Below are 55,931 nucleotides of genomic sequence, written 5' to 3'. Positions count from 1 at the left end.
TCGCCAAGGCCGATCGCGAATGGCTGGACGTGCTGCTCGACGCAATCGCCGATGGTGCCGGATTGCTTGCCAAGCGCGACGACAATTCCTTCATGAACCGTGTGACGCTGGCGCTGCGCGACAAGCTCACGCCGACGGACGACGACGATCGCCCGCCGCCCAAGGCGCCAAAGGCGCAAAGCCACGTCCGCCAGGCGCGGCCGCAGCAGCCGGCGGCCAAGCTGCCCGAAACCGGCCCGATGGCGGCCATGCTGAAGAAGCTTTTTGGCGGCAAGGACTGAGCCATGGATCTGGATGACATTCAGGAATTGGTCCGTCTCATCAGACAGAAGTATGTTGATTATTTCGTCACCGCTGCCGGGGAACTTGCACGCAACTGCCAAGGATCGCATGCGACCGAAATCAAGTTTTCGAACGTCGATTCCTTCTATCGAAATTTCATCGCGGTTGATTTCGTTAGTAATGACGGACAGCCAAATCCGCAATTCATCAACAGCGATTCCTATGTGAAATTCTCTCCGGATATTCACGCCGCGATGGGTGGAATGGATGTCCTCATCTCACCTTTCAGGTGGGATGAGATTCATTTTAAATTCCCTATAAATGAGCTCGACGGCGATCTCTTCGACGAATGGTTTCGCGGCTGGTTCGATATCGATGGCGAGCGTGAAACATCGGAGACCGTCGGAAACGTCATTCACAGTGCGCAATTGCTCGACAGGCAACTGACCATCGATTTCGGAACCGCTGAGGTCGACGCGTTCTGGCATCTTCTGCAAATACTGAACAGGTCCGGCGTTCATTCGTTGGCGATAGGCACCGATGACATCGCGCAGCGTCTGAATTGAATTGCGCCTTGACGATCATCGGCGCTTTCGCCCATAGCCCTGATCAAATTTCGATTTCCCGATAGGACCAGACAAAAATGGGTTTCAAATGCGGCATCGTTGGCTTGCCCAATGTCGGCAAGTCGACGCTCTTCAATGCGTTGACCAGGACGGCGGCGGCGCAGGCCGCCAATTATCCGTTCTGCACCATCGAACCGAATACCGGCGAGGTGGCGGTGCCCGATCCGCGCCTGCAGAAGATCGCCGCGATCGGCAAGTCGAAGGAGATCATCCCGACCCGCATCTCGTTCGTCGACATTGCCGGCCTGGTGCGTGGCGCCTCCAAAGGCGAAGGGCTTGGCAACCAATTCCTCGCCAACATCCGTGAGGTCGACGCCATCGTCCATGTGCTGCGCTGCTTCGAGGATGACGACGTCACCCATGTCGAGGGCCGCATCGATCCTGTCGCTGATGCCGAGACCGTCGAAACCGAATTGATGCTTGCCGACCTCGACAGCCTTGAGCGCCGCATCGTGCAGATCCGCAAGCGTGCCGCCGGCAAGGACAAGGAAGCAGCGACCGCACTTCCGATGATGGAAGCGGCGCTTGAACTGCTGCAGGCGGGCAAGCCCGCCCGCATCCTGCTCAACGGCATCTCGGCTGAGGATCTACGCATCCTGCAGGGGCTGAATCTCTTGACCTCACACCCGGTGCTTTACGTCTGCAACGTCGCGGAAGCCGATGCCGCCACCGGCAACGCGCATACCAGGGCGGTCGAGAAGATGGCCGCCGCGCAAGGTGCCCGCACCGTTGTGATTTCCGCGGCGATCGAGGCCGAGGTCGCCCAGCTCTCGGACGAAGAGGAAATGGAATTCCTGGCAACGCTCGGTCTGGACGAACCCGGCCTGAACAAGGTCATCCGCGCCGGCTACGAGCTGCTCCAGCTCATCACCTACTTTACCGTTGGCCCCAAGGAGACACGCGCCTGGACCGTGCACAAGGGCGCCAAGGCGCCGCAGGCGGCAGGCGTCATCCACACCGATTTCGAGCGCGGCTTCATCCGCGCCCAGACCATCGCCTATGAGGACTTCGTCAGGCTGGGCGGCGAAGTCGCGGCCAAGGAGGCCGGCAAGGCGCGCGACGAAGGCAAGGAGTATGTCGTCCAGGACGGCGACATCATGCTGTTCAAGTTCAACACCTGAACCGGCGAGGGAGCCCAATGGTCACCATTGCCGTCGCTCGATGACAAACTTCAAAGCAGGGTGTCGCAGTGCCTCTTGCGCTGCTTGACGGGCCATCGTGCGGGGTCTAAGGGGCCTCTGCACCGGCCTCGCGCCTCGCCTGCCCGTGTCCGTGCGATGTGACTGACGCGCCCCCTCCAAACGAACGCTCTTTGGCAACAGCAAGGGAGACCCCGGCGATGATCAAGGCCTTCGTCGTCGACAATGATCGCCTGCGCCTGGTCGACGATCTCGTGCAAAACAGCGACACTGTCGTCTGGGTCGACCTCTTCAACCCGACAAAGGAAGAAGAGACGACAATCGAGACCTGGCTCGGCATCGCCGTTCCGACCCGCGAAGAGATGGAAGAGATCGAGATCTCGAGCCGTCTCTACGTCGAGGACGGCGCCTACTTCATGACCGCCATTCTGCCTGCGCAGACCGAGGTGAACGATCCCTTGATGTCGCCGGTCACCTTCGTGCTCGCCGGAAGCAGGCTGATCACCGTGCGTTACCACGAGCCGAAGGCGTTCAAGACCTTTCCGCTGCGCGCGGAGAAGGTGGCGACCGGCTGCACCAGCGGCGACACCATCCTGATCGGACTGCTGGAGGCGATCGTCGACCGCCTCGCCGACATTCTGGAGCGCGCCGGCCGCGACGTCGAGGCGATCTCGCGCGACATCTTCGAGGCACGCTCGACCAAGGTTTCCAAGCGCAACCGCGACTTCCAGGAGCTGTTGAAAGGCATTGGCCGCAAGGAGGACCTCGCCTCCTCGATCCGCGACAGCCTGATCTCGCTGCAGCGCCTTGCCGGCTTTCTCGCCCATGCCTCCACGCAAAGCCGGATGAGCAAGGATACCCGCGCTCGCATCAAGACCTTGTCGCGCGACGTGCTGTCGCTCGCCGACCACGCCACGTTCCTGTCGCAGAAGATCAGCTTCCTGCTCGACGCGACGCTCGGCATGATCTCGATCGAGCAGAACGCCATCATCAAGATCTTCTCCGTCGCCGCTGTCATCTTCCTGCCGCCGACGCTTGTCGCTTCGATCTACGGCATGAATTTCGACATCATCCCTGAGCTCAAATGGCACTTTGGCTATCCCTTCGCCATCGGCATGATGGTGCTTTCGGCAATCCTGCCCTTCTGGTATTTCCGCCGCCGCGGCTGGCTATAGGGTCGTCAATACCGCGCTGCGGCTTGGGCGCAGCGGGCTGGCGCAATAGAAATTGCTTGACCAAATGCCGCCCTGCCTGCATCCGGGACCCGGACCCGTAGCGATCGTACAATCCTGAACAGGATTTCCAAACCATGACCGCAAAGACCTGGGCTTATGAGGATTTTGTCGAGGGCGCTTCGCTCGACCTGGGCACCAAGTTGGTAAGCGCCGCCGAAATCATAGAATTCGCCAACGAGTTCGATGCCCAGCCGATGCATCTCGACGAGGCCGCGGGCAAGGCCAGCATCCTCGGCGGGCTGGCGGCTTCAGGCTGGCACACCTGCGCCATGTTCATGCGCATGCTGTGCGATGCCTTCCTGCTCGACTCAACCTCCCAAGGCGCGCCGGGCGTCGACCAGGTCAAATGGAAACGGCCGGTCCTGGCCGGCGACCTGTTGACCGGCAGCACCACCGTCCTTGCCAAGCGACTGTCCAGATCGAAACCCCGCCTTGGCCTGGTGACCATGCGCAGCGAGTTGTTCAACCAGCGCGGCGAAGGTGTTTTCGAGCTCGAAAACACCGTCATGTTCCTCACCCGCGAGGGCAGTGCGTGAGCCTCGACGAATTCTTCTGCATCGGTATCACCGTCACGCTCGGTTCACATCGATTCGAACCGGAGGCGGTCAAGGCGTTCGCCCGCAAATACGACCCGCAGATATTCCATATCGACGAAGAGGCGGCGAGGAACAGCATATTCGGCGGGCTCTGCGCCTCGGGCTGGCACACCGCCGCCACCTGGATGAAATTGAACCTCCAGGCTGGCATAGAGGCAGAGGTCGCCCGCTGGCCCGGTCCCGGGCCGGTGCCGGAATTCGGTCCCTCGCCCGGCTTCAAGAACCTCAAATGGCCCAAACCTGTCTATGCCGGGGAAACCGTGACTTTCACCCGCACCGCGCTGGCCCATCGCCCCATCGCCTCGCGACCGGGCTGGCGGCTGCTGACGCTCCGCTCGGAGGCCTTCGATTCGACCGGCGACAAGGTCATCGAATTCGAAAGTGCCGTGCTGGTGAAGGTGGAGTGAGCGGAGTTCTTCCCTTCTCCACAAGAAGGGGAGAAGGAAGAAACGCTCAATGCCCCTCAAACCCGATCAGCGTCCTCACCGGTACGCCGAGCGCCTCTAACCTCTCGCGGCCGCCAAGGTCCGGCAGGTCGATGACGAAGCAGGCGGCGAGGATGTCGGCGCCGATCTGCCGCAATAGCTTGACGGCCGCCTCGGCCGTGCCGCCGGTGGCGATCAAATCGTCGACGAGGATTACCTTCTCGCCTGGAGAAACACCGTCTTTGTGCATCTCCATCTCGTCCAGCCCGTATTCCAGGCTGTAGGCGACGCGCACCGTCTCGGAAGGCAACTTGCCCTTCTTGCGGATCGGCACGAAGCCGGCCGAGAGCTGGTGGGCGATGGCGCCGCCGAGGATGAAGCCGCGCGCCTCGATGCCGGCGATCTTGTCGATCTTGAGGCCGGCATAGGGATGCACCAGTTCGTCGATGGCGCGGCGGAAGGCCCGCGCATTGCCGAGCAGCGTGGTGATGTCGCGAAACAGGATGCCCGGCTTGGGATAATCCGGAATGGTGCGGATCGCGGCAAGCAGCGTCTCTTCGAGCGAGGATTTCATCAAGCGGCTCTCCGGGCCTTTCAGATTCGGCTGAAGACGTGAAGGGAATTGGCCAATCGTAACCCGGTGCAGCTAAGTCCGGCTACGGCCATGTGACGCCTGACGGAAAATTGTCCGGCAAAGGGGCCACTCTGCGCCGGCAGCGATGAATCGACATGCCTGCAATGAGAAGGGCGTCTTTCGACGCCCTCGCATTCTCGTAGATCGCAGGGCTCAGTGCGCCACGCCGGCCCACACCTTGCGCTTGGTCAGGTAGACCAGTGCGCCGAACAGCAGCAGGAAGACCAGTACGCGAAAGCCGGTCTTCTTGCGGTCCTCGAGGTGTGGCTCGGCCGCCCACATCAGGAAGGCCGACACGTCACGCGAATACTGGTCGACCGTCTGCGGCGCGCCGTCATCATAGGTTACCTGGCCGTCAGAGAGCGGCTTCGGCATCTTCAGCGACACGCCGGACAGGAAGTACGGATTGTAGTACGTGCCTTCTGGTATGACCATGCCCGCCGGCGGCTGCTGGTCGTAGCCGGTCAGCAGCGAGTGGATGTAGTCGGGGCCGCCCTGGGCATACTGGGTAAAGATATCGAAGACGAAGCGCGGGAAGCCGCGTTCGACCCCGCGCGCCTTTGCCAGCAGCGACATGTCGGGCGGTGCTGCGCCGCCATTTGCCGCCGCCGCCGCTTCCACATTGGGGAACGGCGCCGGGAAATGGTCGGACGGCTTGCCGGGACGATCGAACATGTCGCCGGCATCGTTCGGTCCGTCATGGATCGTATATTCGGCCGCCAGCGTCTTGATCTGCGCATCCGAATAGCCAAGGCCCTCCAGTGTACGGAACGCCACCAAATTCATCGAATGGCAGGCCGAGCAGACTTCCTTGTAGACCTTCAGCCCGCGCTGCAGCTGGGCCTTGTCGTAGGTGCCGAATGGCCCGGCGAAGCTCCAATCCATTTCCTCCGGTTCGTGTATCGGGAAATGCGTCGGCGCCGCCTCATTGTGCGCCTCTTCCTGGGCGCTGGCTCCAGTGCTTGCGGCACCCATGCCCGCGGCCAAAAGGCCAAGCAGCGCCAGCGAGGAGAGAATCTTCTTCATGCCAAATCCCCTTGAGATTCTCTGACGCGCCGTCACCGTCTCGAGCATGACCTTGTCCGAGTACCGGTTTCCACTTTTCGGAATCATGCTCAGCCCTTGGTTTCCGGCGCGGTCGTGGCGCCGGCAGGATGTCCACCGCCGCCCTTGTTCTTCTCGAGCACCGCCTCGGTGATCGAGTTCGGCAGCCGCCGCGGCTTTTCGATCAGCCCGAGCACCGGCAGCGCTACCAGGAAGAAGGCGAAGTAGAACAGCGTCGCCATCTGCGCCATGAATACATAGCTGCCCTCGGCCGGCTGCGAGCCCAGCCAGCCGAGCAGGATGGAGTCGGCCACGAACAGCCAGAAGAACAGCTTGTACCAGGGCCGGTAGACTGCCGAGCGCACCTTCGAGGTGTCGAGCCACGGCACCAGGAACAGCATGACAATCGCGCCGAACATGCAGAGCACGCCGCCGAGCTTGGAGTTGATGGGCCCGATATTGAAGGTGATAGCGCGCAGGATCGCGTAGAACGGCAGGAAATACCATTCCGGCACAATGTGGGCCGGCGTCTTCAGGGGGTTGGCAACGGTGTAATTGTCCGGATGGCCGAGATAGTTCGGCAGATAAAAGACGAAATAGGCGAAGACGAACAGGAACACGATCATGCCGAACCCATCCTTGATGGTCGCGTAAGGCGTGAAGGCGAGCGTGTCGGTCTTCGATTTGACCTCGATGCCGGTCGGATTGTTCTGGCCGACGACGTGAAGCGCCCAGATGTGCAGCACGACAACGCCGGCGATCATGAACGGCAGAAGGTAATGCAGCGCAAAGAAGCGGTTCAGCGTCGGATTGTCGACCGCGAAGCCGCCGAGCAAAAGCTGCTGGATCCAGTCGCCGACCAGAGGTATGGCGGTGAAGAAACCGGTGATGACGGTGGCGCCCCAGAAGCTCATCTGGCCCCAGGGCAGCACGTAGCCCATGAATCCGGTCGCCATCATCAGCAGGTAGATGATACAGCCGAGGATCCACAGCAGCTCGCGCGGCGCCTTGTAGGAGCCGTAGTAGAGCCCGCGGAAGATATGGATGTAGACGGCGACGAAGAAGAACGACGCGCCGTTCGAATGCAGGTAGCGCAGCAGCCAGCCCGAATTCACGTCGCGCATGATCTTTTCGACCGAATCGAAGGCGAGAGTGCTGTCGGCCGCATAGTGCATGGCCAGCACGATACCGGTCAGGATCTGCGCCGCCAACATAAGCGCAAGGATGCCGCCGAAGGTCCAGGCATAGTTCAGGTTGCGCGGCACCGGATAGGCGATGAAGCTGTCATAGACCAGCCGCGGGAGCGGCATGCGGGAATCGAACCAGCGTCCGATACCGGTCTTGGGCGTATAGGTCGAGTGTCCCTCGCTCATCGAAATATCCCTTGCCTCAGCCGATACGGATCTTGGTGTCGGAAACGAATTGAAACACCGGCACCGCCATGTTCTCCGGCGCCGGTCCCTTTCGGATGCGGCCGGCCGTATCGTATTGCGAACCGTGGCATGGGCAGAACCAGCCGCCGAAATCGCCTTCCTGGCCGAGCGGGATGCAGCCGAGATGGGTGCAGACCTGGACCATCACCATCCAGGCTTCCTTGCCCGGCGTGGTCCGGTTGGCGTCGGTTGCCGGCGCGTCGGCCGGCAGGTTGGCATTGCGGGCAATTGGATCCTTGAGCTCGGCGAGATTGACCGCCTCGGCGTCCTTCATCTCCTTTTCGGTGCGGTTGCGCACGACAACCGGCTTGCCGCGCCACTTCACGACGAGCGACATTCCCGGCGTCAGCGAGGAGACGTCGACCTCGACCGAGGCGAGCGCCAGCGTCGAGGCATCCGGGCGCATCTGGTCGATGAATGGCCAGGCAACGGCGCCCGCGCCGACCACTGCGGCCATGCCGGTGGCGACGTAGAGAAAATCACGACGGTTGGGATCCTGGGTGTCGGTTGCGCTCACGGGTGCCTGATCCTTTCGCCTCTTCCGTGCCGGCGGCCGAGCCTTGTTCCCCGCTCAATCGCGCCGGCCCGACAGCGCATGGCGAACAGGCTAGCGAATTCCTCCGGCATTTGGGACTTGGGTTTATGCGTGAAGCCTGTTTTTGTCCAGACGGGTGAAGGCACAAGGGCAGATTGTCGCGGGGGCGTAATTCGCACGGCGGAACGATTGGAAAACAGCAGCAAAACCAAATGGCTGCGTTCGCCTCGACAGCTGGCGCTGGCCCGGTTTATCCTCGGCCTATGGCGCATGTCATAGACCGCGGCAAATGGGCCGAAGCGCCCGACCGCTGGCCCGACCACTGGCAGGGCGAGCTGCAAGGCGGAGCTTACGGCTCCCGCAGCTGCCTGATCTTCAACTACCTGCCCGAGATCGGCGGCGGCCCCAGGCTGCACAGCCATCCCTATTGCGAGATTTTTATTATCCGGACCGGCACCGGCCTGTTCACCGTCGGCGACCGGCAGATCGAGGCCACCGCCGGCCAGATCCTGGTCGTACCGCCGAACACGCCGCACAAATTCACCAATGTCGGGCCAGGCCCGCTGGAAACCACCGACATACACGAGAACGGCAGCTTCATCACCGAGTGGCTGGAATAACGCTTCTCAAACCAGTTCCGGTTCGGATCATGCGCTGGCGCCGAGCCTGGCCAGCACGGCGTTGGGAATGTTGTATTCCCGGATCACCGCGTCGTGCTTGCGAAGGCCGCAGAGTTCGCGCTGGATGAAATACCCGTGCACCGCTTCGGCTGCATCCCTGAGCAGCCGGGCGCGGTCGACATCGTCGCAATTCTCGCGCAGCCTCGTCAATGTTTCCTCGACGCGCCGGCCGGCGCGGCCGAGCGCGGCCGCCTTCTCGCCGAGGATTTCATGGCCAAGCAGGTCCAACGCGCTCTCCTGCGCGCCGGACCGTCCGAAATTCGATGGCATTCTCACCGCCATGGTCTACTCCGGTCTTTAGAAACTACTCCGCCGGCCGGGTCTCGGCCAGCGCGCTCTCCTCGTTGAACAGGAAACCTCCGGACTGCCGCTTCCACAGCCTGGCATAGAGCCCGTCGAGCCCGACCAGCTCGTCATGCGTGCCTTGCTCGACGATGCGGCCCTCGTCGAGCACCACCAGCCGGTCGAGTGCCGCAATGGTCGACAGCCGATGCGCGATGGCGATGACCGTCTTGCCTTCCATCAGCCTTGCCAGATTTTCCTGGATCGCCGCCTCGATGTCGGAATCGAGCGCCGAGGTCGCCTCATCGAGCACCAGGATCGGCGCATCCTTGAGGAAGACGCGGGCGATCGCCACGCGCTGGCGCTGGCCGCCGGAGAGCTTGACGCCGCGCTCGCCGACATAGGCCTCGTAGCCGATACGATCGCGATTGTCGCGCAGACCGAGGATGAACTCGTGCGCCTCGGCCTTCTTCGCTGCCGCGACCACCTCGGCGTCGGTCGCTTCCGGCATGCCGAGCTTGATGTTGTCGCGCAGCGAGCGGTGGAAAAGTGCCGTATCCTGGCTGACGACGCCGATATTGGCGCGCAGCGAATTCTGCGTGACCCTGGAGACGTCCTGCCCGTCAATGGTGATCTTGCCGCTCTCGAGGTCGTAGAGGCGCAGGATCAGATTGACCAAGGTCGTCTTGCCGGCGCCGGACGGGCCGACCAGGCCGACCTTTTCGCCCGGCCGCACGACGAGGTCGATGCCGTTGAGCACGCCGGACCCCTTGCCGTAGTGGAACTCCACATTGCTGACGTTGATGCGCCCGCCGCCGACGACAAGCTCTTTCGCGTCCGGCGCATCGGTCAGGCCGAGCGGCTGTGAGATCAGCGCCTTGGAATTCTCCAGCACGCCGAGGTTCCGCAAGATGCCGTTGAGCTGCATCATCAGCCGGCCGAGCAGCATGTTCAGCCGCAGCACCAAAGACAGCGTGAAAGCCACGGCGCCGACTGTGATCGCACCCTCGACCCAGAGATAAACGGCAAAGCAGGCGATCGCCGTGATCATAATGCCCGACAGCATCGTCAGCGCCATGCGCACGCCGGTCAGCCTGCGGGTGAACGGGCGCAGCGCGTCGAGATAGATGTCGAAGCCGTTCCTGATGTAGCGGTCGTCGCCATCGGCCGAGAACAGTTTCAACGTCTGCACGTTCGAATAGGAATCGACAAGGCGGCCGGTGATCATCGAGCCGGCTTCGGCGGTGGCTTCGGCATGTTTGCGGATTGCCGGCAAATAGCGCCTGGCCAGAAAGCCGAAGGCGGTAATCCAGATCACCACCAGCACCGCCAGCCGGAGATCGAGCCCGGCGACCAGCGCCAGCGTCGTCACCGTATAGACGACCATGAACCAGACCACCTCGATGAAGCTTTCCATCAGATCGCCGGTCGCCTGTCCCGCCTGCCAGACCTTGGTCGCGATACGCCCGGCAAAGTCGTTCTGGAAGAAGGCGTAGGATTGGCGCGAGACATGGCGATGCGCCTGCCAGCGCACCAGATTATAGAAACCCGGCGTGATCGTCTGCTCGTCGACCAGCGCCGACAGGCCGACGACAATGGTGCGGATGACCAGCACCACCGCGATCATGAAGACAAGTTCCGGGCCGGCGGCAGTCCACAGAGCGTGCCAGCTGCGTTCACCGGGAAGCTGGTCGAGGATGTCGACCAGCCGCCCGACGAAATAGAACAGTCCGGCTTCGACCAGCGGCGCGATGCCGCCGATCACCAGCATGGCGAAGAAGGCGATCTTCGCCTGCCCGACATAATGCCAGAGGAAACCCCTGACGCCGGCAGGTGGGCGAAGGTCCGCAGGCTCGCGGAATGGATAGACCCAGTTCTCGAACCAGCGGTAGATGGCAGTCATCATTCGGCGGCTTCACCCTTGGCGATTGCATCGTTGGCGGCTGCATCGTTGGCGGAGGGGCCGTCGTCGAGCAGGAAGCCGCCCGACTGGCGCTGCCAGAGCTGGGCATAGAGCCCGCCGCTGGCAACCAGTTCCTCATGCGAACCTTCCTCGATGACGCGGCCCTTGTCCATAACGACGAGCCGGTCCATGGCGGCGATCGTCGACAGCCGGTGCGCAATGGCGATGACGGTCTTGCCTTGCATCAGTCTGTAGAGGTTCTCCTGGATGGCCGCCTCGGCCTCGGAATCGAGGGCGGAGGTCGCTTCGTCGAGGATAAGGATTGGTGCGTCCTTCAGCATGACACGGGCTATGGCGATGCGTTGCCGCTGGCCGCCGGACAATTTGACGCCGCGATCACCGACATGCGCGTCGAAACCCTTTCGACCGTTAGAATCCGACAATCCGGCGATGAAATCCAGCGCCTCGGCGCGCCGCGCCGCCTCGATCAGCATCTGGTCGCTGGCGTCCGGCCGGCCATAGAGGATATTCTCGCGCACCGAGCGATGCAGCAGCGAGGTGTCCTGCGTGACCATGCCGATCTGGGCGCGCAGCGAGTCCTGCGTCACCGCCGCAATGTCCTGGCCGTCGATCAGGACCTTGCCGCTTTCGAGGTCATAGAAGCGCAACAGAAGATTGACCAGCGTCGACTTGCCGGCACCCGAACGGCCGACGATGCCGACCTTCTCGCCCGGCTTCACCGTCAGCGACAGGCTTTCGATCACGCCCTTCTGCTTGCCATAGTGGAAGCGGATGTCCTCAAAACGGATCTCCCCCTTGGTCACGGCAATATCGTTGGCGCCAGGCCGGTCTTCGACGAGGCGCGGCAGCGAGATCGAGGCGATGCCGTCCTGCACCGTGCCGATATTCTCGAACAGCGTGGACATCTCCCACATGATCCATTGCGACATGCCCCAGAGCCGAAGCACGAGGCCGATGACCAGGGCGACGGCGCCGATCGTCACGACTTGGCCGAGCCACAGCCATAGCGAGATTGCAGTGACCGAAAACAACAGCAGCGAATTCAGGACGTAGAGCAGGCCGTAGAGCTGCGTCACCAACCGCATCGACCGGTAGACTGTATCGAGAAAGCCGGCCATACCGTCCTTGGCGAAGGATGCCTCGCGCCGCGCATGCGAGAACAGCTTGACCGTCTGGATGTTGGAGTAGCTGTCGACGACACGGCCGGTCATGGTTGAGCGCGCATTAGCCTGCTCCTCGCCGACCTTGCCCAGCCGCGGGATGAAATAGCGCAACAGCAGGACATATCCGGCAAGCCAGACGGCAAGCGGCGCAGCCAGCCGCCAGTCTGCCGAGCCGACAATGAACAGCATGCCGAGAAAATAGACGACGATATAGTTGAGCACATCGATGAGCTTGATGACGCACTCGCGCACCGCGAGCGCGGTCTGCATCAGCTTGGTCGCGATGCGCCCGGCAAACTCGTCCTGATAGAAGCTCATCGACTGCTTGAGCAGGTAACGATGCACCTGCCAGCGGATACGCATCGGATAATTACCCATCAGCGTCTGCTGGTTGAGCAGCGAATGGAACCAGACCGTCGCCGGCAGCGCGAAAACCACGATGAAGGCCATCCCGGCCAGCTTCAAGCCTTCGGTCTGCAGGAACGTCTCGCGATTCTGTCCGGACAGCCAGTCGACGATCCGGCCCATGAAGCCGAACATCCACACCTCGGCAAGGGCGATGGCCGTCACCAGTACCGCATCGAGAGCGATGTAGGGCCACGCGCCGCGCGTATAATGCACGCAGAAGGCGATCAGTGTCCGCGGCGGCTCGACCGGCTCCTTGGCAGGGAACGGATCGAGCCTTTTTTCAAACCAGCTAAACATAGAGATGCTCACAATACCTGTTTCCGCTCACGCGGCACGCGAACGGACGGGGTGCCCAGACCGCATGGCGTCAAGGACCGGCGATACGGAATCGTCCGCCTCGCCGGTCCTGCTTCGCGCTATATAGGTTGTCGCGGGCCTTTCGCCGACAGTCTCGTTTGACGATGCTGACGACGTTTTGACGATCCGGATTTTCGCGCTGGTTTTTGCACCAGGCCGGATCAGCCTGATGATCCGGCGCACCAGCGACGGCCGGCTATAGTCCGGAACGGCGCGCGAGAAATCGACGTCCGGCAGCATACCGCGATGCGGACGCCGGCGGGTCTCGGCGTGAACCGCCGACGAGTAGGTCTCGCCGATCAAAAGCGCCCAGGTCGCAGTCTTCCGCTCGTGCAGGCTTCTTGAGCCGGGTATTCTACAGGGATCGAACATCGGTCCGTCCTCCAGTTGAAGATGCAGGTAGAAGGGTGAACCAACCCAGGCCGCGGGCACGCGCGGCGCGGCAAAGGTGGCATCGGTCGAAGCGTGTTCAGGTGGGGCGTTCAGCCCCTTCCACAGCTTGAAAAACATCGCAGGATTCCTTCAAAGGCCGAAAAAGGTTTCGGCGGGAATCGGTGCGATTGAAGTCTAGAAGGTCAGGAGAATCGTCGTACCGAAACCGCCGTCGGGCTGGTAAGCCCACGAGAGGGGTGGTGGATGTGCATGGCCATCATGAATTACCCCTCCGTCGGTTCGGGTTGACAATGCTGGCCGTATAACCGACTTCGCAGAAAATGACCACCCGCCAGTCCAGGAATTTCCGAAACCGCGAGAGCTCTGTGGCTGATCTGCCACTTATTAGAAAGACGCGGAAATGAACGACCGTCTCCGCATCGCGCTCTACCAGCCTGATATCGCCGGCAACACCGGGACAATCCTGCGCTTCGCCGCTTGCCTCGGTCTCGGCGTCGACATCATCGAACCGGCGGGCTTCCCGCTCGGTGACCGGGCGCTGAAACGGGCCGGCATGGACTACCTCGAAATGGCGGCGCTCACCCGGCACGTCGACTGGCACGCCTTCGAGGACTGGCGCAAGCTTGCCAAGCGGCGGCTGGTGCTGCTGTCGACCAAAGCCACGACCCCTTACACCAGCTTCGCCTTCGGCGATGACGACATTCTTCTGTTCGGCCGCGAATCCGCAGGCGTTCCGGATCTTGTTCATCAAGCGGCGAATGCCCAATTGACCATTCCCATGCAAGACGCTGCGCGCAGCATCAACGTCGCGCTTTCCGTCGCCATGGTGGCGGGTGAAGCCATCCGGCAACTCGGATAACGGCACTCCGTCTCCCGTCATCCTGGCCCAGGCGCACATCACCATCTCCTTGGTTTGCAGATCCCGGGTTTCTTCGCTACAAGCTCAACTTAACTTTAGGTCAAGCGAAAAAATCGGAACGGAAAAAGAGGGATGGCACCGGTAACGGAATTGACGGTCGGCCAAGTGGCCATGCGCAGCGGTGTGGCGGTGTCGGCGCTACATTTCTATGAGGCCCGCGGGCTGATCCGCAGCCACCGGACGTCAGGCAACCAGCGGCGCTACGGCCGCGACGTGCTGCGCCGTGTCGCGATCATCAAGGTAGCGCAGGAGGTCGGTATCTCACTGGCCGAGATCGGCACGGCCCTTGCGTCACTGCCTGAGGGCCGGACGCCGACGCGCGAGGATTGGAACTTGCTTTCGACCGCCTGGCGCGACGGGCTCGACCACAAGATCGCCCAGCTGAAGAAACTGCGCGACGGGCTGACCGACTGCATCGGCTGCGGCTGCATGTCGATCGACAAGTGCCCGTTGAGGAACAAGGGCGACCGGCTGGCAAGGGAGGGGACCGGGGCGCGGCGGCTGATTGTTGCATCCTAAATGGAAGCAGTGCGATTATGGTGCGATACGGAAGGGAACCTCAGTGCTGGGACATCTAATCCAAGCAGAAGAAGAGACACAGCTCATCGTGATCTATCGGATCGATTCCGGCGGCATGCCAACGCCCTATACGTCCTTGAGCTTCGATGAGGCGCAGAAAATGGGCTTCGAAAAATTCGGCAAGCTACTTGGTGAGAACCTAATTCTAGATTCTCCAAAATTGCGCGATCTATTTTTGTCGTGACATCCCTTAATCTGCTGCCGGCAACCGTCGTATCGTGAACTCGATCACGTCGCCCGGCCGCTCGAACCAGCTTTCGATCTCGGTCCAATAGGCCTGCTTGGGAAAGCGCTCGAACCATTCCTTCGCCTTGAGACGAGCGTCGGAGCGCGGCAGCACGAAGGTCTCGCGCAGGAAGCCGTCGCGCGGCATGCGCGCGTTCTCGGCGCGCGAACGGTCGAGCCTCTTCTTCAGGCCATCCAGCGGCGGTCTTGCCGGGGTGCGCACGAAAGAACTCCATTCACACTTGACCCTTGCACCCAAGAGATTAGGGATCGCGGCCGGAAAAGACGAGTCATTTGTCGGGCGCGCCCGCAACCGGAGACAGGATTTGCAACGACCCGAGATACCGGCGGGGCTGCCAGCCGACATCGAACAGAAGAAGACGAAGGCACGGCTGTGGTTCGAGACGTTGCGCGAGCGCATCTGTGCCAGCTTCGAGCAGATCGAGCAGGACCTGCAGGGGCCGCAGGCTAGCTGGTCGCCCGGCCGCTTCGAAAAGACGCCGTGGCAACGCGATGCCGGCAAGGGCGGCGGCGGTATCATGTCGATGATGCACGGCCGCGTCTTCGAGAAGGTCGGCGTCCACACCTCGACCGTCCACGGCGAGTTCTCCCCCGAATTCAGGAAGCAGATGCCGGGCGCCGAAGAGGACCCCTCCTTCTGGGCAAGCGGCATTTCGCTGATCGCCCATCCGTGGAACCCCAACGTGCCGGCCGTGCATATGAACACGCGCATGGTCGTCACCTCGCGCCAGTGGTTCGGCGGCGGCGCCGATCTGACACCGGTGCTCGACCGCCGCCGCAGCCAGGACGACCCCGACACGATCACCTTCCACAGAGCGATGCAATTTGCCTGCGAGAAGAACGCGGCGATCGCCGACTACGTGAAATTCAAAGCCTGGTGCGACGAGTACTTCTACCTGCCGCACCGTGACGAGCCACGCGGTACCGGCGGTATCTTCTTCGACTGGCTGCATTCGGATGAGGACAAAGGCGGCTGGGACGCCGATTTCAACTTCGTCCAGGACGTCGGGCGATCTTTTCTCGTCGTCTACGAACATCTGGTGCGCGCCAACTTCAATGACAACTGGACCGATGGCGACCGTGACGAGCAGCTCATCCGCCGCGGCCGTTATGTCGAATTCAACTTGCTTCACGATCGCGGCACCATCTTCGGGCTAAAGACCGGCGGCAATGTCGCCTCGATCCTGTCCAGCCTGCCGCCAGAAGCGAAATGGCCGTAAAATCTCGGTGAGCACGACGTGAGCCGCAATCGGGTCCAAATCCCCAGAATTTGACGGCGAATGTGGCGCAAGACGCGCCAGAAAATATCTTTTTCGTCTAATATATCATTGTAAAGATTGGGCTATTTGTCGCGTCGGGCCGGGAAACGCCGGCGGTTCTTTACTCCCGAGAGCCGCGACCCGACGTGACCGGACGGCCCATGATTGAATCGGGCACCTTTCCCAAGCGGTGCCCGTATTTTCCAGGAGAGCATGCCATGCGCAAGCTTATTATGACCGCAGCCGCCACTGCCGTTCTCGCCTCTGGTACTGCCGCATTCGCTGCGGTCAAGCACACCACCGGCACGATCAAAAGCTTTGATGGAACGGCGATGAGCCTAGTTCTGGATAACGGAGCCACCTTTACGTTGCCCCAGACCTTCAAGGATCCTGGCCTGAAGGTCGGCGAAAAGGTCCGCGTCACGTGGGATATGAGCGGCAAGGATAAAATTGCCGAGGCAGTCAAGATCGTGAAGTGATGTCCTGCCCGCTGGAGCAAGACGAGGTCTTACTCCTGGGTGGCGTAAGAGGGCGGAGCAGCGATGCTCCGCCTTTTCGCAACCCGATCACCAGAGGGCCGCGTGTCGGCTTGGACGCACGGCACTCTAAGGCAACCAAAACCGTTCGATCGTGTTATGCTTAGCTGGCCAGCGTGTAGCCCGGATACCGTACGCGGTTTCCGGATCGCGCAATCAAAGGTCTGGAGCTTCCGTGTCAGTGCGCTGCGCGGCGCTCCAAGGAGGAGATGAGGAGAAGCCGATGAAGGAATTCCATTGCGGGTCGCTCGTACCCGGCTGCGAGTGGCACACACGCGCCGAGGAGGAGGCTGAGGTCATGCGCCGTGCCGTCGAGCATCTGCGCGAGACGCACGGCGAGACGGTGATCCGCGAGACGATGATCGAGGCGATCCGCTCGCGCATCGAAAAGGTCCGCGACGCAGCGTGACGGTCAGGATTCGAGTGCCTCCGCGGCGCGCTTGAGCAGCGCGCCGCGATCAAGCGCAAAACCGGACTCGACCCATTCCTTTTCGAGATTCTTCAACGTTGCACCAAGCTTCGGCCCCGGTGATGCGCCAAGCGTCGTCAGATCGGCGCCCTTGACCGGAAAAACAGGGTTTTGCCATTTTGCAGCGAAGGCAAGCAGGCGCGAGAAGCCGCCGGCTTCGAGCAGTGCGTCATTGTCTTCGACCGCGCGGGCTCGAGCGGAAGCGAGCAACAGCCGCAACCGGTCGACAAAGCCTTGGCGGTCGCCAAAATAAAGCCTTTTCGCCAACTCTCCTTCAGTCGTTTTCGGATCGACGGCAGCCGTGATCGCCCAATTCCGCAGCCGGCTTGCTTCGCTCACGGAAAGCCTCAATCTCTCGGCAAGCGTTTTCATGCGCGCGGCATCCGGCGGCACGATGGATTCCAGCCTGAGCAGCGGGTCCGGCGCCCAGGCCAGGTCCTTCTCGGTCTTGGTCAGCCCGTGGATGGCATCGATGCCCCATTTCTCGCTTTCCGGCAAAACGGCGGTCAGAACGCCGGCCTGGCGCATCCACAGCAGCGCCCGCGACGGATCTGGCGCCGACAGCAATTTCTTCAATTCCCACCAGACGCGCTCGACCGAAAGCTGGTCGAGCCCCTGCTTCAGCCGAGCACAAGCCTTCAACCCTTCGGCATCCGGCCTACCGTCGCCATACCATGCGAAGAAACGGAAGAAACGCAGGATGCGCAGATAATCCTCGCGGATACGGGCTTCCGGATCGCCGATGAATCGCAGCCTCCGCGCTTCGATATCGGCGATACCGCCGACCAGATCGACGACCGTTCCATCGGCTTCGGCATAGAGTGCATTGATGGTGAAATCACGCCGCTCAGCGTCGGCTTTCCAGTCGCGGCCGAACGACACTTTGGCGCGCCGGCCGTCGGTTTCGATATCGGCACGCAGCGTGGTGACCTCATAGGCCTTGCCGTGGCCGACCGCGGTGACTGTGCCATGCTCGATGCCGGTCGGTACCGTCTTGAAGCCTGCCGCCTCGGCGCGCCGGATGGTTTCCTCGGGCACCGTGGTGGTGGCGATGTCGATGTCGGCGACCGGCTGGCCGATGAGCGTGTTGCGCACCGCACCGCCGGCGACACGCGCCTCCTCGCCGCCATCAGTCAGCGCCGCGAGCAGGCGCTGCAGGTGGCGTTCGCCGAGCCACCCGGCCTTGCCCGCGATCGACACTGGATCGCTCACGAATAGAGCCTTTCATAAAGCGTACGGATGATGCCCGCGGTGACGCCCCAGATGCGCTGGCCGCCATAGGGCATCTCGTAATAGAACCATTCGAGGTCGTTCCACATGCGACTGTCTCTGGTGTGGTTGGCGGGGTCCATCAGAAAGCCCAGCGGCACCTCGAAGACGGCATGGACTTCGTCGGAATTCAGCGTCAGGCTGAAACCGGGCCGCACAATCCCGAGCACCGGGGCGATGCGATAGCCGCTGCCGGAAACGTAGTCCGGCAGACGGCCGACGATCTCGATGTAATCCCTATCGAGACCGATCTCCTCGAATGTCTCGCGCAACGCCGCCGCTTCCGGGCTCGCATCGGTTTGATCGATGGTACCACCGGGGAAAGCCACCTGCCCCGAATGGTTGCGCAGCTTTTCGGCCCGCCTGGTCAAAAGGACCGTGGCTTCATGGCCATGATCGACCACCGGGATCAGCACGGCGGCATCGCGCAGCGCCTTGGCCAGCTTCAGCCTGGGATGGCCCGGATTGAAGCGGTGGTCGCCAAAATCGTCGCCGGCATGCGCCAGCGGCTGCGCCGCGACGCGCTGGCGAAACCCGGCAACGGAAAACGGCAACGGCATCACCTGATCCATCATAGGCGGTCCATCATGCGCTCAGCCGTTTCAGTTTCTCAGCCGGCATGATTGGATAGACCTCGCCTTTGGAACGGACGGCAAACATCCTCTTGCCACCGATGTCGATCTCTTCGCCGTGCTCGACCAGCTCGTACATCACCGGCCGTGCCACCAGCGCCTCCAGCCGCCCGCGCACCAGCACATAAGGCTTCAGGCCACCTGTCTCGTCCTCATCGACGAAGCGCAGCGGGTGTCCCGCCCCAGCCTCGACCACGTCGCCGACATTGGTGCGAAAGGTGATGATTTGTCCGTCGCCGGCGCCCGACACGTCCATCTCGACGGCAATGAAGGGCGCGTCGGCGACGCGGATGCCGACCTTTTCCACCGGCGTCACCAGGTAAGTCCTGCCGTCCACGTCCTTGCGCAGCACTGAGGAAAAAAGCTGCACCAGCGGCATCCGGCCGATCGGCGTTCCCAGATAGAACCAGGTGCCGTCCTGCTTGATTTCCATGTCGAGATCGCCGCAAAATGCCGGATTCCAGCGTTCCACCGGCGCCGGCCCCTTACCGGCGCGCGTCGCGCGCGAGACCAGCGCTTCCAGCCCCCGCGCCTCGGTCGCGGCCGTCAGGCTCTCTTCACGATGGTCGGCGGCTTCCGTCATGGTCACGAAATAGTCACTGTTGTTCCGCTTGTCAGCCTAAGTCTGTGATTTAAGTTCATTGCAGGCGCATGCGAAGCCGAATCGCGGCATTCTCTGCGGCACCAAGGTGCCAAGCGGTGTTTCCAACAGAAGGATCGATGCTGCATGAGCGTTATGATCAAGGAAAGCCCAATCAGCGAAAAGGACATGGTGGCGCAGGCCGAGAAAGCGCTGGCCGACATTTCGAGGGTCCGTGACGGCGTCGGCCGGGTCATTTTCGGCCAGGAAAGCGTCGTCGAGCGCACGCTCGTCGCATTGCTGGCCGGCGGCCATGCACTGCTGGTCGGCGTGCCCGGCCTCGCCAAGACCAAGCTGGTCGAAACGCTGGGCATCGTGCTCGGCCTCGATTCGCGCCGCATCCAGTTCACGCCCGACCTGATGCCATCCGACATTCTCGGCTCCGAAGTGATGGAGCAGGATGAATTCGGCAAGCGCTCCTTCCGCTTCATTTCCGGGCCGATCTTTGCGCAACTGCTGATGGCCGACGAGATCAACCGCGCCTCGCCACGCACCCAGTCGGCGCTGCTGCAGTCGATGCAGGAATACCACGTCACCATTGCCGGCGTGCGCCATGATCTGCCGTCACCGTTCCACGTTCTGGCGACGCAGAACCCGCTGGAGCAGGAAGGCACCTATCCGCTGCCGGAAGCGCAGCTCGACCGCTTCCTGATGCAGGTCGATATCCTCTACCCCGAGATCGAGGCGGAGCGCCGCATCCTGCTGGAAACCACCGGTATCGAGGATGCCAAGGCTGAAAACGTGCTGCAGCCGGCGCGGCTGAAGGACATCCAGACGCTCATCCGCCGTATGCCGGTGCCGGAAAGCGTCGTCGAGGCGATCCTCAAGCTGGTGCGCTCAGCGCGCCCCGGCCAGGGCAACGCCGATACCGACAAGCACGTCGCCTGGGGCCCAGGCCCGCGCGCCAGCCAGGCGCTGACGCTGTGCACCCGCGCCCGCGCCCTCTATGACGGCCGGCTGGCGCCGTCGGTCGACGACGTCCGCGCGCTGGCCGAGCCGGTGCTGCAGCACCGCATGGCGCTTACCTTCGCCGCCCGCGCCGAGGGCACCACGGTTCGCGATGTTGTGGCGAAGCTCGCGAAAGGGATTTGATGGCGCGCATCGGTGAAGCGCAGGCACCGGCAGCGACGCGCGATGCGCTCGCCAGAGGCCGGTTGCGGGCTTCGTTGGTGCCGGACCTGCTGGTCGAGGCGCGCCGCATCGTCAACACGGTAATTGCCGGCTGGCATGGCCGCCGCAAGCGCGGTATCGGCGAGAATTTCTGGCAGTTCCGGCCCTATGTCGAAGGCGATTCCTCGCGCATTGACTGGCGCCGTTCCGCTCGCGACGACCACACCTATGTCCGCGACCGTGAATGGGAGGCTGCCCACACGGTGTGGCTGTGGGCCGATCCCTCGCCTTCCATGCTCTACAAATCGACCGGGGCCAGCGTTTCCAAGGAATCGCGCGCCCTGGTGCTGACGTTGGCCATGGCCGAGCTTTTGTCGCGCAGCGGCGAGCGCATTGCCTGGCCGGGCCTGACCGACCCGTTCACCGCCCGCAATGGCGCCGAGCGCATCGCGGCGCAACTGATGCACGCCGGCGACCTGCCGGCAAAGCCCGATCTATCCGGCATTCGCCGGTTCTGCGACATCGTCCTCGTCAGCGATTTCCTCGACCCCGTCGAGGACACTATTGCGTGGCTGGACGTTCCCGCCCGCCACGGCGTGCGCGCCCATCTGGTCGAGGTCGCCGATCCGGCCGAGGAAAGCTTCCCCTATGCCGGGCGCACCGAATTCACCGATCCTGAGACCGGCGACAAGCTGACCGCCGGCCGCGCCGAAATGCTGGGCGAGGAATATCGCCTGCTTTATGCCGCCCGCCGCCAGGAACTGGCCGCCTGGTGCAAACGGCTTGGCTGGAGCTTTACCGTCAATCATACCGATCGCCTTGCCTCCGAGGCGCTGGTGCGCATCCACATGGCGATGACCGCCGAAGGCAGCTTTGCCGGGAGGGCCCGCGCATGAGTTGGCTGCCGCTCTCCTTCGGGGCGCCGATGGTGCTGTGGGGCCTGCTGGCGCTGCCGGTGATCTGGTGGCTTCTGCGGCTGACCCCGCCCAGGCCGCAAGCCGAGGTGTTTCCGCCGCTCAGGATTCTCGCCCGCGTGCTGAGGCGCGAAGAAACGCCGCAGCAGAGCCCTTGGTGGCTGACGCTGCTCAGGCTGCTGATGGCCGCGCTTGTCGTGGCAGCACTTGCCGAACCCGTCTTCAACCCGCGCGAAAAGCTGCCGGCCGAAGGCGCCGCCCTGGCGCTGGTGATCGACAATGACTGGGCAAGTGCCGCCGACTGGGGCAAGCGGGTCGCCACCGCCGAGCGGCTGATCGCCGATGCCAATTCGAACGGCGTGCCGGTGCTCATCGCTTTCACCGCCGAGAAGCCGAATGCCGAGATCGGTCCCTTCGATGCCGCTGCCGCGCTCGACCGGCTGCGCGCGGCAAAGCCGCGGCCGATCCCGACCGACCGCCCCGCCGTCTACGCCCGCGTCGCGTCAGCCCTGGAGTCGCTGCCGGGCGCAAGCGTCGCAGTGCTCGCCGATGGCTTGGCGGCGCAAGGCGACGAAGCCGCCTTCAACACGTTGTTGTCAAAGAACGCGGCACGTGTCGTCTGGGCCGTCTCCGACCGGCTGTCGCTGACCGGCCTGACCGGCGCCGACAACCAGGTCGACGGCTTCGCCCTGACCGCCATCCGCGCACCGGGCGATCCGGCACCTGCACAGGTGACGGCCGGCGCGTTCGACGACAAGGGGCGCCGCATTGCCGACGCGACGCTGACCTTTGCCCCGGGCGGAACCACCGCAACCGGCACGATGGCGGTGCCGTTCGAACTGCGCAACGACTTCGCCTACATCGCGCTCGATGGCGAGCGCCAGGCCGGTGCCGTCCGCGTGCTCGATGAGAGCTCAAAACGCCGCCGCGTCGGGCTGCTGTCGCAGTCCGAGGCTGATCAGGCGCAACCGCTGCTGTCGCCGCTCTACTACATTCGCCGCGCCCTGCAGCCCTTCGCCGATCTCGTCGAGCCGTCGAGCGTCGATCTCGCCGACGCCATCCCGCAACTGCTCGACCAGAAACCGGCGATGATCGTCATGGCTGATGTCGGCACCATTCCGGAACAGGCGCGGCAGAGGCTGGTCGACTGGGTCGACAAGGGCGGCACGCTGGTGCGTTTTGCCGGTTCGCGGCTGGCCGCTGCCGGCAATGACGACGATCTGCTGCCGGTCCGGCTGCGCACCGGCGAGCGATCGCTTGGCGGCGCGCTGTCATGGACGGCGCCGCAGCCGGTCACCGAATTCCCGAAAACCGGTCCCTTCGCCGACCTCGCGCCGCCGACCGAGGTCACCGTTACCAGGCAGGTGCTGGCCGAGCCGACGCCCGACATTGTCGAGCGCACCTGGGCCACGCTTGCCGACGGTACGCCGCTGGTGACCGGGATGAAGAAGGACAAGGGCACCCTCGTACTGTTCCACGTCACCCCCGAGGCGACGTGGTCCAACCTGCCGATCTCCGGCAGCTTCGTCGAGATGCTGCGGCGCATCGTGCAATTGTCGCGCAACCAGGGCTCGGCGGTCGCCAATGCCGAGGCAGCCGCCACGTCGCTGGCACCCTATCGCATGATCGCTGCCGACGGCACGCTGGTGCCGCCGACGCCGGATGCCAGGCCGCTGGTGCCCGGCGCCGGCCCGCTGCCGGTGACGCTGGAAAACCCGCCCGGCCTCTACGGCTCGGAGACGGGAGTGTTCGCTCACAATCTGCTCGGTGGCGACAGCGCATTCACGCCGCTGACCCGGCCTGAAATCACGGTACCGGTCACCACCATCCAGTATGCCTTCGACGAGCAGCACAACCTCAAAGGTCCGCTTGTCACGGCCGCTCTGGTGCTGATGGTGCTCGACACGCTTGCCGTATTCTGGATGGGCGGCCTGTTGTCGCGCCGGCCGCGCCGTGCCGGCGCTGCGGCCACGGCAGCCGTCCTGCTGATTGCGCTCGGCGCTTTGATTGGCCACGCGGACGTCGCGCGCGCCGACGACGCCAAACCGGGAGATACGGAGGCGATCGGGGACATTTCAAAGACCCGGATCGCCTATGTGCTGACCGGCGAGCCGGGTGTCGATTCGATCAGCCGCGCCGGGCTCGAAGGCCTGACCCGCTTTCTTATCGAAAAAACCGCGCTCGAACCCGGAGCACCGGCCGGCGTCGACATCTCGAAGGACGAACTTTCCTTCTATCCGCTGATCTACTGGCCGATCGATCCCTCGGCCCCGATGCCCAGCGAGGCCGCCATCGCCCGCATCGACGCCTACATGCAGCAGGGCGGAACGGTCTTGTTCGACACCCGCGACCAGTTCGCCAATGGCATTGGTGCGGATTCGACCAGCCCGGCGACGGAGCGGCTGCGCGACATCCTCGGCAACCTCAACGTGCCACCGCTGGAGCCGGTGCCGTCGGACCACGTGCTGACCAAATCCTTCTATATCCTTCCGGAGTTTCCTGGCCGTTTTGCCGGCAGCCCGCTTTGGGTCGAGGCATCGCTCGAAGCCAGCAACACCGAGAACCGCCCGGTGCGCACCGGCGACGGCGTTTCTCCGATCATGATCACCGCCAATGATTTCGCCGGCGCTTGGGCCGTCGACGAGAATGGCGACCCGCTATTGCCGACGGTGCCTTCGGATCCGATGCAGCGCATCTATGCGCTGCGTGCCGGCGTCAACATTATGATGTACATGCTGACCGGCAACTACAAATCCGATCAGGTGCACGTCCCGGTGCTGCTCGAACGGCTGGGGCAATAGACCATGAACTGGTCGCTCGCCTTCGAACCGCTCATCACCTGGCCGCTGCTCGCCGTGGTTCTGGTGCCGCTGCTGCTGCTGTCCCTCGCCGGCCTTTGGTTTCGCCAGCGCGGCGCGGTCTTCCGCCTGGCAGCCCTGATTGCGCTGGCTGCGGCGCTGCTCAATCCGGTGTTCCTCGACGAAGAGCGCGAGCCGCTGAAAAGCATCGTCGCCGTCGTCGTCGATCGCAGCCAGAGCCAGGATATCGGCGACCGCACCAAGCAGACTGACGCGGCGTTGGCCGGGCTTCAGCAGCGTCTCGGCCGCTTCAAGCAGTTCGACGTCCGTGTCGTCGAAGCCGGCAAGTCCGAAGCCGCTGACGAGCGCACCGAGACGCGGTTGTTTTCCTCGCTCGAAAATGCTTTCCGCGACGTGCCGCCATCGCGCATCGGCGGCGCCATCATGATCACCGATGGCGAGGTGCATGACGCGCCGTCCGGCGCACCCGACTTCAATGCCCCGCTGCACGCGCTGATTACCGGCAACGAGCATGAGAAGGACCGCCGCATCCGCTTCGAGAATGCGCCGCGCTTCGGCCTCGTTGGCAAGCCGCTCGACATGACCTATCGCGTCATCGCCACCAACAACGAAACCGGCCCGGTCGATGTCCGCGTATCGGTCAACGGCGAGCAGGTATCGGTCGAGCACGCCAACATCGGCCAGGCGATGCCGCTGCAGGTGACCATTCCCAGCGCCGGGCGCAACATTGTCGAACTCGCCATCAACCACGAGCCGGGCGAACTCACCGACACCAACAACCGCGCCATCGCGCTGATCGACGGCATCCGCGAAAATCTGCGCGTGCTGCTTGTTTCCGGCGAACCGCATGCCGGCGAGCGCACCTGGCGCAATTTGCTGAAATCCGACGCTTCGGTCGACCTCGTGCACTTCACCATCCTGCGCCCGCCGGAAAAGCAGGACGGCACGCCGATCAACGAATTGTCGCTGATCGCCTTCCCGACGCGCGAGCTGTTCGTCGAGAAGATCAAGGATTTCGACCTGATCATCTTCGACCGCTATCAGCACCGCGACGTGCTGCCGATCCTCTATTACGACTACATCTCCGAGTATGTCGAAAAGGGCGGCGCGCTACTGATCGCGGCAGGCCCCGAATATGCCGGCGAAAGCTCGATCGCCCGCACGCCGCTGATGTCGGCGCTGCCGGCAATGCCGACCGGCGAGGTCATCGACAAGGCCTTCTATCCGCGCCTCACCGATACCGGCCAGCGTCATCCGGTAACGCGTGGGCTCGACGGCTCCGCGACCGAGCCGCCGCACTGGAGCCGCTGGTTCCGCACCATCGGCGTCGAGAACCCCGAGGGCGAGGTGGTGATGAAGGGCGCCGACAACCGGCCGCTGCTGCTGCTCGACCGCAAGGGCGAAGGCCGCGTCGGCATGCTTCTGTCCGACCAAGGCTGGCTGTGGGCGCGCGGCTTCGAGGGCGGCGGCCCCCATGTCCAGCTCTACCGGCGCATCGCCCACTGGCTGATGAAGGAGCCCGAACTCGAGGAAGAGCGGCTGACCGCCGACGGCCGCGGCATGGTGCTTGAAATCCGCCGCCAGACGATGAGCGACGACCCCGGCCCGGCGCAAGTCATCACGCCGTCCGGCAAGGCACTGATCGTCAGGCTCGAGAAATCCGAACCAGGCGTCTTCCTCGGCAGCGTCGAGACCAACGAAATCGGTCTCTATCAGGTCGGCAATGGCGACCTGACGGCATTGGCCCATGTCGGGCCGGTCAACGCCCCGGAATTCACCGACGTCGTCTCCACCGAGAACCGGCTGAAACCACCGGCTGAGGCAACCGGCGGCAGCGTTCGCCGGCTGGCGCCGGCCTCAGCACTTGGCACTCTCACCAGCACCGTCACGCTGCCATCCGTAGTCCCGGTCCGTTCCTCGGGCGCTGCCTCCGGCGATGATTGGATCGGCCTGCGCACCACCGACGACAGCGTACTCAAGGCCGTCTCGCGCGTGCCGCTGTTCGGCGGCTTCCTCGGCCTCGGCCTGCTGCTTCTGGCGATGGGCTCGATGTGGTACCGCGAAGGGCGGTAACGCGGTTTATCCTTCTCCCCTTGTGGGAGAAGGTTGATTGGCGCGCAGCGCCAAGACGGTTGAGGGGTGTTGGACGGAGTGCCGTCGTTGCCAAGCTGGAACACCCCTCATCCGACCGCGCTTCGCGCGGCCACCTTCTCCCACAAGGGGAGAAGGAAGAAAGCGAACCGCCCTACTCCTCCGGCTCCGTCGTGAACATCAGCGGGTAGCCCTTGGCCTTGCCGGCATCGGTTGCCCGCGCCGCCTTGGTCTCGGCGACATCCCTGGTGAAGACGGCGACAACGCAGACGCCGCGCCGGTGCGCGGTGATCATTATCCTATGCGCCTGGTCTTCGCTGAGCTTGAACTCGGACTTCAGCACCGTCACGACGAACTCGCGCGGCGTGAAATCGTCGTTGACCAGGATGACCTTGTAGAGCTTCGGCCGTTCGACCTTCGGCTTCGTGCTGGTACGGGGTTTTGTCGTGATTTCAGGCATTGGACCGGCAATTGCGTACGACAGCTTTGCGGTCATTTTGACATGGACAAAAGCGGTCGTCCATTCAACCGCGCGCGATCGGCTTCCCGGCAGGCGCAGTTCAAAGTCCGTGCCTATGTGGGAACTGCCGTCTGGCGTTCAACCGGGGGTGTGGGCCGGGCCTGGCCCTATTGTATGCACGCAACAAAAAAGACGACCGCTCCAGGCAAATCGCAACTGGAGCGGTCTTCTCGTAGGGTAGAAAGATGTCGCTTGATCAGGCCTTCGGGGCTGCCTTGACCGCGTGCTTCTTGTGCTTCTTGACGGTCTTCTTGGCAGCGACCTTCTTCACGGCCTTGGCCGGCGCAGCGGTCGTCGTTGTCGTCGCAGCCGGGGTGGTGGTCGCGGCATTGGCGCTGCTGGCGCCGAGAACCGGCATCGAGACGGCCAGCGCGATGGCGAGACCGAGGGCGGAGAGGAGGGACTTTTTCATGGCTTCACTTCCTTTTTGTGCAGATCGGATTGAGTGTCACTGAACGGGATCGATCGGTGTCACTCCAAGCAGCTTCAAAGCGTTCGCGAGCATCCGGATTCCCTGTGCCTGTTTCTTGTTGGCGCAGAACCGGTTTCCCTTTCTTTGAAGTGCTTTCGCCGCGGTGACCTGCGTTGCCGCGGCATGGGTTTCGAGGGCTTCGTCAAACTGGCGGTTCAGATCGATGCAACGCTCGCTGCGGGTGGTCGCCACCTTTGCATCGGCCGCCTTTGCATTGGCCACCTTCGCATCGGCCAGTTTTGCATCGGCATGTTCGACCGCGACCGTGACGAGCGAAATGGAAAGCAACGCACCCATCAGACTGATCGAGAACCTTTGCATTGGTCTGTCCGTAATCCCGTAACGCGTGTCGCAGCCGATGACCTGACCGCCACGGCACCACTTATGCCTTTGATTTTTTTCGGCAGTTTTTCCGGATTGTAGAATTTTGTTTCTGGATTGTTTCTGGGCAGCCCGGATCGGGCCGCCGATCTCCACTGGCCAACTTATGGCCTGAATTCTATCGTCTGGCTGACAGCCGAAGCAGCGCTTGGGCGATCCACAAATGACAGGTTCCCTGTGAAATCCGACCCCCACATACTGATCGTCGACGACGACAAGGGCATTCGCGACCTGCTTCAGGAATTTTTCCAGAAGCGAGGGCTGCATACATCGGTCGCCGCCGACGGCACCGAGATGGAGACCATCCTACGCCGCGCCCAGGTCGACCTGATCGTCCTGGACGTCATGCTGCCCGGCAAGAGCGGGCTGGAGCTCTGCCGCGAGTTGCGCGCCAATTATTCGACGCCGATCATCATGCTGACCGCGGTTACCGAAACTACCGACCGCGTGGTTGGGCTGGAGATGGGTGCCGACGACTACGTGCCGAAACCCTTCGATCCGCGCGAGCTGCTCGCACGCATTCGTGCCGTCTTGAGACGCAATGGCGCCGCCGAACCGCGACGCGCGGCCTCGCGGCAGATCTACCATTTCGCCGGCTGGACGATGGACTGTTCGCGCCGCCGGCTGATGGCGCCCGGCGACGTCAGGATCGAGCTGACGATGGCCGAATTCAATCTACTGCAGACCTTCGTCAAGAGCGCGCAACGCGTACTGAGCCGCGAGCAGCTGATCGAGCTGTCCGGCGGCGACAGCGGCTACAGTTTCGACCGCAGCGTCGACATTCTGGTCAGCCGGCTGCGGCGCAAGATGGAGGATGACCCGAAAACGCCGAAGCTGATCTTGACTGTGCGCAGCGGCGGCTACCAGTTCCTGCCTGAGACGACCGCCGAATGAGACGTATTCTGCCACAAACACTGCCGGTCTGGGTGCTGCTCATCGTCATAGCCGGCCTGCTGATCAGCCAGATCGCGACCCTCTACATCGTTTCGCGCGACCGTGCCGCCGCCAATGACGTCGTCGATCTCTACCGGCTGAACGACCGCGCCTTCTCGCTGGTACAGCTGATGCATGACGCCACCCCCGAACAGCGCAAGGCGACGGCGTCCGGCCTGTTCAACGCCACTTATGCGCTCACCGTTTCCAACACGCCTGCCGTTACTTCCTCGATAGCCGGCGACGACGAGCTGGCCGAATTGGAGGACATATTGGTCGGCCGGCTATCGAAGTTCGGCATCACCGACGCGCGGGTCCGCCGCGACCCGGCAACGCACGAAGCCGACGCTCCCGGCGGGACGGTCGCCGGTCCCGATATTGGCCAGGTCGAGCGCGACCTGCTGGTGCTGGCGGCCGATTTCGCCCAGAGCGACAAGCTGACCGCTTCGCTTCGCTTTGCCGACGGCCAATGGCTGAACTTCACCGAGCCGAACACGCCGGCCGGGCCGATATTGAGCTTCGATAGCCTGCCACTCTATGCCTTGATCGCCGGGCTGGTGGTGGCTTCCTCGATCTGGTCGCTGCGCCGGCTGACGGCGCCCTACCGGATGATGGAGACCGCGGTGAAGCGGATCGGCGAGGACCTGAAGAGCCCGCCGATCGCCGAGAGCGGCAGCCGCGAGGTGCGTACCGCGGCAAAGGCGGTCAATGCCATGCAGGCAAGACTGCGCGCCTACGTCGAGGACCGCGAGCATCTTGCCGCCGCACTGGCGCACGACCTGCGCACGCCGTTGACCAGGATGCGGCTGCGCCTCGAACTGCTGAGGAATTCGTCCGTGCGCGCCGCACTGGCGCACGACCTCGCCGACATCGAAGGCATTGCCAGCTCGGTCATCGACTTCGCCACTTTCGAGGTGACCGAGGAGAAGAGCGAGAGGATCGATTTCTGGTCGCTGGTAGAATCGATCGCCGACGGCTTCGACGAGGTCTCCTTCGACAATGAGGACGCGCGCTCGCGCGGCCTGATCTGCGTCGCGCAGCCGGTCGCGCTACGGCGCTGTGTCACCAACCTCGTCCAGAACGCGGTGACCTATGGCAAGAGGGCGCATCTCAGCCTGCGTCAATCAGGCAAGACAATCACGCTGGCGATCCATGACGAGGGTCCGGGCATCCCGCAAGCCGAGCTCGACGCCGTGTTCGGCTCGTTCGTGCGCCTGGAACAGTCGCGCAGCCGTCAGACCGGCGGCCTCGGCCTCGGCTTGACCATCGCCCGCAACATCGCCCGTAGCGCCGGCGGCGAAGTCAGCCTGTCCAACCATCCCGATAGCGGCCTGATGACGGAGCTGCGCCTGCCGCTGGCGGTTTAGCTTGCGTATCGGGCTAAGCCGGCGTTCCTTCGCGCCCCCCTCTGTTCTGCTGGACACCTCCTCCACAGGTGGGGAGATTGGCCGTCATCGCCGATTTCGCCAATTACAAACGTTGGAATGTGAGAGCCGTCCGCGAAGCCGCCGATCTCCCCCCAAGTGGGAGAGATGTCCGACAGGACAGAGGGGGGCGCGACAGAACTCGGCGTTTGGTCTTGGTTCTCTCCCCAAGGAGAAAAACTATCTTCGCAACACCGCGCTCAACACATCCCTGACGCCGATGGCGCCGACGAAGCGCGACTGCTCGTCGAATAGCGCGACGGGTGCGGTCTGCGAGCGATGCATGGCCAGCATCACGGTCTTCAGCGAGGTGCCGGGATTGGCCCAGAATACCTGAGCCGTCTCCTCCGGCTGGGCTTCGACATCGGCGCAGGACACCCAGACCGCCGGCTTGCCGTCGCGCTCGGCCGCCGCCACCAGCCCATGCTCGTCGATCTTGAAACGTGTCGTCCTGCGCCGGTCGAGCCACACCCAGCCGTTCTCGCCATGTTCGAGGTCGCGTCGGTCGCGCATGACGTTCCACGCGGTCAGCACCGAGAGCGGGTTCACATTGGCGATGAAGTCGCGGACATAGTCGTTGGCGGGCCGCAGCACGATGTCTTCCGGCGCGCCTGTTTGCACGATGCGCCCGCCTTCCATGATGGTGATATGGGTGCCGATCTTCAGCGCCTCCTCGAGGTCGTGGCTGACGAAGATGATGGTCTTCTTCAGCTCGGCCTGGAGCTGCAGCAACTCGTCCTGCAGCTTGGTCCGGATCAGCGGATCGAGCGCCGAGAACGGCTCGTCCATGAGCAGGATCGGCGCCTCGGTGGCAAAGGCGCGCGCCAGGCCGACGCGCTGCTGCATGCCGCCGGACAGCTCATGCGCATATTTCTTCGACCACTGGTCGAGATGAACCAGCTTCAGTTGCCTGTTCACCCGCTCCTTGCGCTCGGCTTCGGGTACGCCGGCGAGCTCGAGGCCAAGGCCGACATTCTCCTCCACCGTGCGCCACGGCAGCAGGCCGAACTGCTGGAACACCATCGCCACCTGCTTCTGCCGCAGCCGCCGAAGCGTCGCCTCGTCGCAGGTGACGACGTCGACCGTACCGTCGCCGTCCTTGACCAGCACCTGGCCGCGCGAGACGACGTTCAGCCGGTTGACGGCTCTGAGCAGCGTCGATTTGCCGGAGCCGGAAAGCCCCATCAGCACCGAGATCTCGCCCTCGTTCACGGTGAGGCTGGCGCCGGCGCAGCCCAGCACGTTGCCGGTCTGTTCGAGGATCTCGGCGCGGGTGGCGCCGCTGTCGATCAGCGCCAGCGAGCCGGCCTGGTCGGCGCCGAAGACGATGTCGACATTCCTGAAATCGACGGCGACGGTCATTTCTTGCCTCCCACGCCGATGCGCGTCATCCGGTCGAGCACGATGGCGAGCACGACGATCGCCAGCCCTGCCTCAAGCCCGAGGTCGATCCTGCGCGAACCGAGCGCCCGGTTGATTTCCGTACCGAGGCCGCCGGCGCCGATCAGGGCGGCGAACACCACCATCGACAGCGACAGCATGATCGACTGGGTCAGCCCAGCCATGATGGTCGGCAGCGCCGAAGGCAGCTCGACCTTCCACAGCAGCTGGCGCTTGGTGGCGCCGAACGCCTCGCCCGCCTCGACGATCGATTTCGGCACTGAGGTGACGCCGAGATGGGTGAGCCGAACCGAGGTCGGGATGACGAAGATGATGGTGACGATCAGGCCGGGCGCGTTGCCGAGGCCGAACAGGGTCAGCACCGGGATCAGGTAGACGAAGGTCGGCAATGTCTGCATCAGGTCGAGCACCGGCAGCATGACGCGATACACCTTCGGCTTGTGCGCGGCCCAGATGCCGAGCGGCACGCCGATGGCCATCGACACGGCGGCGGCGGCGACCACCAGCACCAGCGTCTCCACCGTCTGCTTCCACAGGTTCTGGTTGAGGATGAACAGCAATCCGATGAATACCGCCAAAGCCAGGCCTTTCGAGCGCTGCAGGAAATAGGCGAGCAGAGCGATCAGCGCGATCAGCAGAACCGGCGGCAGCAACAGCAGCCCGTCGACGATGCCGTCGAGCAGGAAGTTGAGGCTGTTGGAAAAAGCCCTGAAGATGGTGTCGAAATTGTCGGTGAGAAAGCCGAAAAACGCCTTCCCCCATGCCCCGATGGGAATCTTGTAACTGACCAGGAATTTGGAGATCGGATCCATCTAGCCCCTCTTCTGCCGGCGCCGTCCTTCGCCGGACGGTCATCTTGTCACAGGATACGAAAAAGGGCAGCCATTTCTACCGTGGCTGCCCCTTGTCTCGTCATGCCAGATGGTCGGGTCAGCTTCCGAGCGCCGTTTTCACCGCAGCCGCCGCATCGCCGCCGTCGAAGGTGGTGACGCCGGCGATCCAGGGAGCGACCGCGTCCGGGTGCTTCTTCAGCCAGTCGGTCGCGACCGTATTGGCATCGCCGCCCTTCAGGATCGCGTCCATCATCTCGCCTTCCATGTCCAGGTTGAACTTCAGATTGGCGATGAACTTGCCGGCGTTCGGGCATTCGCTCATGTAGCCCTTGCGTACATTGGTATGCACGGTGGCAGCACCAAAGCCGCTATCGCCCATCCCCTCGAGATAGGTGATCTTCATGGCGCCCATCACCGGATGCGGCGTCCAGCCGAGGAAGGCGATCCATTCATTGTTCTTCATCGACTGCTCGGCCTGGGTGAGCATGCCGGCCTCGGAAGATTCGACCAGTTCGAAGCCTTCGAGATTGGTCTTCGGATCCTTGATCATGTCGAGGATGATGCGGTTGCCGTCATTGCCGGCCTCGATGCCGTAGATCTTGCCGTCAAACTTGTCCTTGAACTTGCCGAGATCGGTCAGCGTCTTGACACCGGCATCGGCGACATAGGTCGGAACGACGATGCCGTAGCCGGCACCGCTGAGATTTTCGCTGACGGTCTCGACCGAGCCTTCGGCGGCATAGTCCTTGATGTCGTTGGTCATCGACGGCATCCAGTTTCCGAGGAACACGTCGAGGTCTTTGTTCTTCAGCGACGCATAGGTCACCGGCACCGAAAGCTGGATCACCTGCGGCTCGTAGCCCAGCGCCGTGAGCAGCACCGAGGCGACGCCGGTGGTCGCCTGGATGTCGGTCCAGCCGACATCGGACAGCCGCACCGTCTTGCAGCTTTCCGGATCGCCGGCGAAGGCCCCAGTCGTGGATAGAAAAGCCGCCAGGCCGAGGCCGGCGACGAATGAACTCATACGCGACATGAAAATTCTCCCATTTCAGTTCTCGGTGAAGCGACGCGACGGTTTTATCTCCGCCTTTGTTCCGTCAGCCAAACATCATTCTGCTGCGGTTTCAAGCACTAAGGCAATCACGAACAACGGCGCAGGCTGGCCGATCAGCGACACGCCCGCCGCTTTCCGGATGGAAGTCGTCTTTTCCCGGTGGAATGTAGGCGCTCCCCCTCCCCGCTTTGTTGCAACTCGGCTTAAAAGGACGGCATGGCCAAGCTGTACTTCCATTATGCGACGATGAATGCCGGCAAGACGACGATGCTGTTGCAGGCCTCGTACAATTACCGCGAGCGCGGCATGACGACGATGCTGTTCATCGCCGGCCACTACCGCAAGGGCGATACCGGGCTGATCTCGTCGCGCATCGGCCTGGAGACGGAAGCCGAGATGTTCCGCGACGGCGACGACCTGTTCGCCCGGGTCGCCGAGCATCACGACCACGCCACGGTCCATTGCGTCTTCGTCGATGAGGCGCAGTTCCTCGAAGAGGAGCAAGTCTGGCAACTCGCCCGCATCGCCGACCGGCTGAACATCCCGGTCATGTGCTACGGCCTGCGCACCGATTTCCAAGGCAAGCTGTTTTCCGGATCGCGCACCCTGCTGGCAATCGCCGACGACCTGCGCGAGGTGCGCACCATCTGCCGTTGCGGCCGCAAGGCGACGATGGTGGTGCGCCTCGGCGCCGACGGCAAGGTGGCGAAACAGGGCGAACAGGTGGCGATCGGCAAGGATGTCTATGTCTCGCTCTGCCGCCGCCATTGGGAAGAGGAAATGGGCCGCGCCGTGCCCGACGATTTCATCGGCTTCACCAGAACCTGACTAGCGCTATTGCCTTCATCCGACCTCCCGGCCGACATTCGTTCGCCAATCGCGCCATCGTGCGGCGCTTATTTAAGGCCTGCTTGCTATTTCAGAACCTCTCAGCCAGAGCCGTCGGGGAGTTCCCATGCTTCGAGCCATCTCATCTGCAACTGCTTTCCTCATCGCCGGCGCTCTTGCCGCGCATGCCGACGGCGATGCCGCTCTCGGCAAGAAAGTCTTCAACAGATGCATGGCCTGTCATGAGGCCACGAGCGACCACGACAAGGTCGGCCCGCATCTGCTGGGTGTCGTCGGCCGCAGCGCCGGCACCGCGGACAGTTATCTCAGCCGCTACTCGCAGGGGATGAAGGACGCCGGCGCCGCCGGCCTGGTCTGGGACGAAGCAAACCTCGCCGAATACCTGCGCGCGCCGCGGCAGAAGGTCCCCGGCAACAAAATGGCCTTCTCCGGCCTGACCAGCGACGACGACATCGCCAATGTCATCGCCTACCTCAAGGCCGATCCCAAGCCCTGAGCGTCGCTCCCGACCTAAAGTCCAGCCGCGGTTGAAGCGGTGTCTGATTGGACGGCAGTTACACCGTAATCATTGCCTGACTATCCTGCGGTCGGCCTCCTGAAATTCTTTTGTTTTCCTGTAATCCCATGTCTTCCGTCTTTCATTCGCCAAACCCGGCACATATATTCGCGGCGGTTTGCGAAACGAAACCGATGCCGAAGCGGGAGGCCCCAATGGCGACATTGCAGAATTTCGACGCCGAGATTGCCAAGACCAAGCAGGTCGTTGAGGACATGCGCACCAAGATCGAGCAGTCCGGTACTGTGCTCGACACGCTCGCCACCGCCGACAAGAAGATCGGCGACGCCAATTTCGACATCGAGAATGCCCGCATCGAGGACGTGCTGAAGCAGCAGAAGGTGATGGAAGGCAATATCGCCGACCTGATTATCGGCCTCGAGGACGCCACCAACGTCTTCGGCGCCGAATTCGAGAGCATGAAGAACTACACCGGCTGGGAAAATTTCGTCGGTGTCTTCTCCAGCCAGCGCAAGCAGCGCCTGCGCACCGACCGCGTCCGCAACATGTCGCTGGCCGGCAATCTGCAGGAGCTGCTGGCGAAATCCGACACCATCGTCGGCATCCTCAAGGCGCAGAAGCAGGTTCTCGACACGCGCTACAAGACCTCCGAGGCCAGCCTGTCGCAGGTGATCGAGCGCCGCAAGACCACCATGTCCAATCTCGAGACCGTGCAGAAACGCATCGAAGAACTCAACCCGATGCTGCTCGACATCGAGAACAAGATCGCCGCCTCGACCAGCCAGAAGGAGCGCACCCAGCTGGAAGGCGAACGCTCGAAACTAGCCACGGAATACAACGAGAAGCAGGCCAAGGAGCAGGAATTGCTGGCCGAAAGCCAGACGCTGGAGCGCTACACCTCGATGTTCCAGACCTTCGTCGATTCCCTCAACAACCAGATCGCGGCGCAATCGACGCTGATCAACAAACTGACCATCGATACCGAGCAGCGCATCGTTCTGTACAAGGCGCTGGAAGATTCGCTGAAGACCGCCGCCCAACAGGATGTCGCCCACAAGATCAACACGCTGGGCAGCCAGGTCGACAATACCGCCGAAGAGACCATGGCCGGCATTGGTGCCGCCTCGCAAAAGCACATCGGCGATCTGCTTGAAATGCACGAGAAAAACATGGTCGCCACCGCCGACATCCAGCGCCGCAAGAAGCTCGCCGACGATGCCTTCGCCCGCCGCTTCGACGATGTGATGAAGAAGCACAATTCGGCAAATTACGTGCAGTCGTAATTGCTGCACGTGCACTGCTCCCAAGGGCTGGCAGCATGACCCCCGAAAACGAAGCTGCGGCGCGTTATTTCTCGGCGATCGCGGCGGCACTTGGCGGCCTCGAAGTGTTCATGCGCGACGATCGCTCGCCGCTCTACCGGCACGGCATCGTCGCCAAGGTCGTCGCCGAATATATTGCGCGGCTCGACAAGTCGTTCTCGTGCTGGCGCAACCGGCTGGGCTTCACCGAGACGTTCCGCATCTCGCGCGCCGAAAGCGGTTTTCCGGTCTTCCAGAACCTGCTCGAGTTGGAGAACGACCGGCTCCAGGCCGATGCGCGACTCGCCAACCTTCCGCTGGCCGATGAGCTGCGCGAGGAAATGGCGGACTTCATCCTGCGCCACAAGGAATTTCCCGAAGCACTGCAGAAGTCGATGGCCGAGCGGCTTTACCTCGAGGACGTCAAGAGCGAGACTACCTTCGGCCCGTTCACGCTGGCCCAGACGGTCAAGGTGTCGGTCAATCCGAAGACGTTGCGCCCCTATTATCTGGTCCACTGGGCCTGCTTCGACGGCAGCGCCAACCTGCCGCTTGTGTATATGGTGACGGTTGAGGATTCCTCGGACGACATGATCCGGCAGCTTGTCGACTCCGGTGGCAAACTTAATGAGAGGGTCGACATTCCGCTGCCGGTCGACGGCTTGCTCAATCCCGAGCTTGCCCATCGTTTCGACGATTTCACCGAGAAGAATTCCGCCTACGCGCTGTCGCCGGCGACCATCGCGGTCAACCTCGACAAGGATTTCGAGCCGCTGCATCCCAAGCAGCTGCGTCGCGTCGTGCTCGGCCCGTTCTATTCTGCAGGGATTACCGACAACAATTCGACGGTGAGCGAAGTGCTGGCCAAGGTGCGCAAGCCGGAAAACGCCTGGCTGCTGACCTGGACCATCCAGGAGGTCTTTTCCAAGGCCGAAAAGCCAGGCCGCAAGGGGCTGTTTTCGAGCGAAAAGACGACGCAGGAATTCTTCATCAATACCGACGATCTCGAGGCCGCGCGGCAAGGCGTGTCGAGCTATGAGAACCATGCGCTGATTCCGCACGAGGCCTATCAGGCGCTCTATGCCGCCGGCGAGGCGCAGAAGATCTTTTCGGGCTACAAGGTCCACATCCTGTCCAAAGGGCAGGTCATCAGCGACGTCTGACCGTCAAATCGCGGAGCATCCTCCATGGACACCGGCCTGACCACCATCCCGGAAGCGGCAGTTGAAAAGCACCGTGCCACTGCGCAAAGTTTCATCACTCGCATCGTCGTGCTGGAGGACCCATCGCGCGAGTCCGGCACCGCGCTTGCCGGCACCAACCGCCGCTTCGTCTCTACCGTCTCGGTCGGCTCGGTGCGCGGCACGCGCGAGGTCGAGCTCTCCAAAACCGTCGCCGCCGTCCATTCCGACGACCAGTTGCTGACCATCCCGCAGCACACGCTGTTGTTTCGCGCCCGGCGCGGCACAGCGATAGCGCTGGCCATATCGGATGTCTTCGCCGAGGGCTCGGACCTCGAAAGTCTGCAGGCGAAAAACGCCCGCTCGCCGCTCGAAGGCGATGAAGCTGCCACCTTCAAGAAGCTGCTGTCGGCCTCTGCCTACATCTCCGCCTTCAGCCTTGCCTCCTATTTGTTCCAGCTGATCGACAGCGACGGCGAGGCGCCGAACGACACGCCCGAGCCGGACTTTCTGTTCGACACGCCACAGGATGCGGTGAAGTCGATCGTGGCCGGGCTCGACAGGGCGATAGCAGGTTCGAAGGACGATGCCGACCTGATGACCCGGGCCCGCGCCTTTGCCCGCGTCGCCATCGACGGGCTGTTGGCGCGAAAGGGCCGCTTCGACGGCATCGGTCCGTTCGAGAACGCGCATATCCGCATCGACGTCGACGATTTTACCCTTGACGGCTTCGACGTCGCGCCGGGTAAGCGGGCAAAGCCTCTGGTGATGACCTTCAAAAAACCGGAAGAGGTCGTCGGCAACCACATCGCCAAATACCAGTCGGTCAAGCTTGCCAAGATGCTGATGGCCTACGATTTCGAGCGTGAGCTGAACCCATTCGTCGAACTCGGCGGCTTCCTGTTCACCTTTATCGGCGATGGCGCGCCCGGCACCGGCAAGACAACCTTGATCCAGATGATCGCTGGTCTTCTCAATGGTTATTGCCAGGTCGCCGGCTATCCCTTCGCCTACGAGAATTTCGGCGTCGACCAGATCTCCTCCTACCAGGGCAAGTCGGGCCAGAACTGCCGCCAGTTCATCAACAATGTGCTGAACCCGCGCGTCATCGGCTTTGGCACCATCGACGATATCGACCAGGTGGCGGCACGCCGGTCCGACGACCGCGCCTCGGCCGGCCAGCAGGAAATCACCGGCGTCCTGATGGACGCCTTTGGAGGTGCGGCGACCGTGGTGCGCGGCAACTGCTCGTTCGGCATGTTCTCCAACTATCCCGAAAACGTCGACGACGCGCTACGCCAGCGCGCCGGCGCGCGCTGGCTGGTCGATGGCCCGCAGAGCCGCGACGACTACATCGACATCTTCGTTCTGCTCGCCGGCAAGAACCACAAGATCCCGCTCGGCGACCACAAGCTCTATGCGGCGCAAGAGATCCAGCGCGCGGTGATGGAGGCCTATGAGGAACATGAAAAGCCGCAGGAAGACGGGCTGATGAAGGTCTATGAGCGCTACATGAAGGAAAACGGCGCGCCGAAGACGATGGCTGACATCGGCACCTATCTGCACTTGATCAAGGATGCCGAGCCGCGCTTTACCGGCCGCGCCATCAAGAACGTTACCGATGCCATCAAGATGCGCGCCATGGACATCGAATTGCCGGACGAGTGGTTCGAAAAGCCGGAAGCCTTCATGCACAAGGGTTACGACGACAAGAAAGCGATGATCGAGGAGCTGCGCGGGCCATTCTCGATGGACATGGTCATGCAGGAGATCAACCGCTATGCGGATTCCGAATTCCGCTATTCCGACAAGTCCGATGATGCGGCGGTGACCAAGATGATCCGCGACACCCGTCTGCGGGAGCGTGCCGTCCGCGAGATCGAGGGGTTGAAGAAAAAGGGGCTGTGGAATGCGTGAGATGCGCCGACGCCACCTTCTCCCCTTGTGGGAGAAGGTGGCGTCGAAGGCGACGGATGAGGGGTATTCGTCAAGCTGGAACACCCCTCATCCGACCGAGCTTCGCTCGGCCACCTTCTCCCACAAGGGGAGAAGGAGCGTTCGCGCCCCTCATCCGCCCTTCGGGCACCGTCTCCCCGTGAACGCGGAGAAGGAATAATGGCCAAGAAACCCGATCTGTTGCGCGACAACGAGCTGATCTACGGCCGGCTGCTGACGATCGACGAGCCGCACCTGATCCAGCGCTACAACAAGGCGATGGTCGCGTTCGGCTTGAAGCCGACCAAGTTGAGAAGCTTCGAGATCGACCGCACTGGCTTCTCGCCGCAGGTCGCCGAGGAATGCGGCGACTACAGCTACCTCGATCCGAACGAGGTCAACCGCCGCTTCATCATCCTGACGCCGTCGCAGATCGACCTGCCGGTGGTGCACACGGCGTTCTCCAACACCTCGCTGCTGATGTACGAGTTCATGTCCAAGAACCAGCGCGCCATCGATGCGCTGACGATCAAGGACGTCATCTACGGCGAGATCGAGGATTCGGTCCCCAAGGTCGACGACATCGAGGACCTGCTGTCGATCAACCAGGTCGAGTTCAAGGTGCTGTCGGCCGAGGATGTGCTCGGCAAGGCCGCCGAGCTCGGCAAGCTGGTCGACCGGCTGAAGCAGGAGCCGGATGCCTGGCGCGACAACGCCATGCTGGCCCACATGGTCGAGCTGGCGAAGGTCTGCGGCGACATCCGCGAGAATGCGCTGGTGCCGGACCAGGTGATCTTCCGTCACAATGCCTATTGGACCAGCCATTTCGGCGGGCTCTATGTGTTCGTCGATCCCGACGTGACGACGGTGATCAGCGACCCGGCAGCGCCCGGTTTCCGCCGCTCGCGGCCGTGGCAGGTGAGTTACCTTTCGATCCACGATGCCGACAAGGTGTTCAAGTTCCTCGCCTCGACCGGCCGCATCGAGCTGCCGCGCGCCTCATGGATCGAAACCTCCGGTTATCTCGAGCATCGCGCCGAAATGGTGGTGCGCGCGCTGATCCGCGACGCCGATCCCGACCGCAATCTGACCGACGTCGACAAGGTCTGGCTGCAGACCTGGATCCACGGCCATACCGATCTGATCACCAGGGACGGCAATTTTCCCTTCCTCAACGCCGCCAAGCGCGAGATCGCCCAGCTCGGCCATCTCAAGATCGAGGACGTGTTCCCGCAGCAGCGCTTCCTGGTCATCCGCGCCAAGCCGGACCATCCCGACGCCTGGCTGACCAACCAGCTGATCTCGGACTTCGTGCCGCAGGACTTCGTTTCGCGTTACGTCTTCAACAAGCCGGGCTTCTACAGGGACTATGAGGGCTTCAGCGACGCCTGGCGATCGCATGTTGTGGACGTTCTGAAAACCACATATCTGAAGGACAAGGTGGCGTTTCGCACACGCCTCTACGGCTTGACTGACTGAGGGGTGACATCGCCATGCTTGATCCGATCGTGAGTTTCTTCACCCGGATTTTCCAGTGGATTGGCCGCGGCATCGGCCTGCTCATCGGCGCGATCCTGTGGCCGTTCCTGTGGGCGGGGCGCTGGTACACGCAACGCGGCTGGATCCTGAAGGCGGTGCTCGGCCTGGCTGTGCTCGTGCTGATCGGTCTCTATGTCAACTTCTTCTACGCCACCCAGTGGTGGAACAATTTCGACCCGAATTACGTCGACAAATACACGTTCGAAAAACGCAACAGCTCCGCCGGTGAACAGGTTTCCGCCGGCGCCGACACGGCCAAGACCTGCGGAAATTCAGCCATTGCCCAGGTTGCGGCCGACCTGACCGACTTCAACGTCAACCAGAATGCCTGGGTGTCGTCGATGATTCTTTACAAGCTCGGCCTGTTCGGCATCGACTGGGATCACACGCCGTTCATGGACAACAAGGCTTCGTTCCAGCGCGGCATCAACCAGGCGGTGCGGCGCACGGCGACCGAGCTTGCCGATAATCTCGGCCGCGTCCGCACCACCTCGCAGATCGACGCCGACCTGCAGGATGCCCGCGGCAATCTGCAGTTCGACGAGGAAACCTGGTATTTCGGCTTGAACCCGTTCGGCCCCAAGACGCCGACGCCGAGCTACTATCGTGACGCGGTGCGCAAGCTGCGTTCCTTCAACGCCCGCCTCGCAGCCTGCCAGGCGACGTTCGATGCCCGCGCTGACAATCTCAAGCAGTATATCGACCGCATCTCGTCCGACATCGGTTCGACCTCGGCGATCCTCAAGGAGCGTGCCGAAAACCACAATAATGGCTGGTTCGACACTCGCGCCGACGACCGCTTCTGGTTCGCCTATGGCCAGCTCTATGCCTATTACGGGCTGATGAAGGGCGCACAGGCCGACTTCGAGGACGTCATCAAGGAAAAGCACCTGCAGAACCTGTGGGATACGATGGACGCGCAGTTCGTCTCGGCACTGCGCATCCAGCCCTTCATCATCGCCAATGGCCGCGAGGACGGCTGGCTGTTGCCGACACATCTGACGACGATGGGTTTTTACATACTCAGGGTGCGCTCGAACATGGTCGAGATCAGCAACGTGCTGACGCAGTAGCGGATCGTCCCGCACCGCCGGCGCTGGTGAATTTGCGCCATTGCTTCTGTCGCTTTTCGCGTATTACGCGGCTGTTTTGAGACGGCGGAACCGCGCCTGCTCTGGCTTCTATACGGCGCGGCAACCGGCGCGAAAAGAACCTGTAGCAGGGCAGCCGGCCGCAGAGGCATTTTCTTCGTAGGAAACATAGTTGCATGAAAGTTGACGCCGCGGCAGCGACAGGGGTAGAACATGCCCGCGCCTGCAATGCCGGGCTATTCTTGCGACCACACTAGTCAAATCCGTCCAATTCAGAGGGAAGTCGTCCATGGCCGAAGTGAAGTCCGACATCGAGATCGCGCGCGGCGCCAGGAAGAAGCAGATCCAGGAGATCGGCCAGAAGATCGGCATTCCGAGCGAACATCTTCTGCCCTACGGCCACGACAAGGCGAAGATCTCGGCCGAGTTCATCAAGTCGGTGAAGGGCAACAAGGATGGCAAGCTGATCCTCGTCACCGCCATCAACCCGACACCGGCCGGCGAAGGCAAGACGACGACGACGGTGGGCTTGGGCGATGGCCTCAACCGCATCGGCAAGAAGGCCATCGTCTGCATCCGTGAGGCTTCACTCGGACCGAATTTCGGCGTCAAGGGCGGTGCCGCCGGCGGTGGCTACGCGCAGGTTGTGCCGATGGAGGACATGAACCTCCACTTCACCGGCGATTTCCACGCCATCACCACCGCCCATAATCTGCTGTCGGCGCTGATCGACAACCACATCTACTGGGGCAACGAGCTCGGCATCGATACCCGCCGCGTCGTCTGGCGCCGCGTCATGGACATGAACGACCGGTCGCTGCGCGAGATCATCTGTTCGCTCGGCGGCGTCGCCAACGGTTTCCCGCGCGAGGCCGGTTTCGACATCACAGTCGCCTCGGAAGTCATGGCCATCCTGTGCCTGTCGACCGACCTGAAGGACCTGGAAAGGCGCCTCGGCGACATCATCGTCGCCTATCGCCGCGACAAGTCGGCCGTCTATGCGCGCGACCTCAAGGCCGACGGCGCCATGGCCGTACTCTTGAAGGATGCCATGCAGCCCAATCTCGTGCAGACGTTGGAGAACAACCCGGCCTTCGTGCATGGCGGCCCCTTCGCCAACATCGCGCATGGCTGCAACTCCGTCGTTGCCACGACGACGGCGCTGAAGCTTGCCGACTACGTCGTCACCGAAGCCGGTTTCGGCGCCGATCTCGGTGCCGAAAAGTTCTTCGACATCAAATGCCGCAAGGCCGGCCTGAGGCCCGCCGCGGCGGTCATCGTCGCCACGGTTCGCGCCATGAAGATGAATGGCGGCGTCAAGAAGGAGGACCTCGGCAAGGAGAACGTCGAGGCGGTCAAGAAGGGATGTGCGAATCTCGGCCGCCACATCGAGAACATCCGCCAGTTCGGTGTGCCGGCAGTGGTCGCCATCAACCATTTCTACTCCGATACCGAGGCCGAGGTCCAGGCGATGAAGGACTACGTCGCCTCGATGGGCGAAGAGGCGATCCTGTGCAAGCACTGGGCTCAGGGATCGGCCGGCATCGAGGAACTGGCCAAAAGAGTCGTGGCGTTGGCCGAATCCGGCGCGTCGCAATTCGCCCCGCTCTATCCCGACGCCATGCCGCTGTTCGAGAAGATCAACACCATCGTCCAGCGCATCTATCGCGGTTCCGAAGCGATCGCCGACAAATCGGTGCGCGACCAGCTCCACGCCTGGGAGCACGCCGGCTATGGTCATTTGCCGGTCTGCATGGCCAAGACGCAATATTCCTTCTCCACCGATCCGAATCTGCGCGGCGCGCCGACCGGCCACACCGTACCGGTGCGCGAGGTCAGACTGTCTGCCGGCGCCGGCTTCGTCGTCATCATCTGCGGCGAGGTGATGACCATGCCCGGCCTGCCCAAAGCGCCATCCTCGGAAAAGATCTTCCTGAACGAAATGGGCCAGATCGAAGGCCTGTTTTAGGGATAATCAACGCTTGAACGGCAAAGGGCGCCGCAACGCTGCGGCGCCCTTTTGGCGACTTCGCGACGAGCTCGTCCCTAAGCCGCGCTTCGCGCCAGCGCGCGCTGGTTGGAGGCATAGGGTGTGTCGTGCTGGGGTACCACGCCGGTCTTCAGACAATCGATCCACTCGGCGGTTTTGAGAACGGCCGCGAAGCGCGACTGCAATACGATCGTCACGACGCGATGGATTTCCTCCCCCGAAGCGTAGCCGGCGCTGTTGGCGTACGGCAACGACCCCGTTGCGTCCGACAGGAACTCCACCTCGAAGCCCATATGCACGGCGTGGATGACCGTCGACAGATCGCAATTGTGCGTCATGTAGCCGATGACCGTGATCGTATCGATAGAGTTGGCGCGTAGCCACTCCTCGAGGTCCGTGCCGGTGAAGGCGCTGGGCAAGTTCTTTTCGATGTAGTGGTCGCGGTCTCGCCTGGCGATTTCCGGGTGCAACTCGGCGCCATGGCTGCCCTTGGCGAAGACTGGTGAGGTTTCCGGCGCCAACTGTTTGATGACCACAACCTTGACGCCTGCCTCGGTGGCCGCATCCATCGCTCGCGCCACATTGACGACGCTGTCGCGGAAGGGCGGATGCTGGATGGCGAGGTTGCCGCCGTCATAGTCGTTTTGAACATCGATGACGATGAGGGCGCGGCGTGGAGCTTTGCCTTTGGCTGGTTGCGACATGGGGTTTTCCTTTCCCGTTGGACATTGACGGGTGGACGATAAGCTCGGCACCGGATTGCAAAAAGTGTCCCGATTGACATTATTCGAAAGAATTGGGACAATCGGCCTCACCCGTTGCTGGAGCTCCCATGACCGATCCTGCCGTTGCCGCCATCGCCTTCGATGGCATCAGCCCGTTTCATCTCTCCGTGCCGTGTCTCGTGTTCGGCGCTGATCGCACGGAGCTCGGCCTGCCGCGCTTCGACTTCCGGGTCTGCGCGATTGAGGACGGGCCGATCCGCACCGATGCCGGGCTGACCATCAGCGTCCCGCACGGGCTTTCCGCGCTCAATGACGCCGACATCGTCATCGTGCCAAGCTGGAAGGATCTCGGGAGCTCGCCTCCAGCCGCATTGATCGACGCGTTGCTTGGCGCGCACGAGCGCGGCGCGCTGATCGTCGGACTGTGCTTGGGAACGTTCGCTGTTGCGGCGACCGGACTGCTTTCGGGGCGGCGAGCGGCGACGCACTGGGCCTACGCGGATCAGCTGCAGGAACTCTATCCCGACATTCTCGTCGAACCGGAAGTGCTCTACATCGACAATGGCGATGTCGTGACATCCGCCGGCGTCGCCGCCGGGCTCGACTGCTGCCTGCACGTCGTACGGGCTCGTTACGGCGCGGAGGCGGCACTTCGCCTTGCCCGGCAGATTGTGCTTTCTCCACACAGGCAGGGCGGGCAGGCGCAATTCATCGAACGTCCCATCGCCAGGACCGGCAATGCGGACCGCTTCACCCAGGCTCTCGAAACGGTGCGCAAAACCCTGGGTGATCCGCACAGTCTGGACAGCGTTGCTGGTCTCGCCGGCCTCACCCGCCGGACGTTCACGCGCCGTTTCCAGAAAACGATCGGCACCAGTTTCGGCGACTGGCTGACCGACCAGCGCGTCCAGCTGGCGCAGCGGCTGCTGGAAGCAACGGAAAAATCGATGGACACGGTTGCCTTCGAGGCCGGCTTCGGCAGCGCTACCTCGCTGCGCCAGCACTTCGCAGCGCGCCTCAGAACCTCGCCGGCGCAGTACCGGCGCGAATTCTCGAGGAGTGCTCAGGAGGAGCGCGTGGCGCACATGCCGAGGTGAAATTCGGCTCGCGCTCGATTCCAGGGCAATCGCTTCAGGCCGACGTTGGACTGCCACCTGGCCCGAGTCGGCTATCTTTTCTCTCGAAGCGATTGCCCTGCTCTCGATCCTGTGGTGCTTGAAAGGCTCTGCGTCATCTGTCATATACTAAAGCGACAGATGACGCGAAGAGGCTCGCCGTGGCGATGGCATTGGAAAAGGCTGCGCCAACAGCAAAAAACAATGAACTTCAGAAGGTGGCGAAATTGCTAGGCGGCAGCCGCATTCTGGCAAGGCGCCTCAGCAGCGCTTTGGATGCCCACGAGTTGCTTCTGCACGGCCTGCCGGCTTCAGCGCTGGACCATCTTATCGGGCAACTCGTCTTCATCCAGAAGACCGATTCGCTGGAGAAGGCCATCGGCATGAGCCTGCGCACCTACCAGCGCCGCAAGGATGCTCCGTCCAAGCCTCTCAGTCAGGACCAGAGCGGACGAACCTGGAAGTTCGCGGAGATCCTGTCGAAAGCGACCGACGTGTTCGGTTCGCAGGCGGAGGCAGAGCAATGGCTGGAGCGGCCGGCGATTGGGCTCGACCAGCGTCGTCCAATCGACCTTCTGGCGACGCCGGCGGGGATCGAGCTTGTAGAAGACTACCTGGAACGGCTTGAATATGGCGTTTATGCATGACGCCGCTGCCGGCGGCGCTTGGTGGCTCCGACCTCATCGGATGGCGCCTCGATCAAGTCGCGTTTGCATCTACATGGGATAGTGGCGAGGGCGCATACAGGGTGGGCGGACGCTGGAACAGCAAGGGCGTGCGCGCCGTCTACTGCTCGATCGATCCGTCGACTGCGATCCTCGAGGTTGCGGTTCATAAGGGCTTCAGGGCGCTCGACACGATAGCGCATGTCATGACGGCAGCGATCGTCAGCGATGTCGCGGATGTGCATATCGTCGACCCCGCCGCCGTGCCCAACCCCAACTGGTTGCGCCCGGGCATTCCGAGCTCCGGGCAACAGGCGTTTGGCGACGATCTTCTGCAACGGCACCGGTTCGTGGTGATTCCTAGCGCGGTATCGCAGCGTAGCTGGAACCTGATCTTCGACGCGAGCCTCGCCAGAGGGGCATACGCCATGAAGACCCAGGAGGCGTTTGCGCTCGACACACGGTTGCATCCACCTCCGGCCAAGTGACACTGCCGCCTATGTCCATCAGAACGAGGACGTGACCGGCGACAGAAGCACGGTGCTCAGCTGTTGCTGACTACGCGTGCCGGATTGCCGACCACCGTGGTGTTCGCCGCCACGTCGCGCGTCACCACAGCACCGGCGCCGACGATAGCGCCATCGCCGATCCTGACCCCGCCGAGGATGATGGCACTGCCGCCGATCCAGGCATTGTCGCCGATCTCGACCGGCTTGGCGATCTCCAGCCCTGCCCGTCGCCCGGCAGCCTCCTTGTGGTGCTCGGCGCAATAGATCTGCACATTGGGGCCGAGCAGCGTTCCCTTGCCGATGTGCACTGGCGCCGTATCGAGAATGATGCAGCCGGCATTGAGAAAAACGCGGTCGCCGAGAAAGATGTTGAAGCCATAAGCGCAGTGGAACTGCGCCTCGATCCGGGCGCCCTCGCCCGCAGCGCCGAGCAGCGTCCGCAATCCAGGCCCGATGTCGCGACGCTGCCGGGGCGGCAGGCTGTTGTGCTCAAACACCGCGTCCCGCGCCGTGATGCGCAACGCCTCCAGTTCCGGATCAAGGCAGCAATACCACTCGCCCGCCGCCATTTTCATGCGTTCGCTTCCGGCCAAGGCTGCAACTCCAGTTTCAACTTTGCCAAAGCACAAGTGGTGAAAATACGGAAGCGCCGGCGGCGACACCACCTCTGGTCAAATACCGGACCTATGGTAGCCTGCCCTCTCGGATATGTCCCAAGCCGGCCATCGAGGGATCAATCATGCTGTACATTCTTGCCCTCCTGATTGGCATCGTTGCCGGGCTTCGCGCCATGACCGCGCCCGCCGCGGTCGCCTGGGGCGCCTGGCTTGGCTGGTTGCCGGTCGCCGGCACCTGGGCGAGCTTCATGGCCCACTGGATCGCCGTCGGCATCTTCACCATCCTGGCCATCGCCGAACTGGTCACTGACCAGCTGCCCTCGGCGCCGAGCCGCAAGGTGCCGCAGCAATTCGGCACGCGCATCGTCTTGGGCGCTTTCACCGGCGCGCTGATCGGCGCCACCGGCGGCGCCATCATCGGCGGCCTGATCGCCGGCGCCATCGGCGCGGTGATCGGCACGCTGGGCGGTGCCGAGGCGCGCAAGCGCCTGGCCGCCGCCTTCGGCAAGGACCCGCCCGCCGCCTTCATCGAGGACGCGGTGGCGATCGTCGGCGGGCTTCTGATCGTGGCGGCGGTGGCATGACGGCAAAGACATTCGACGCCATTATCGTCGGTGCCGGGCAGGCCGGCCCACCGCTCGCCGGCCGGCTGAATGCGGCCGGCATGAGCGTGGCGCTGATCGAGCGAAAGCTGGTCGGCGGCACTTGCGTCAACACCGGCTGCACGCCGACCAAAACGATGGTGGCAAGCGCCTATGCCGCGCATCTCGCCCGCTCCGCCGCGGATTACGGGGTGACGCTGTCCGGTCCCGTCGGCGTAAACTACAAGGCGATCAAGGCGCGCAAGGACAAGGTCTCCAACGACGCCCGCGGCAATCTCGAAGACTGGATTGCCGGCATGGACAAATGCACGCTCTATCGCGGCCATGCGCGCTTCGCAAGCGCCAACACGGTGCGCGTCGGCGACGATCTGCTGAGCGCCGAAAAGATATTCCTCAACACCGGCGGGCGCGCCTCGGTGCCCGACCTGCCCGGCGTCCACGATATTTCGTATTTGACCAATTCGTCGATGATGGATCTCGACGTGCTGCCGCGCCATCTCATCGTTGTCGGCGGCAGCTATGTCTCGCTCGAATTCGCGCAGATGTTCCGCCGCTTCGGTTCCGAAGTCACGGTCATCGAAAAAAGCCCGCGTCTGATCGGTAGCGAGGACGAGGATGTCTCGGACGCCATTTTGTCGATCCTCGAAAACGAAGCCATTGCCGTCCATCTCGGCGCCGACGACATCCGCTTCGCCAGGCGAGGCAACGAAATCGCCGTGACCTTCTCGCCAGGCAAGGCAGCTGCGGTCGGCTCGCATGTGCTGCTGGCGCTCGGCCGCACGCCAAATACCGACGATCTCGGCCTCGACAAAGCCGGCGTCGAGGTCGACAAACGCGGCTTCATCGTCGTCGACGACCAGTTGCGCACCAGCGTGCCCGGCATCTGGGCGATGGGCGACTGCAACGGCAAGGGCGCCTTCACCCACACCTCGTACAACGATTACGAGATCGTCGCCGCCAACCTGCTCGACAACGATCCGCGCAAGGTCAGCGACCGCATCGAGGCCTATGCGCTCTATATCGACCCACCACTCGGCCGCTGCGGCATGACCGAAGCCGCGGTAAGGAAATCCGGCCGCCGCGCCCTGGTCGGCCAGCGGCCAATGACCCGCGTCAGCCGTGCAGTCGAAAAAGGTGAGACGCAAGGCTTCATGAAGATCCTGGTCGATGCCGACACCAGGGAGATCCTCGGTTGTTCGGTGCTCGGCCCGGGCGGCGACGAGGCGGTGCACTGCGTGCTCGACCTGATGTATGCCAAGGCGCCGGTCAGCACGCTGGCGCGCGCCGTGCACATCCACCCGAACGTCTCGGAGCTTCTGCCGACCATCGCCCAGGAACTCAAGCCGCTGGTGTAATACGACTGTGTCGCATGGCTACGCCGCATCTGTTCAATGGAATCCTAGTGATCCAGGTCAAACATGCCGCGCTACCGAATCCCGCCGAGTAAGGGCTGCGCTGAAGGTGCTGCGATGACCCGGTCGTAGGCGAAAGAGGGCGCCTGTGAGCGCATGCAATGTTACGTGGCGAAGTTAAAGCGTTTGTTCTCGTTTATGTCCAAACGATTGTAGGTAAAGTTGCGGCCGGTAAACTCGCGGCAGAAACGGGTATAGCGCTCCTTCCCAAACGCATCGGCGTACACGATATTCCCGTACACAAAGAGGCGCTTCCCGGTTCGCTTGTGCTCTTTCACAAGCTCGTTGACTGGCATTCCCTCGAACTGGGGGATGAACCCCTTATAAGGCCATGGTTCGTCTTGGGGCATGACAGAATCGTCAGGATAGGTTCTCTCGAAAGTGCATTTCTTTGGGTCGGGCGGGACATCCGCGAAAACATACGAGATACTCAGTCGCCGAATGAGCGCCGGCGTTCGACCATAGTTTCTGAACGTTACTCCATGAGTTTCAAGAATACGTCCATTCTTGTCTTTACGCTTGATGGTAGTGAAGAGTCTAACATGCGGGCGCTCGGCACGGATGGACGCTTGAATGGTTCGACTGACGTACACCAAGAACGGTCAGAAAAAAAGATCCAAGGCTTACCCAAAATGAAAATCTTGTCCAAAAAGCCATCTCCTCTTGAGCAATAAGGTCACGTTCTTCGCGGTCGCGCTGCAGCTCTTTTGCTTGGTCAACTGGATTCGGCGCAATTTCAACCTGACTAGCTATTGGCTCGTCGATCAAAACAGTTGAATCGTTTGTCTTTGATTTGTTCTGATAGGTTTTGGAGGCTGTACTATCGTTTCTCCCAAGCAAAGGAGTATCGCGGTACTGTGATGGTGTTTGTACCGGAACTTGATGCTGCTCCGATTGACTCGGCCATTGATTGGTCACAGCCTCAGATCGCGAAGGATGCAAGTGGAAGGAGAACAGCAAAACTATTGCGTATGCGCCCAGCTTGATTGAATATGCTATCATGTAAAACCATCGGCGCGAGGAATAGATGAGCCAAGTTTCAGCCAGTTTTTGCTTTGTTGCAACTGCTTTGGACGGAAAATACAGAGAGGAACCGTTACAGAAGTACCTGCAGTTTAGAGACAGCCACGTCGCGCCGCACGCGTTTGGCAGGCTCACGATCCGGACCTATTATTTTCTTAGCCCTTACGCTGCAAAGTTTCTCACCCAACATCCCTCTGCCCAACGGCTTGCAAGATCATTCCTCCTACAACTGTCAAGAATAATCTAACTCAGGCAGTTCATTGCAAAGGGGAGTTGCCATCCGGAGTTGCGCCGTGGAGGAGGCTCATTGCGCCATAGCGCCGCTGGCTGGACCAATCGACAGCCCAGCGGCAAAAGGGCATGTGTTCCGCCTCTTCTCCCGGAGGCATCCCATGCAGAAGTCCATCGAACGCGTCGCCGGCGACAGCGAAGGCGTTTCCTACGAATTCCCCGTCTTCCGCTTCGCCGGAACGGACAAGACGGCGCCTTCCGCCTATCTGCAGGCCGCACTTCATGCCGGCGAATTGCCGGGTGTCGTCGCCATCGACACGCTGATGCCGATGCTCAGCAAGGCGGAAGCCGAAGGCCGCATCACCGGCAACATGACCATCGTGCCCTGGGCCAATCCGATCGGCCGCGCGCAATATCTCTACGGCGACCATCAGGGCCGCTTCCATCTGGGCACGCGCACCAATTTCAACCGTGGCTTTCCGCGGCTCGCCGCGCCCGACCTCACGCTGCTGCCGGCGCACGGCACGGTCGACCAGCGGCTGAAGACGCGGCTGCTGCAGCTCTCCATTGGCCACGACATCGTGCTCGACCTGCATTGCGACGATGAAGGCCTCGCCTATCTCTACGTCCACACCAGCCTGTGGCCGGCCATGGCGGATTGTGCAGCGGCCATGGGCGTCGATGCGGTGATGCTGTGGGACGAAGATCCCGACGGCACCTTCGAAGGCGCTTCGATCATGCCGTATCAGAACGTCCCGGCCGACGTGGCGCGCCTCGACCGGCGCGTCGCCGCCACCGTCGAATATCGCGGCATACTCGATGTCGACGGCGCCCTCGCCGGCGCCGATGCCGAAGGGCTCTACCGGCTGCTGGTGGCGCGCGGCGTAATCCAGGACCAGGCGCTGCCCGCGCCTGGCAGCTTCGTTGGGCTCGTCGCGCCGCTCGAAAACATCGAGATGATGCCGGCGCCCCGCTCGGGCGCGATCCTCTACGACGTGAAGCCGGGCGACCGCGTCACCAAGGGTGCGCGCCTTGCCACCATCGTCCACGCGCCCGGCGAGCCCGACGGCCGCACGGAAGTGTTGGCGCCGCAGGCGGGCCTCATCCTGACGCGGCGTTCCCGCCGCATCATCCGTGCCGGCGAAGACCTCTTGAAGCTGGTCGGCGACGGGACGAGCGCCGATGCAAGGTCGGGAACGCTGGAGGACTGACGCACCCCGCCAGGCTACCCCGAAATCGCCTGTCGCGCCTTGGCCTCCAGCCATTCGGCCATCTGCCGGTACGGCACCGGACCATGGCTCACGCGAGCGACGCCGAGTTCGGCAAGCCTCTGGCGCGGCGGCACATGCGCCAGGGCAACGCAGAGTCTAGGCAGGACTGCCGGTCTTGGCCATGTGCTGGGTTGCGAAAGCGGCAGCCACCCCACAGACTTTCAAACCTGTTGCGCATACCGCTTTTCGCGGCTATGGATTTCGCCATGAACATGCGCTCGATCAAGACCATTTGGTGGTGGGCTCGCTGACAGCGGCCTGTTCGAACGCGTTCGCGTGACAATAGAGGGTGGCCGCAGCGGAATGTCCGGGCGGCCATTTGTTTTTTCAAGCCATTCCCGGGTCCGTTGCCCAAAGACGCTGATGGAGACGGCAATGACGACGAAACTTCTGGAGAATGGCGCCGAGCGCTTCGTCACGGCGGGTGGCGTGGCGATTACCCGCCAGCGCCATGACCGGCCTTACGAGGGGGCGATCGACGGCTATGTCGATGGCCTGAATTCGCGCCGCGGCGCCGTGTTTTCCTCGAATTACGAATATCCCGGCCGCTATACGCGCTGGGACACCGCCATCATCGATCCGCCGCTGGTGATCTCGGCACACGGCCGCGCCATGCGCATCGAGGCCTTGAACAGCCGTGGCCAGGTGCTTTTGCCGGTGATCGGCAAGGCGCTTGCCGGTCTTGACGACGTAACGATCGCGGAGACAACGCAGAAACTCATCCGCCTCGAGGTCGCCAAGCCCGGCCGTGTCTTCACCGAGGAGGAACGCAGCCGCGTACCCTCCGTCTTCACCGTGCTGCGCGCCATCACGGCTTTGTTCAAGACCGAGGAAGACGCCAATCTCGGCCTCTATGGCGCCTTCGGCTACGACCTCGCCTTCCAGTTCGATCCGGTCGACTACAAGCTCGAGCGCAAGCCAAGCCAGCGCGATCTCGTGCTGTTCCTGCCCGACGAGATCCTCGTCGTCGACCACTATTCGACCAAGGCCTGGACCGACCGCTACGACTATTCCGGCGATGGCTTCTCGACCGAAGGCCTGCCGCGCGACGAAATCGTCGAGCCGTTCAGGACCGCCGACCGCATCCCGCCGCGCGGCGACCACGAGCCCGGCGAATATGCCAAGCTGGTGCGCAAGGCGATGAAGAGCTTCGAGCGCGGCGACCTGTTCGAAGTGGTGCCGGGGCAGATGTTCTACGAACGCTGCGAAACCCAGCCCTCCGAGATTTCCCGCAAGCTGAAGAGCATCAACCCTTCGCCCTATTCCTTCTTCATCAATCTCGGCGAGGGCGAATATCTGATCGGCGCCTCGCCGGAAATGTTCGTGCGCGTCAACGGCCGCCGCGTCGAGACCTGCCCGATCTCCGGTACCATCAAGCGCGGTGACGACGCCATCTCCGACAGCGAGCAGATCCTGAAGCTGCTCAATTCGAAGAAGGACGAATCCGAACTCACCATGTGCTCGGACGTCGACCGCAACGACAAGTCGAGGGTCTGTGAGCCGGGCTCGGTGCGCGTCATCGGCCGCCGCCAGATCGAAATGTACTCCCGCCTGATCCACACCGTCGACCACATCGAGGGGCGGCTGCGCGAAGGCATGGACGCCTTCGACGCCTTTCTGTCGCATGCCTGGGCGGTCACCGTCACCGGCGCGCCGAAATTATGGGCCATGCGCTTCATCGAGCAGAACGAGAAGAGCCCGCGCGCCTGGTATGGCGGGGCGATCGGCATGGTCAATTTCAACGGTGACATGAACACCGGCCTGACGCTTCGCACCATTCGCATCAAGGACGGCATCGCCGAGGTGCGCGCCGGCGCCACGCTGCTCTTCGACAGCATTCCCGAGGAAGAAGAAGCCGAAACCGAACTGAAGGCATCCGCCATGCTCTCCGCCATCCGCGACGCCAAATCAGGCAATGCCGCCAGCACCGAACGCAGCACCGCGCGTGTCGGCGACGGCGTCAACATCCTGCTGGTCGACCACGAGGACAGTTTCGTCCATACGCTCGCCAACTATTTCCGCCAGACCGGCGCCAATGTCTCGACGGTGCGCACACCAGTGCCGGACGAGATCTTCGACCGGCTGAAGCCAAACCTGGTCGTGCTCTCGCCCGGCCCCGGCACGCCGAAGGACTTCGACTGCGCCGCCACCATCAAGCGGGCCCGTGCGCGCGACCTGCCGATCTTCGGCGTCTGCCTCGGGCTGCAGGCGCTGGCCGAGGCCTATGGCGGCGAGCTGCGCCAACTGCACATCCCGATGCATGGCAAGCCGTCGCGCATCCGCGTGTCGAAGCCGGGCATCATCTTCTCCGGCCTGCCCAAGGAGGTGACGGTCGGCCGCTATCATTCGATCTTTGCAGATCCGGTGCGGCTGCCCGATGGTTTTGTCGTCACCGCCGAGACCGAGGACGGCATCATCATGGCCTTCGAGCACCGCAAGGAGCCGATTGCCGCAGTGCAGTTCCACCCGGAGTCGATCATGACGCTCGGCCACAATGCCGGCATGCGCATCATCGAGAACATCGTCGCGCACTTGCCGCGCAAGGCCAAGGAAAAGGCCGCTTAATTCGAGGGCTCAGTGTTGGGATCTTTTCCCCAGTGACCGCGGCGGAAATCAAAGCCGCCGCCAGGCAGAAGGTCGCCAGCCTCGCCTTCTGGTCGATCGTCGTCGCCTGCGTCGTGCTCGGCCTGAAGCTGGTGGCCTGGTACGTCACCGGTTCGGTCGCGCTTTATTCGGACGCGCTGGAATCGATCGTCAACGTCATTGCCTCTGCCGCCGCCTATTGGGCGATCCAGGTCAGCTACAAGCCAGCCGACCAGGACCATCCGTTCGGCCACCACAAGGCCGAGTATTTCTCGGCCGTCCTCGAAGGCGTGCTGATCGTGCTTGCCGCCTTGCTGATCCTCAATGAGGTCTGGTGGTCCTGGCAGCATCCCGCCCTGCTGGAACAGCCATGGACCGGCCTTGCCGTCAATGGCGTCGCAACGGTCATCAACGCTGTCTGGGCCTTGACGCTGATCCGCACCGGCCGAAGCGAAAAATCGCCGGCTCTCGTTGCCGACGGCAGGCACATCATGACCGACGTGGCGACCTCGGTCGGTGTGTTCATCGGCCTGGTCGGCGCCGTGCTGACCGGCTGGCAGGTTCTCGATCCGGCTCTTGCCGTGATCGTGGCGCTGAACATCCTGTGGCAGGGCTGGCACGTCATCGGCTCGTCGATGAACGGGCTGATGGACCGCGCCGTCGACACCCAGGAACATATCCGCATACGCGACATCATCTCGGCCAATTGCAAGGGCGCGCTCGAGGTCCACGACCTGAAGACGCGCATCGCCGGCCGCGCCACCTTCATCGAGTTCCACCTGGTCGTCGACGCCGACATGTCTGTCGGCGCCAGCCACGTCATCTGCGACCGCATCGAAGACGCGCTGCAGGCCGAAATCCCTTCCGTGCGGGTCATCATCCATGTCGAGCCCGACGACGAGGCGAAACTGCCCAAGGGCACGACGGCCGTGCCGTTCGCGTGAAGCGATAGCGGGACGCCGCCATCCAAAAACCTTGAGGTCGGCGGGACAGCACCCCCCTCTGTCCTGCCGGACATCTCCCCCTCAAGGGTGTGTTTGGACCGGAGACATCGCGAACAGGTGTGCGAGGACATCGCGAACAGTTTGGCGCGCTTTGCGCCGGGAGGTTCGGGATGC

General features: G+C 62.7%; 57 protein-coding genes (1 of these 57 running past the window's edge). 37 read left to right on the top strand and 20 right to left on the bottom strand.

Annotated elements, in window-relative coordinates:
• From pth to NKH90_RS14660, 6 genes are all read left to right on the top strand, one after another.
• A protein-coding gene (gene pth / locus NKH90_RS14685) for an aminoacyl-tRNA hydrolase (protein WP_352819918.1) crosses the window boundary here: on the top strand, positions 1–281 show its 3' portion. Its footprint begins 445 nt before the window's first position; only the last 281 of its 726 coding nucleotides appear in the window; its start codon lies off the left edge, out of view; the stop codon is at positions 279–281.
• 3 nt (positions 282–284) lie between these two features.
• Positions 285–848, top strand: a complete 564-nt coding sequence (locus NKH90_RS14680) for a hypothetical protein (RefSeq protein ID WP_352819917.1) — start codon at positions 285–287, stop codon at positions 846–848.
• A 77-nt stretch (positions 849–925) separates the two neighbouring features.
• On the top strand, positions 926–2,029 hold the full coding sequence (ychF, locus tag NKH90_RS14675) for a redox-regulated ATPase YchF (RefSeq protein WP_352469740.1): 1,104 nt from the start codon (positions 926–928) through the stop codon (positions 2,027–2,029).
• 218 nt (positions 2,030–2,247) lie between these two features.
• Positions 2,248–3,222 carry a magnesium/cobalt transporter CorA gene (gene corA, locus NKH90_RS14670; protein ID WP_352469737.1) on the top strand — a complete coding sequence of 325 codons (975 nt, stop codon included), beginning with the start codon at positions 2,248–2,250 and terminating at the stop codon, positions 3,220–3,222.
• 134 nt (positions 3,223–3,356) lie between these two features.
• Positions 3,357–3,818, top strand: a complete 462-nt coding sequence (locus NKH90_RS14665) for a MaoC family dehydratase (RefSeq protein WP_352770919.1) — start codon at positions 3,357–3,359, stop codon at positions 3,816–3,818.
• Positions 3,815–4,285: a MaoC family dehydratase gene (locus NKH90_RS14660; protein WP_352772566.1), complete on the top strand. Its 471-nt coding sequence runs from the start codon at positions 3,815–3,817 to the stop codon at positions 4,283–4,285. Before NKH90_RS14665 ends, NKH90_RS14660 begins: the two co-directional genes overlap by 4 nt.
• A gap of 46 nt (positions 4,286–4,331) precedes the next feature.
• On the opposite strand, the gene NKH90_RS14655 is transcribed toward NKH90_RS14660, so the two are convergent.
• The 4 genes from NKH90_RS14655 to petA form a co-directional block, all read right to left on the bottom strand.
• Positions 4,332–4,877, bottom strand: coding sequence for an adenine phosphoribosyltransferase (locus tag NKH90_RS14655; protein WP_352469734.1), 546 nt, complete (start codon positions 4,875–4,877; stop codon positions 4,332–4,334).
• Positions 4,878–5,090: 213 nt separating this feature from the next.
• Positions 5,091–5,963, bottom strand: coding sequence for a cytochrome c1 (locus NKH90_RS14650; protein ID WP_352772563.1), 873 nt, complete (start codon positions 5,961–5,963; stop codon positions 5,091–5,093).
• A gap of 89 nt (positions 5,964–6,052) precedes the next feature.
• Complete coding sequence (locus NKH90_RS14645; protein ID WP_352469732.1) at positions 6,053–7,354, bottom strand: cytochrome b; 1,302 nt, start codon at positions 7,352–7,354, stop codon at positions 6,053–6,055.
• 16 nt (positions 7,355–7,370) lie between these two features.
• On the bottom strand, positions 7,371–7,931 hold the full coding sequence (gene petA, locus NKH90_RS14640) for a ubiquinol-cytochrome c reductase iron-sulfur subunit (RefSeq protein ID WP_352541007.1): 561 nt from the start codon (positions 7,929–7,931) through the stop codon (positions 7,371–7,373).
• Between the two features lie 281 nt (positions 7,932–8,212).
• Between petA and NKH90_RS14635 the strand changes: the two genes are divergently transcribed.
• Positions 8,213–8,569: a cupin domain-containing protein gene (locus NKH90_RS14635; RefSeq protein WP_352819963.1), complete on the top strand. Its 357-nt coding sequence runs from the start codon at positions 8,213–8,215 to the stop codon at positions 8,567–8,569.
• A gap of 27 nt (positions 8,570–8,596) precedes the next feature.
• Here NKH90_RS14635 and NKH90_RS14630 read toward each other — a convergent pair whose 3' ends face one another.
• From NKH90_RS14630 to NKH90_RS14615, 4 genes are read right to left on the bottom strand one after another with little or no spacing between them, the layout of a single operon-like run.
• Entirely contained in the window at positions 8,597–8,911 is a 315-nt protein-coding gene (locus NKH90_RS14630; RefSeq protein ID WP_352819916.1) for a DUF6665 family protein, read from the bottom strand.
• A gap of 22 nt (positions 8,912–8,933) precedes the next feature.
• Positions 8,934–10,817, bottom strand: a complete 1,884-nt coding sequence (locus tag NKH90_RS14625; protein ID WP_352819915.1) for an ABC transporter ATP-binding protein — start codon at positions 10,815–10,817, stop codon at positions 8,934–8,936.
• Positions 10,814–12,703 carry an ABC transporter ATP-binding protein gene (locus NKH90_RS14620; protein ID WP_352819914.1) on the bottom strand — a complete coding sequence of 630 codons (1,890 nt, stop codon included), beginning with the start codon at positions 12,701–12,703 and terminating at the stop codon, positions 10,814–10,816. The genes NKH90_RS14625 and NKH90_RS14620 overlap by 4 nt, the downstream gene beginning before the upstream one ends.
• A 27-nt stretch (positions 12,704–12,730) precedes the next feature.
• The gene (locus NKH90_RS14615) at positions 12,731–13,273 is read right to left on the bottom strand and encodes a hypothetical protein (protein WP_352469727.1); all 543 of its coding nucleotides are present in this window, start codon (positions 13,271–13,273) and stop codon (positions 12,731–12,733) included.
• Positions 13,274–13,556: 283 nt separating this feature from the next.
• Here NKH90_RS14615 and NKH90_RS14610 point away from each other — a divergent pair, with 283 nt between their 5' ends.
• From NKH90_RS14610 to NKH90_RS14600, 3 genes are all read left to right on the top strand, one after another.
• A complete protein-coding gene (locus NKH90_RS14610) occupies positions 13,557–14,015 on the top strand; it encodes a tRNA (cytidine(34)-2'-O)-methyltransferase (protein ID WP_352541004.1) in 459 nt (152 codons plus the stop codon).
• A 132-nt stretch (positions 14,016–14,147) separates the two neighbouring features.
• On the top strand, positions 14,148–14,594 hold the full coding sequence (gene soxR, locus NKH90_RS14605) for a redox-sensitive transcriptional activator SoxR (protein WP_352541003.1): 447 nt from the start codon (positions 14,148–14,150) through the stop codon (positions 14,592–14,594).
• Positions 14,595–14,637: 43 nt separating this feature from the next.
• The gene (locus NKH90_RS14600; RefSeq protein ID WP_352819913.1) at positions 14,638–14,838 is read left to right on the top strand and encodes a hypothetical protein; all 201 of its coding nucleotides are present in this window, start codon (positions 14,638–14,640) and stop codon (positions 14,836–14,838) included.
• Positions 14,839–14,844: 6 nt separating this feature from the next.
• Here NKH90_RS14600 and NKH90_RS14595 read toward each other — a convergent pair whose 3' ends face one another.
• Positions 14,845–15,102 (bottom strand): hypothetical protein, encoded by a 258-nt coding sequence (locus NKH90_RS14595; RefSeq protein WP_023679487.1) that lies wholly within the window; start codon positions 15,100–15,102, stop codon positions 14,845–14,847.
• Positions 15,103–15,205: 103 nt separating this feature from the next.
• Here NKH90_RS14595 and hemF point away from each other — a divergent pair, with 103 nt between their 5' ends.
• From hemF to NKH90_RS14580, 3 genes are all read left to right on the top strand, one after another.
• Positions 15,206–16,120: an oxygen-dependent coproporphyrinogen oxidase gene (gene hemF, locus NKH90_RS14590; protein ID WP_352819912.1), complete on the top strand. Its 915-nt coding sequence runs from the start codon at positions 15,206–15,208 to the stop codon at positions 16,118–16,120.
• Between the two features lie 257 nt (positions 16,121–16,377).
• Positions 16,378–16,638 carry a DUF1344 domain-containing protein gene (locus NKH90_RS14585; protein ID WP_352541000.1) on the top strand — a complete coding sequence of 87 codons (261 nt, stop codon included), beginning with the start codon at positions 16,378–16,380 and terminating at the stop codon, positions 16,636–16,638.
• 280 nt (positions 16,639–16,918) lie between these two features.
• Positions 16,919–17,104, top strand: coding sequence for a DUF1059 domain-containing protein (locus NKH90_RS14580; protein WP_023679490.1), 186 nt, complete (start codon positions 16,919–16,921; stop codon positions 17,102–17,104).
• Positions 17,105–17,107: 3 nt separating this feature from the next.
• Here the strand turns inward: NKH90_RS14580 and NKH90_RS14575 are convergent, their stop codons facing one another.
• The 3 genes from NKH90_RS14575 to NKH90_RS14565 are packed head-to-tail and all read right to left on the bottom strand — an operon-like array spanning position 17,108 to position 19,648.
• Entirely contained in the window at positions 17,108–18,376 is a 1,269-nt protein-coding gene (locus NKH90_RS14575; protein WP_352819911.1) for a CCA tRNA nucleotidyltransferase, read from the bottom strand.
• On the bottom strand, positions 18,373–19,005 hold the full coding sequence (locus tag NKH90_RS14570; protein WP_352541101.1) for a CoA pyrophosphatase: 633 nt from the start codon (positions 19,003–19,005) through the stop codon (positions 18,373–18,375). The genes NKH90_RS14575 and NKH90_RS14570 overlap by 4 nt, the downstream gene beginning before the upstream one ends.
• Before the next feature lie 13 nt (positions 19,006–19,018).
• The gene (locus NKH90_RS14565; RefSeq protein ID WP_352683969.1) at positions 19,019–19,648 is read right to left on the bottom strand and encodes a DUF1285 domain-containing protein; all 630 of its coding nucleotides are present in this window, start codon (positions 19,646–19,648) and stop codon (positions 19,019–19,021) included.
• A gap of 144 nt (positions 19,649–19,792) precedes the next feature.
• On the opposite strand from NKH90_RS14565, the gene NKH90_RS14560 reads away from it, so the two are divergent.
• The 4 genes from NKH90_RS14560 to NKH90_RS14545 are packed head-to-tail and all read left to right on the top strand — an operon-like array spanning position 19,793 to position 26,621.
• Positions 19,793–20,797 (top strand): AAA family ATPase, encoded by a 1,005-nt coding sequence (locus NKH90_RS14560; protein WP_352450525.1) that lies wholly within the window; start codon positions 19,793–19,795, stop codon positions 20,795–20,797.
• Positions 20,797–21,711 (top strand): DUF58 domain-containing protein, encoded by a 915-nt coding sequence (locus tag NKH90_RS14555; protein WP_352540998.1) that lies wholly within the window; start codon positions 20,797–20,799, stop codon positions 21,709–21,711. The genes NKH90_RS14560 and NKH90_RS14555 overlap by 1 nt, the downstream gene beginning before the upstream one ends.
• Entirely contained in the window at positions 21,708–24,530 is a 2,823-nt protein-coding gene (locus NKH90_RS14550) for a DUF4159 domain-containing protein (RefSeq protein WP_352819910.1), read from the top strand. The genes NKH90_RS14555 and NKH90_RS14550 overlap by 4 nt, the downstream gene beginning before the upstream one ends.
• 3 nt (positions 24,531–24,533) lie before the next feature.
• Entirely contained in the window at positions 24,534–26,621 is a 2,088-nt protein-coding gene (locus tag NKH90_RS14545) for a hypothetical protein (RefSeq protein ID WP_352770908.1), read from the top strand.
• A gap of 172 nt (positions 26,622–26,793) precedes the next feature.
• Here the strand turns inward: NKH90_RS14545 and clpS are convergent, their stop codons facing one another.
• The 3 genes from clpS to NKH90_RS14530 form a co-directional block, all read right to left on the bottom strand.
• On the bottom strand, positions 26,794–27,099 hold the full coding sequence (clpS, locus tag NKH90_RS14540) for an ATP-dependent Clp protease adapter ClpS (protein WP_352540995.1): 306 nt from the start codon (positions 27,097–27,099) through the stop codon (positions 26,794–26,796).
• A gap of 256 nt (positions 27,100–27,355) precedes the next feature.
• A complete protein-coding gene (locus NKH90_RS14535; protein ID WP_352450529.1) occupies positions 27,356–27,571 on the bottom strand; it encodes a hypothetical protein in 216 nt (71 codons plus the stop codon).
• A 36-nt stretch (positions 27,572–27,607) separates the two neighbouring features.
• Complete coding sequence (locus NKH90_RS14530; RefSeq protein ID WP_352469825.1) at positions 27,608–27,952, bottom strand: hypothetical protein; 345 nt, start codon at positions 27,950–27,952, stop codon at positions 27,608–27,610.
• 237 nt (positions 27,953–28,189) lie between these two features.
• Between NKH90_RS14530 and NKH90_RS14525 the strand changes: the two genes are divergently transcribed.
• Both NKH90_RS14525 and NKH90_RS14520 read left to right on the top strand, forming a co-directional pair.
• Entirely contained in the window at positions 28,190–28,906 is a 717-nt protein-coding gene (locus NKH90_RS14525; RefSeq protein ID WP_352469721.1) for a response regulator, read from the top strand.
• Positions 28,903–30,312 carry an ATP-binding protein gene (locus NKH90_RS14520; protein ID WP_352819909.1) on the top strand — a complete coding sequence of 470 codons (1,410 nt, stop codon included), beginning with the start codon at positions 28,903–28,905 and terminating at the stop codon, positions 30,310–30,312. Before NKH90_RS14525 ends, NKH90_RS14520 begins: the two co-directional genes overlap by 4 nt.
• A 237-nt stretch (positions 30,313–30,549) precedes the next feature.
• On the opposite strand, the gene choV is transcribed toward NKH90_RS14520, so the two are convergent.
• The 3 genes from choV to NKH90_RS14505 all read right to left on the bottom strand — a co-directional run bounded on the left by choV (position 30,550) and on the right by NKH90_RS14505 (position 33,636).
• Entirely contained in the window at positions 30,550–31,731 is a 1,182-nt protein-coding gene (gene choV / locus NKH90_RS14515; RefSeq protein ID WP_352450532.1) for a choline ABC transporter ATP-binding protein, read from the bottom strand.
• The gene (gene choW / locus NKH90_RS14510) at positions 31,728–32,582 is read right to left on the bottom strand and encodes a choline ABC transporter permease subunit (RefSeq protein ID WP_254819158.1); all 855 of its coding nucleotides are present in this window, start codon (positions 32,580–32,582) and stop codon (positions 31,728–31,730) included. Before choW ends, choV begins: the two co-directional genes overlap by 4 nt.
• A 118-nt stretch (positions 32,583–32,700) precedes the next feature.
• Entirely contained in the window at positions 32,701–33,636 is a 936-nt protein-coding gene (locus tag NKH90_RS14505; RefSeq protein ID WP_292660734.1) for a choline ABC transporter substrate-binding protein, read from the bottom strand.
• Positions 33,637–33,873: 237 nt separating this feature from the next.
• Here NKH90_RS14505 and NKH90_RS14500 point away from each other — a divergent pair, with 237 nt between their 5' ends.
• The 8 genes from NKH90_RS14500 (at position 33,874) to NKH90_RS14465 (ending at position 44,039) form a co-directional block, all read left to right on the top strand.
• Positions 33,874–34,485 (top strand): thymidine kinase, encoded by a 612-nt coding sequence (locus NKH90_RS14500; protein WP_352680866.1) that lies wholly within the window; start codon positions 33,874–33,876, stop codon positions 34,483–34,485.
• Between the two features lie 127 nt (positions 34,486–34,612).
• Positions 34,613–35,002 carry a c-type cytochrome gene (locus NKH90_RS14495; RefSeq protein ID WP_352819908.1) on the top strand — a complete coding sequence of 130 codons (390 nt, stop codon included), beginning with the start codon at positions 34,613–34,615 and terminating at the stop codon, positions 35,000–35,002.
• 215 nt (positions 35,003–35,217) lie between these two features.
• Positions 35,218–36,306: a hypothetical protein gene (locus tag NKH90_RS14490; RefSeq protein WP_352450536.1), complete on the top strand. Its 1,089-nt coding sequence runs from the start codon at positions 35,218–35,220 to the stop codon at positions 36,304–36,306.
• Between the two features lie 35 nt (positions 36,307–36,341).
• The gene (locus NKH90_RS14485) at positions 36,342–37,487 is read left to right on the top strand and encodes a hypothetical protein (protein WP_352819907.1); all 1,146 of its coding nucleotides are present in this window, start codon (positions 36,342–36,344) and stop codon (positions 37,485–37,487) included.
• A 24-nt stretch (positions 37,488–37,511) separates the two neighbouring features.
• On the top strand, positions 37,512–39,422 hold the full coding sequence (locus NKH90_RS14480) for an AAA family ATPase (protein ID WP_352819906.1): 1,911 nt from the start codon (positions 37,512–37,514) through the stop codon (positions 39,420–39,422).
• A 198-nt stretch (positions 39,423–39,620) separates the two neighbouring features.
• Positions 39,621–40,919, top strand: coding sequence for a DUF6638 family protein (locus tag NKH90_RS14475; RefSeq protein WP_352450539.1), 1,299 nt, complete (start codon positions 39,621–39,623; stop codon positions 40,917–40,919).
• 14 nt (positions 40,920–40,933) lie between these two features.
• A complete protein-coding gene (locus NKH90_RS14470; RefSeq protein WP_352819905.1) occupies positions 40,934–42,052 on the top strand; it encodes a DUF2333 family protein in 1,119 nt (372 codons plus the stop codon).
• Positions 42,053–42,359: 307 nt separating this feature from the next.
• Entirely contained in the window at positions 42,360–44,039 is a 1,680-nt protein-coding gene (locus NKH90_RS14465; protein ID WP_352819904.1) for a formate--tetrahydrofolate ligase, read from the top strand.
• A 77-nt stretch (positions 44,040–44,116) separates the two neighbouring features.
• Here the strand turns inward: NKH90_RS14465 and NKH90_RS14460 are convergent, their stop codons facing one another.
• On the bottom strand, positions 44,117–44,764 hold the full coding sequence (locus NKH90_RS14460; protein ID WP_352540986.1) for a cysteine hydrolase family protein: 648 nt from the start codon (positions 44,762–44,764) through the stop codon (positions 44,117–44,119).
• 128 nt (positions 44,765–44,892) lie between these two features.
• Between NKH90_RS14460 and NKH90_RS14455 the strand changes: the two genes are divergently transcribed.
• From NKH90_RS14455 to NKH90_RS14445, 3 genes are all read left to right on the top strand, one after another.
• Positions 44,893–45,882 carry a helix-turn-helix domain-containing protein gene (locus tag NKH90_RS14455; RefSeq protein ID WP_352815242.1) on the top strand — a complete coding sequence of 330 codons (990 nt, stop codon included), beginning with the start codon at positions 44,893–44,895 and terminating at the stop codon, positions 45,880–45,882.
• 185 nt (positions 45,883–46,067) lie between these two features.
• Positions 46,068–46,547: a type II RES/Xre toxin-antitoxin system antitoxin gene (gene parS / locus NKH90_RS14450; RefSeq protein WP_352819962.1), complete on the top strand. Its 480-nt coding sequence runs from the start codon at positions 46,068–46,070 to the stop codon at positions 46,545–46,547.
• Positions 46,544–47,053: an RES family NAD+ phosphorylase gene (locus NKH90_RS14445; RefSeq protein ID WP_352819903.1), complete on the top strand. Its 510-nt coding sequence runs from the start codon at positions 46,544–46,546 to the stop codon at positions 47,051–47,053. The genes parS and NKH90_RS14445 overlap by 4 nt, the downstream gene beginning before the upstream one ends.
• 56 nt (positions 47,054–47,109) lie before the next feature.
• On the opposite strand, the gene NKH90_RS14440 is transcribed toward NKH90_RS14445, so the two are convergent.
• Entirely contained in the window at positions 47,110–47,667 is a 558-nt protein-coding gene (locus tag NKH90_RS14440) for a sugar O-acetyltransferase (RefSeq protein WP_352683893.1), read from the bottom strand.
• 146 nt (positions 47,668–47,813) lie between these two features.
• Here NKH90_RS14440 and NKH90_RS14435 point away from each other — a divergent pair, with 146 nt between their 5' ends.
• The 7 genes from NKH90_RS14435 to NKH90_RS14405 all read left to right on the top strand — a co-directional run bounded on the left by NKH90_RS14435 (position 47,814) and on the right by NKH90_RS14405 (position 55,757).
• The gene (locus tag NKH90_RS14435; protein WP_352819902.1) at positions 47,814–48,275 is read left to right on the top strand and encodes a DUF4126 domain-containing protein; all 462 of its coding nucleotides are present in this window, start codon (positions 47,814–47,816) and stop codon (positions 48,273–48,275) included.
• Positions 48,272–49,648: an FAD-containing oxidoreductase gene (locus NKH90_RS14430; RefSeq protein ID WP_352819901.1), complete on the top strand. Its 1,377-nt coding sequence runs from the start codon at positions 48,272–48,274 to the stop codon at positions 49,646–49,648. The genes NKH90_RS14435 and NKH90_RS14430 overlap by 4 nt, the downstream gene beginning before the upstream one ends.
• A 158-nt stretch (positions 49,649–49,806) precedes the next feature.
• Positions 49,807–50,379 carry a hypothetical protein gene (locus NKH90_RS14425; RefSeq protein WP_352819900.1) on the top strand — a complete coding sequence of 191 codons (573 nt, stop codon included), beginning with the start codon at positions 49,807–49,809 and terminating at the stop codon, positions 50,377–50,379.
• A gap of 353 nt (positions 50,380–50,732) precedes the next feature.
• Positions 50,733–50,975, top strand: coding sequence for a CFI-box-CTERM domain-containing protein (locus tag NKH90_RS14420; protein WP_352819899.1), 243 nt, complete (start codon positions 50,733–50,735; stop codon positions 50,973–50,975).
• 145 nt (positions 50,976–51,120) lie between these two features.
• Positions 51,121–52,170: a M14 family metallopeptidase gene (locus tag NKH90_RS14415; protein WP_352772516.1), complete on the top strand. Its 1,050-nt coding sequence runs from the start codon at positions 51,121–51,123 to the stop codon at positions 52,168–52,170.
• A gap of 435 nt (positions 52,171–52,605) precedes the next feature.
• Positions 52,606–54,795, top strand: a complete 2,190-nt coding sequence (locus tag NKH90_RS14410; RefSeq protein WP_352819898.1) for an anthranilate synthase — start codon at positions 52,606–52,608, stop codon at positions 54,793–54,795.
• 32 nt (positions 54,796–54,827) lie between these two features.
• Positions 54,828–55,757 carry a cation diffusion facilitator family transporter gene (locus tag NKH90_RS14405; protein ID WP_502895031.1) on the top strand — a complete coding sequence of 310 codons (930 nt, stop codon included), beginning with the start codon at positions 54,828–54,830 and terminating at the stop codon, positions 55,755–55,757.
• Positions 55,758–55,931: the final 174 nt, after the last annotated feature.

It is taken from the genome of Mesorhizobium sp. M0898 (assembly GCF_040319695.1).
Lineage (GTDB): Bacteria > Pseudomonadota > Alphaproteobacteria > Rhizobiales > Rhizobiaceae > Mesorhizobium.
Note: the sequence above shows the minus strand (reverse complement) of the source record. Positions and strands in the feature narration are given on the sequence as shown.

Excerpts from the sequence above, each read along its gene's own strand:
- NKH90_RS14680 (WP_352819917.1), top strand. The coding sequence starts at position 285 with ATGGATCTGGATGACATTCAGGAATTGGTCCGTCTCATCAGACAGAAG.
- ychF (WP_352469740.1), top strand. The coding sequence starts at position 926 with ATGGGTTTCAAATGCGGCATCGTTGGCTTGCCCAATGTCGGCAAGTCG.
- corA (WP_352469737.1), top strand. The coding sequence starts at position 2,248 with ATGATCAAGGCCTTCGTCGTCGACAATGATCGCCTGCGCCTGGTCGAC.
- NKH90_RS14665 (WP_352770919.1), top strand. The coding sequence starts at position 3,357 with ATGACCGCAAAGACCTGGGCTTATGAGGATTTTGTCGAGGGCGCTTCG.
- NKH90_RS14655 (WP_352469734.1), bottom strand. The coding sequence starts at position 4,877 with ATGAAATCCTCGCTCGAAGAGACGCTGCTTGCCGCGATCCGCACCATT.
- NKH90_RS14650 (WP_352772563.1), bottom strand. The coding sequence starts at position 5,963 with ATGAAGAAGATTCTCTCCTCGCTGGCGCTGCTTGGCCTTTTGGCCGCG.
- NKH90_RS14645 (WP_352469732.1), bottom strand. The coding sequence starts at position 7,354 with ATGAGCGAGGGACACTCGACCTATACGCCCAAGACCGGTATCGGACGC.
- NKH90_RS14635 (WP_352819963.1), top strand. The coding sequence starts at position 8,213 with ATGGCGCATGTCATAGACCGCGGCAAATGGGCCGAAGCGCCCGACCGC.
- NKH90_RS14630 (WP_352819916.1), bottom strand. The coding sequence starts at position 8,911 with ATGGCGGTGAGAATGCCATCGAATTTCGGACGGTCCGGCGCGCAGGAG.
- NKH90_RS14625 (WP_352819915.1), bottom strand. The coding sequence starts at position 10,817 with ATGATGACTGCCATCTACCGCTGGTTCGAGAACTGGGTCTATCCATTC.
- NKH90_RS14620 (WP_352819914.1), bottom strand. The coding sequence starts at position 12,703 with ATGTTTAGCTGGTTTGAAAAAAGGCTCGATCCGTTCCCTGCCAAGGAG.
- NKH90_RS14615 (WP_352469727.1), bottom strand. The coding sequence starts at position 13,273 with ATGTTTTTCAAGCTGTGGAAGGGGCTGAACGCCCCACCTGAACACGCT.
- NKH90_RS14610 (WP_352541004.1), top strand. The coding sequence starts at position 13,557 with ATGAACGACCGTCTCCGCATCGCGCTCTACCAGCCTGATATCGCCGGC.
- soxR (WP_352541003.1), top strand. The coding sequence starts at position 14,148 with ATGGCACCGGTAACGGAATTGACGGTCGGCCAAGTGGCCATGCGCAGC.
- NKH90_RS14585 (WP_352541000.1), top strand. The coding sequence starts at position 16,378 with ATGCGCAAGCTTATTATGACCGCAGCCGCCACTGCCGTTCTCGCCTCT.
- NKH90_RS14580 (WP_023679490.1), top strand. The coding sequence starts at position 16,919 with ATGAAGGAATTCCATTGCGGGTCGCTCGTACCCGGCTGCGAGTGGCAC.
- NKH90_RS14570 (WP_352541101.1), bottom strand. The coding sequence starts at position 19,005 with ATGGATCAGGTGATGCCGTTGCCGTTTTCCGTTGCCGGGTTTCGCCAG.
- NKH90_RS14565 (WP_352683969.1), bottom strand. The coding sequence starts at position 19,648 with ATGACGGAAGCCGCCGACCATCGTGAAGAGAGCCTGACGGCCGCGACC.
- NKH90_RS14560 (WP_352450525.1), top strand. The coding sequence starts at position 19,793 with ATGAGCGTTATGATCAAGGAAAGCCCAATCAGCGAAAAGGACATGGTG.
- NKH90_RS14555 (WP_352540998.1), top strand. The coding sequence starts at position 20,797 with ATGGCGCGCATCGGTGAAGCGCAGGCACCGGCAGCGACGCGCGATGCG.
- NKH90_RS14550 (WP_352819910.1), top strand. The coding sequence starts at position 21,708 with ATGAGTTGGCTGCCGCTCTCCTTCGGGGCGCCGATGGTGCTGTGGGGC.
- NKH90_RS14545 (WP_352770908.1), top strand. The coding sequence starts at position 24,534 with ATGAACTGGTCGCTCGCCTTCGAACCGCTCATCACCTGGCCGCTGCTC.
- clpS (WP_352540995.1), bottom strand. The coding sequence starts at position 27,099 with ATGCCTGAAATCACGACAAAACCCCGTACCAGCACGAAGCCGAAGGTC.
- NKH90_RS14535 (WP_352450529.1), bottom strand. The coding sequence starts at position 27,571 with ATGAAAAAGTCCCTCCTCTCCGCCCTCGGTCTCGCCATCGCGCTGGCC.
- NKH90_RS14530 (WP_352469825.1), bottom strand. The coding sequence starts at position 27,952 with ATGCAAAGGTTCTCGATCAGTCTGATGGGTGCGTTGCTTTCCATTTCG.
- NKH90_RS14520 (WP_352819909.1), top strand. The coding sequence starts at position 28,903 with ATGAGACGTATTCTGCCACAAACACTGCCGGTCTGGGTGCTGCTCATC.
- choV (WP_352450532.1), bottom strand. The coding sequence starts at position 31,731 with ATGACCGTCGCCGTCGATTTCAGGAATGTCGACATCGTCTTCGGCGCC.
- choW (WP_254819158.1), bottom strand. The coding sequence starts at position 32,582 with ATGGATCCGATCTCCAAATTCCTGGTCAGTTACAAGATTCCCATCGGG.
- NKH90_RS14505 (WP_292660734.1), bottom strand. The coding sequence starts at position 33,636 with ATGTCGCGTATGAGTTCATTCGTCGCCGGCCTCGGCCTGGCGGCTTTT.
- NKH90_RS14500 (WP_352680866.1), top strand. The coding sequence starts at position 33,874 with ATGGCCAAGCTGTACTTCCATTATGCGACGATGAATGCCGGCAAGACG.
- NKH90_RS14495 (WP_352819908.1), top strand. The coding sequence starts at position 34,613 with ATGCTTCGAGCCATCTCATCTGCAACTGCTTTCCTCATCGCCGGCGCT.
- NKH90_RS14490 (WP_352450536.1), top strand. The coding sequence starts at position 35,218 with ATGGCGACATTGCAGAATTTCGACGCCGAGATTGCCAAGACCAAGCAG.
- NKH90_RS14485 (WP_352819907.1), top strand. The coding sequence starts at position 36,342 with ATGACCCCCGAAAACGAAGCTGCGGCGCGTTATTTCTCGGCGATCGCG.
- NKH90_RS14480 (WP_352819906.1), top strand. The coding sequence starts at position 37,512 with ATGGACACCGGCCTGACCACCATCCCGGAAGCGGCAGTTGAAAAGCAC.
- NKH90_RS14475 (WP_352450539.1), top strand. The coding sequence starts at position 39,621 with ATGGCCAAGAAACCCGATCTGTTGCGCGACAACGAGCTGATCTACGGC.
- NKH90_RS14470 (WP_352819905.1), top strand. The coding sequence starts at position 40,934 with ATGCTTGATCCGATCGTGAGTTTCTTCACCCGGATTTTCCAGTGGATT.
- NKH90_RS14465 (WP_352819904.1), top strand. The coding sequence starts at position 42,360 with ATGGCCGAAGTGAAGTCCGACATCGAGATCGCGCGCGGCGCCAGGAAG.
- NKH90_RS14460 (WP_352540986.1), bottom strand. The coding sequence starts at position 44,764 with ATGTCGCAACCAGCCAAAGGCAAAGCTCCACGCCGCGCCCTCATCGTC.
- NKH90_RS14455 (WP_352815242.1), top strand. The coding sequence starts at position 44,893 with ATGACCGATCCTGCCGTTGCCGCCATCGCCTTCGATGGCATCAGCCCG.
- parS (WP_352819962.1), top strand. The coding sequence starts at position 46,068 with ATGGCATTGGAAAAGGCTGCGCCAACAGCAAAAAACAATGAACTTCAG.
- NKH90_RS14445 (WP_352819903.1), top strand. The coding sequence starts at position 46,544 with ATGACGCCGCTGCCGGCGGCGCTTGGTGGCTCCGACCTCATCGGATGG.
- NKH90_RS14435 (WP_352819902.1), top strand. The coding sequence starts at position 47,814 with ATGCTGTACATTCTTGCCCTCCTGATTGGCATCGTTGCCGGGCTTCGC.
- NKH90_RS14430 (WP_352819901.1), top strand. The coding sequence starts at position 48,272 with ATGACGGCAAAGACATTCGACGCCATTATCGTCGGTGCCGGGCAGGCC.
- NKH90_RS14425 (WP_352819900.1), top strand. The coding sequence starts at position 49,807 with ATGTTACGTGGCGAAGTTAAAGCGTTTGTTCTCGTTTATGTCCAAACG.
- NKH90_RS14420 (WP_352819899.1), top strand. The coding sequence starts at position 50,733 with ATGAGCCAAGTTTCAGCCAGTTTTTGCTTTGTTGCAACTGCTTTGGAC.
- NKH90_RS14415 (WP_352772516.1), top strand. The coding sequence starts at position 51,121 with ATGCAGAAGTCCATCGAACGCGTCGCCGGCGACAGCGAAGGCGTTTCC.
- NKH90_RS14410 (WP_352819898.1), top strand. The coding sequence starts at position 52,606 with ATGACGACGAAACTTCTGGAGAATGGCGCCGAGCGCTTCGTCACGGCG.